General features: G+C 63.3%; 58 protein-coding genes. 19 read left to right on the plus strand and 39 right to left on the minus strand.

Annotation, left to right across the window (positions count from 1 at the left end; genetic code table 11):
* Positions 1–52: 52 nt before the first annotated feature.
* The 4 genes from KTC28_RS21635 to KTC28_RS21650 all read right to left on the minus strand — a co-directional run bounded on the left by KTC28_RS21635 (position 53) and on the right by KTC28_RS21650 (position 3,179).
* Positions 53–337, minus strand: coding sequence for a hypothetical protein (locus KTC28_RS21635; protein WP_216710724.1), 285 nt, complete (start codon positions 335–337; stop codon positions 53–55).
* A 387-nt stretch (positions 338–724) separates the two neighbouring features.
* Entirely contained in the window at positions 725–1,660 is a 936-nt protein-coding gene (locus KTC28_RS21640) for an NADP-dependent oxidoreductase (RefSeq protein WP_216710723.1), read from the minus strand.
* A gap of 52 nt (positions 1,661–1,712) precedes the next feature.
* Positions 1,713–2,357 (minus strand): NAD(P)-dependent oxidoreductase, encoded by a 645-nt coding sequence (locus KTC28_RS21645; protein ID WP_216710722.1) that lies wholly within the window; start codon positions 2,355–2,357, stop codon positions 1,713–1,715.
* A gap of 3 nt (positions 2,358–2,360) precedes the next feature.
* Positions 2,361–3,179, minus strand: a complete 819-nt coding sequence (locus tag KTC28_RS21650; protein ID WP_216710721.1) for a hypothetical protein — start codon at positions 3,177–3,179, stop codon at positions 2,361–2,363.
* Positions 3,180–3,273: 94 nt separating this feature from the next.
* Between KTC28_RS21650 and KTC28_RS21655 the strand changes: the two genes are divergently transcribed.
* The 3 genes from KTC28_RS21655 to KTC28_RS21665 all read left to right on the plus strand — a co-directional run bounded on the left by KTC28_RS21655 (position 3,274) and on the right by KTC28_RS21665 (position 6,206).
* Positions 3,274–4,173: an AraC family transcriptional regulator gene (locus KTC28_RS21655; RefSeq protein ID WP_216710720.1), complete on the plus strand. Its 900-nt coding sequence runs from the start codon at positions 3,274–3,276 to the stop codon at positions 4,171–4,173.
* 220 nt (positions 4,174–4,393) lie between these two features.
* Entirely contained in the window at positions 4,394–5,494 is a 1,101-nt protein-coding gene (locus KTC28_RS21660; RefSeq protein ID WP_216710719.1) for a dipeptidase, read from the plus strand.
* A 175-nt stretch (positions 5,495–5,669) separates the two neighbouring features.
* Positions 5,670–6,206, plus strand: coding sequence for an isopentenyl transferase family protein (locus KTC28_RS21665; RefSeq protein ID WP_216710718.1), 537 nt, complete (start codon positions 5,670–5,672; stop codon positions 6,204–6,206).
* A 292-nt stretch (positions 6,207–6,498) separates the two neighbouring features.
* On the opposite strand, the gene KTC28_RS21670 is transcribed toward KTC28_RS21665, so the two are convergent.
* The 7 genes from KTC28_RS21670 to KTC28_RS21700 form a co-directional block, all read right to left on the minus strand.
* Complete coding sequence (locus tag KTC28_RS21670; protein WP_216711704.1) at positions 6,499–7,212, minus strand: DUF4396 domain-containing protein; 714 nt, start codon at positions 7,210–7,212, stop codon at positions 6,499–6,501.
* Between the two features lie 134 nt (positions 7,213–7,346).
* Complete coding sequence (locus KTC28_RS21675) at positions 7,347–7,919, minus strand: c-type cytochrome (RefSeq protein WP_223132333.1); 573 nt, start codon at positions 7,917–7,919, stop codon at positions 7,347–7,349.
* Between the two features lie 27 nt (positions 7,920–7,946).
* On the minus strand, positions 7,947–9,119 hold the full coding sequence (locus KTC28_RS21680; protein ID WP_255602548.1) for a copper resistance protein B: 1,173 nt from the start codon (positions 9,117–9,119) through the stop codon (positions 7,947–7,949).
* Positions 9,116–11,062, minus strand: coding sequence for a copper resistance system multicopper oxidase (locus KTC28_RS21685; protein WP_216711535.1), 1,947 nt, complete (start codon positions 11,060–11,062; stop codon positions 9,116–9,118). Before KTC28_RS21685 ends, KTC28_RS21680 begins: the two co-directional genes overlap by 4 nt.
* Positions 11,063–11,129: 67 nt before the next feature.
* A complete protein-coding gene (locus KTC28_RS21690) occupies positions 11,130–11,699 on the minus strand; it encodes an RNA polymerase sigma factor (protein WP_216711534.1) in 570 nt (189 codons plus the stop codon).
* The gene (locus KTC28_RS21695; RefSeq protein ID WP_216711533.1) at positions 11,696–12,136 is read right to left on the minus strand and encodes a periplasmic heavy metal sensor; all 441 of its coding nucleotides are present in this window, start codon (positions 12,134–12,136) and stop codon (positions 11,696–11,698) included. Before KTC28_RS21695 ends, KTC28_RS21690 begins: the two co-directional genes overlap by 4 nt.
* Positions 12,133–12,408, minus strand: a complete 276-nt coding sequence (locus KTC28_RS21700; protein WP_216711532.1) for a hypothetical protein — start codon at positions 12,406–12,408, stop codon at positions 12,133–12,135. Before KTC28_RS21700 ends, KTC28_RS21695 begins: the two co-directional genes overlap by 4 nt.
* Positions 12,409–12,837: 429 nt before the next feature.
* Between KTC28_RS21700 and KTC28_RS21705 the strand changes: the two genes are divergently transcribed.
* Positions 12,838–15,099: a heavy metal translocating P-type ATPase gene (locus KTC28_RS21705; protein WP_255602653.1), complete on the plus strand. Its 2,262-nt coding sequence runs from the start codon at positions 12,838–12,840 to the stop codon at positions 15,097–15,099.
* On the plus strand, positions 15,096–15,479 hold the full coding sequence (locus tag KTC28_RS21710; RefSeq protein ID WP_216711531.1) for a MerR family DNA-binding protein: 384 nt from the start codon (positions 15,096–15,098) through the stop codon (positions 15,477–15,479). Before KTC28_RS21705 ends, KTC28_RS21710 begins: the two co-directional genes overlap by 4 nt.
* A gap of 535 nt (positions 15,480–16,014) precedes the next feature.
* Here KTC28_RS21710 and KTC28_RS21715 read toward each other — a convergent pair.
* The gene (locus KTC28_RS21715) at positions 16,015–16,194 is read right to left on the minus strand and encodes a hypothetical protein (protein ID WP_216711530.1); all 180 of its coding nucleotides are present in this window, start codon (positions 16,192–16,194) and stop codon (positions 16,015–16,017) included.
* 1,397 nt (positions 16,195–17,591) lie between these two features.
* On the opposite strand from KTC28_RS21715, the gene KTC28_RS21720 reads away from it, so the two are divergent.
* The gene (locus KTC28_RS21720) at positions 17,592–18,896 is read left to right on the plus strand and encodes an Nramp family divalent metal transporter (RefSeq protein ID WP_216711529.1); all 1,305 of its coding nucleotides are present in this window, start codon (positions 17,592–17,594) and stop codon (positions 18,894–18,896) included.
* A 278-nt stretch (positions 18,897–19,174) separates the two neighbouring features.
* On the opposite strand, the gene KTC28_RS21725 is transcribed toward KTC28_RS21720, so the two are convergent.
* Positions 19,175–19,375, minus strand: coding sequence for a GNAT family N-acetyltransferase (locus tag KTC28_RS21725; protein ID WP_216711528.1), 201 nt, complete (start codon positions 19,373–19,375; stop codon positions 19,175–19,177).
* Between the two features lie 316 nt (positions 19,376–19,691).
* Here KTC28_RS21725 and KTC28_RS21730 point away from each other — a divergent pair, with 316 nt between their 5' ends.
* Positions 19,692–20,756: a hypothetical protein gene (locus KTC28_RS21730; RefSeq protein WP_216711527.1), complete on the plus strand. Its 1,065-nt coding sequence runs from the start codon at positions 19,692–19,694 to the stop codon at positions 20,754–20,756.
* Between the two features lie 93 nt (positions 20,757–20,849).
* Here KTC28_RS21730 and KTC28_RS21735 read toward each other — a convergent pair whose 3' ends face one another.
* The gene (locus KTC28_RS21735; protein ID WP_216711526.1) at positions 20,850–21,026 is read right to left on the minus strand and encodes a hypothetical protein; all 177 of its coding nucleotides are present in this window, start codon (positions 21,024–21,026) and stop codon (positions 20,850–20,852) included.
* A 458-nt stretch (positions 21,027–21,484) separates the two neighbouring features.
* Between KTC28_RS21735 and KTC28_RS21740 the strand changes: the two genes are divergently transcribed.
* Positions 21,485–22,318, plus strand: coding sequence for an IS5 family transposase (locus KTC28_RS21740; RefSeq protein ID WP_216711713.1), 834 nt, complete (start codon positions 21,485–21,487; stop codon positions 22,316–22,318).
* On the opposite strand, the gene KTC28_RS21745 is transcribed toward KTC28_RS21740, so the two are convergent.
* The 3 genes from KTC28_RS21745 to KTC28_RS21755 all read right to left on the minus strand — a co-directional run bounded on the left by KTC28_RS21745 (position 22,312) and on the right by KTC28_RS21755 (position 26,772).
* Positions 22,312–25,365, minus strand: coding sequence for an ATP-binding protein (locus KTC28_RS21745; protein WP_223132334.1), 3,054 nt, complete (start codon positions 25,363–25,365; stop codon positions 22,312–22,314). The two genes, KTC28_RS21740 and KTC28_RS21745, sit on opposite strands and share 7 nt — an antisense overlap.
* Before the next feature lie 82 nt (positions 25,366–25,447).
* A complete protein-coding gene (locus tag KTC28_RS21750; protein WP_216711209.1) occupies positions 25,448–26,053 on the minus strand; it encodes a hypothetical protein in 606 nt (201 codons plus the stop codon).
* Positions 25,975–26,772: a hypothetical protein gene (locus KTC28_RS21755; RefSeq protein WP_216711210.1), complete on the minus strand. Its 798-nt coding sequence runs from the start codon at positions 26,770–26,772 to the stop codon at positions 25,975–25,977. The genes KTC28_RS21750 and KTC28_RS21755 overlap by 79 nt, the downstream gene beginning before the upstream one ends.
* A gap of 144 nt (positions 26,773–26,916) precedes the next feature.
* On the opposite strand from KTC28_RS21755, the gene KTC28_RS21760 reads away from it, so the two are divergent.
* Complete coding sequence (locus tag KTC28_RS21760) at positions 26,917–28,053, plus strand: HNH endonuclease (RefSeq protein WP_216711211.1); 1,137 nt, start codon at positions 26,917–26,919, stop codon at positions 28,051–28,053.
* 241 nt (positions 28,054–28,294) lie between these two features.
* On the opposite strand, the gene KTC28_RS21765 is transcribed toward KTC28_RS21760, so the two are convergent.
* The 4 genes from KTC28_RS21765 to KTC28_RS21780 are packed head-to-tail and all read right to left on the minus strand — an operon-like array spanning position 28,295 to position 31,342.
* Positions 28,295–28,978 carry a hypothetical protein gene (locus tag KTC28_RS21765; RefSeq protein ID WP_216711212.1) on the minus strand — a complete coding sequence of 228 codons (684 nt, stop codon included), beginning with the start codon at positions 28,976–28,978 and terminating at the stop codon, positions 28,295–28,297.
* Complete coding sequence (locus KTC28_RS21770) at positions 28,975–29,775, minus strand: hypothetical protein (RefSeq protein ID WP_216711213.1); 801 nt, start codon at positions 29,773–29,775, stop codon at positions 28,975–28,977. The genes KTC28_RS21765 and KTC28_RS21770 overlap by 4 nt, the downstream gene beginning before the upstream one ends.
* On the minus strand, positions 29,772–30,398 hold the full coding sequence (locus KTC28_RS21775; protein WP_216711214.1) for a hypothetical protein: 627 nt from the start codon (positions 30,396–30,398) through the stop codon (positions 29,772–29,774). Before KTC28_RS21775 ends, KTC28_RS21770 begins: the two co-directional genes overlap by 4 nt.
* 11 nt (positions 30,399–30,409) lie before the next feature.
* On the minus strand, positions 30,410–31,342 hold the full coding sequence (locus KTC28_RS21780; protein ID WP_216711215.1) for a ComEC/Rec2 family competence protein: 933 nt from the start codon (positions 31,340–31,342) through the stop codon (positions 30,410–30,412).
* A 526-nt stretch (positions 31,343–31,868) separates the two neighbouring features.
* Between KTC28_RS21780 and KTC28_RS21785 the strand changes: the two genes are divergently transcribed.
* A complete protein-coding gene (locus KTC28_RS21785; protein ID WP_216711216.1) occupies positions 31,869–32,528 on the plus strand; it encodes a nitroreductase in 660 nt (219 codons plus the stop codon).
* Between the two features lie 62 nt (positions 32,529–32,590).
* Here KTC28_RS21785 and KTC28_RS21790 read toward each other — a convergent pair whose 3' ends face one another.
* From KTC28_RS21790 to KTC28_RS21825, 8 genes are all read right to left on the minus strand, one after another.
* Positions 32,591–33,802, minus strand: coding sequence for a type II toxin-antitoxin system HipA family toxin (locus tag KTC28_RS21790; protein ID WP_216711217.1), 1,212 nt, complete (start codon positions 33,800–33,802; stop codon positions 32,591–32,593).
* Complete coding sequence (locus tag KTC28_RS21795) at positions 33,799–34,089, minus strand: helix-turn-helix domain-containing protein (RefSeq protein ID WP_216711218.1); 291 nt, start codon at positions 34,087–34,089, stop codon at positions 33,799–33,801. The genes KTC28_RS21790 and KTC28_RS21795 overlap by 4 nt, the downstream gene beginning before the upstream one ends.
* A gap of 16 nt (positions 34,090–34,105) precedes the next feature.
* A complete protein-coding gene (locus KTC28_RS21800; RefSeq protein ID WP_216711219.1) occupies positions 34,106–35,365 on the minus strand; it encodes a site-specific integrase in 1,260 nt (419 codons plus the stop codon).
* Positions 35,362–36,741: a site-specific integrase gene (locus KTC28_RS21805; RefSeq protein ID WP_216711220.1), complete on the minus strand. Its 1,380-nt coding sequence runs from the start codon at positions 36,739–36,741 to the stop codon at positions 35,362–35,364. The genes KTC28_RS21800 and KTC28_RS21805 overlap by 4 nt, the downstream gene beginning before the upstream one ends.
* 1,025 nt (positions 36,742–37,766) lie before the next feature.
* Complete coding sequence (locus tag KTC28_RS21810) at positions 37,767–38,312, minus strand: hypothetical protein (RefSeq protein ID WP_216711221.1); 546 nt, start codon at positions 38,310–38,312, stop codon at positions 37,767–37,769.
* A 316-nt stretch (positions 38,313–38,628) separates the two neighbouring features.
* Positions 38,629–39,018 (minus strand): type II toxin-antitoxin system VapC family toxin, encoded by a 390-nt coding sequence (locus tag KTC28_RS21815; RefSeq protein WP_216711222.1) that lies wholly within the window; start codon positions 39,016–39,018, stop codon positions 38,629–38,631.
* Entirely contained in the window at positions 39,018–39,275 is a 258-nt protein-coding gene (locus KTC28_RS21820; protein WP_216711223.1) for a type II toxin-antitoxin system VapB family antitoxin, read from the minus strand. The genes KTC28_RS21815 and KTC28_RS21820 overlap by 1 nt, the downstream gene beginning before the upstream one ends.
* A gap of 655 nt (positions 39,276–39,930) precedes the next feature.
* On the minus strand, positions 39,931–40,860 hold the full coding sequence (locus KTC28_RS21825; RefSeq protein ID WP_216711224.1) for a LysR family transcriptional regulator: 930 nt from the start codon (positions 40,858–40,860) through the stop codon (positions 39,931–39,933).
* A gap of 117 nt (positions 40,861–40,977) precedes the next feature.
* On the opposite strand from KTC28_RS21825, the gene KTC28_RS21830 reads away from it, so the two are divergent.
* Both KTC28_RS21830 and KTC28_RS21835 read left to right on the plus strand, forming a co-directional pair.
* The gene (locus KTC28_RS21830) at positions 40,978–41,676 is read left to right on the plus strand and encodes a pirin family protein (protein ID WP_216711225.1); all 699 of its coding nucleotides are present in this window, start codon (positions 40,978–40,980) and stop codon (positions 41,674–41,676) included.
* Between the two features lie 198 nt (positions 41,677–41,874).
* The gene (locus KTC28_RS21835; RefSeq protein ID WP_216711226.1) at positions 41,875–42,291 is read left to right on the plus strand and encodes a DoxX family protein; all 417 of its coding nucleotides are present in this window, start codon (positions 41,875–41,877) and stop codon (positions 42,289–42,291) included.
* Between the two features lie 102 nt (positions 42,292–42,393).
* Here KTC28_RS21835 and KTC28_RS21840 read toward each other — a convergent pair whose 3' ends face one another.
* The 10 genes from KTC28_RS21840 to KTC28_RS21885 form a co-directional block, all read right to left on the minus strand.
* The gene (locus tag KTC28_RS21840) at positions 42,394–42,834 is read right to left on the minus strand and encodes a nuclear transport factor 2 family protein (RefSeq protein ID WP_216711227.1); all 441 of its coding nucleotides are present in this window, start codon (positions 42,832–42,834) and stop codon (positions 42,394–42,396) included.
* Between the two features lie 92 nt (positions 42,835–42,926).
* The gene (locus tag KTC28_RS21845; RefSeq protein ID WP_216711228.1) at positions 42,927–43,520 is read right to left on the minus strand and encodes a c-type cytochrome; all 594 of its coding nucleotides are present in this window, start codon (positions 43,518–43,520) and stop codon (positions 42,927–42,929) included.
* Positions 43,507–44,772 carry a sulfite dehydrogenase gene (soxC, locus tag KTC28_RS21850; protein ID WP_216711229.1) on the minus strand — a complete coding sequence of 422 codons (1,266 nt, stop codon included), beginning with the start codon at positions 44,770–44,772 and terminating at the stop codon, positions 43,507–43,509. The genes KTC28_RS21845 and soxC overlap by 14 nt, the downstream gene beginning before the upstream one ends.
* 43 nt (positions 44,773–44,815) lie before the next feature.
* Entirely contained in the window at positions 44,816–45,229 is a 414-nt protein-coding gene (locus tag KTC28_RS21855; protein ID WP_223132335.1) for a c-type cytochrome, read from the minus strand.
* Positions 45,226–45,621, minus strand: coding sequence for a DUF6130 family protein (locus KTC28_RS21860; RefSeq protein ID WP_223132336.1), 396 nt, complete (start codon positions 45,619–45,621; stop codon positions 45,226–45,228). Before KTC28_RS21860 ends, KTC28_RS21855 begins: the two co-directional genes overlap by 4 nt.
* A 38-nt stretch (positions 45,622–45,659) precedes the next feature.
* Positions 45,660–46,628 carry an alpha/beta fold hydrolase gene (locus tag KTC28_RS21865; RefSeq protein ID WP_216711231.1) on the minus strand — a complete coding sequence of 323 codons (969 nt, stop codon included), beginning with the start codon at positions 46,626–46,628 and terminating at the stop codon, positions 45,660–45,662.
* Between the two features lie 32 nt (positions 46,629–46,660).
* Positions 46,661–47,635, minus strand: coding sequence for an MBL fold metallo-hydrolase (locus KTC28_RS21870; RefSeq protein WP_255602552.1), 975 nt, complete (start codon positions 47,633–47,635; stop codon positions 46,661–46,663).
* Between the two features lie 100 nt (positions 47,636–47,735).
* On the minus strand, positions 47,736–48,560 hold the full coding sequence (locus KTC28_RS21875) for an alpha/beta fold hydrolase (RefSeq protein WP_216711246.1): 825 nt from the start codon (positions 48,558–48,560) through the stop codon (positions 47,736–47,738).
* 261 nt (positions 48,561–48,821) lie between these two features.
* Positions 48,822–49,856, minus strand: a complete 1,035-nt coding sequence (locus tag KTC28_RS21880; RefSeq protein ID WP_216711232.1) for a FecR family protein — start codon at positions 49,854–49,856, stop codon at positions 48,822–48,824.
* The gene (locus KTC28_RS21885; RefSeq protein WP_216711233.1) at positions 49,853–50,341 is read right to left on the minus strand and encodes an RNA polymerase sigma factor; all 489 of its coding nucleotides are present in this window, start codon (positions 50,339–50,341) and stop codon (positions 49,853–49,855) included. The genes KTC28_RS21880 and KTC28_RS21885 overlap by 4 nt, the downstream gene beginning before the upstream one ends.
* Positions 50,342–50,671: 330 nt before the next feature.
* On the opposite strand from KTC28_RS21885, the gene KTC28_RS21890 reads away from it, so the two are divergent.
* From KTC28_RS21890 to KTC28_RS21920, 7 genes are all read left to right on the plus strand, one after another.
* Entirely contained in the window at positions 50,672–50,944 is a 273-nt protein-coding gene (locus KTC28_RS21890; RefSeq protein WP_216711234.1) for a hypothetical protein, read from the plus strand.
* Positions 50,945–51,694, plus strand: coding sequence for an SDR family oxidoreductase (locus KTC28_RS21895; protein WP_216711235.1), 750 nt, complete (start codon positions 50,945–50,947; stop codon positions 51,692–51,694).
* Positions 51,695–51,726: 32 nt separating this feature from the next.
* Positions 51,727–52,206, plus strand: a complete 480-nt coding sequence (locus tag KTC28_RS21900) for a nuclear transport factor 2 family protein (RefSeq protein ID WP_216711236.1) — start codon at positions 51,727–51,729, stop codon at positions 52,204–52,206.
* Between the two features lie 2 nt (positions 52,207–52,208).
* On the plus strand, positions 52,209–53,240 hold the full coding sequence (locus tag KTC28_RS21905; protein WP_216711237.1) for an SLAC1 anion channel family protein: 1,032 nt from the start codon (positions 52,209–52,211) through the stop codon (positions 53,238–53,240).
* Positions 53,241–53,259: 19 nt separating this feature from the next.
* Positions 53,260–53,604: a hypothetical protein gene (locus tag KTC28_RS21910; RefSeq protein ID WP_216711238.1), complete on the plus strand. Its 345-nt coding sequence runs from the start codon at positions 53,260–53,262 to the stop codon at positions 53,602–53,604.
* Positions 53,601–54,293 carry a dienelactone hydrolase family protein gene (locus KTC28_RS21915; RefSeq protein ID WP_216711239.1) on the plus strand — a complete coding sequence of 231 codons (693 nt, stop codon included), beginning with the start codon at positions 53,601–53,603 and terminating at the stop codon, positions 54,291–54,293. Before KTC28_RS21910 ends, KTC28_RS21915 begins: the two co-directional genes overlap by 4 nt.
* 74 nt (positions 54,294–54,367) lie before the next feature.
* Entirely contained in the window at positions 54,368–55,153 is a 786-nt protein-coding gene (locus KTC28_RS21920; protein WP_216711240.1) for an alpha/beta fold hydrolase, read from the plus strand.
* Positions 55,154–55,265 lie beyond the last annotated feature (112 nt).

Here is a 55,265-nt window from a genome sequence, read left to right on the forward strand (position 1 = left end):
CGCCGGCGCAGCGGTGCTAATACTTCTGTGGAACTGTATCATATAGCGCTTTTTATCCGACGATAAGAGCGATAACTAGCCTTGGTTGACCGAATAGTCGACAGTCAGCTCGCGGTGATCGAAGCGTGGCTTGCGGGCTGTAATGCGCGCACTGCAGGCTGACGCTCTCGTCGTAACCGCAATGGGGCCGATCTTTGCCTGTCCGCTTGCCGGCATCAAACGCGGCATAGCTGCCGTTTGACAAGTCGCGGATCGAGAGCGGCTTCCGCCCCCACATCCCGACGCTCAGGTGGGCGAATGAGGAACCCGGAAGCAGCCATTCGTTGAGCGCGATCATTCCCGTTTCTCCATCTCCGAGCGACAATTTCGGGAAAGATCAATTGGGAACAGATTTCGGGAAAGTGGATGCCTTCGACGGCTGTCAGCGCGACCGACGAGGCGATGGCCCTCGCTACGGGTTCCTTTGCGGGAAGGCATGGCGGGCACCCATGGTATCCGCTGATATCTGTTGGATGAAGGGTCGTGATGTGCGGACACCGACGCAAAGGCGGGCCCGCGATGCTCCTGGACGCACCGGGGGGCCTTTTCGCAAATGCCAGATTACGTCAATCGCCCGCCTCTTTGCGTACTGTCTTATGCGCAAAATACGGCAGCTCGACAGGCGTTCAGTTTGGCTTTTGTTACTTAACCCACCCTACGCGGTAATAGGCATTGTTTTCTGGCCTCACCTTCCAGGGATGACGAGCAATTTTCCCTTAGGCGAGCCTGTCTTCTCGAGCGCGATGATCGCCGGAACTGCCTCGGTCAGAGGAACAGTTCGACCGATCTTGGCCGTGAGCCTACCTCGCAGGGCGGCATCGACAAGGCCAGCCATACCCTCCGGCGTTGCTGTTCCAAACACCGTCTGATGGCGTGAGGATATGAGGCTTCTGATAATCTTGGCGGGCGTGGCGACGATGTGCAAGGCGACGCCGCCGCGCTTCAACATCGTATCGCATTCCCGCATCTTCAGGGTGCCCGCCGTGTCTAAAACAACATCGAATTGATGACACAGAGAGCGGACGTCGAGGGCGCGGTAGTCGAACACCTCGCCCACCCCCAAGGCTAAAGCCTCCTCCCGTCCGGAGGCGCTACAACTGCCCGCAACCTTCGCGCCATGCGCAAGAGCCAACTGTACGGCCGCTCTGCCCACCCCGCCGAGGCAACCTGTTATGAACACTGACTGCCCCGCTTTCAGCTTGGCCTTGTCGAACAGCGCAGTCCAAGCGGTAATGCCAACGATCGGCAATGCGGCGGCGACTTCAAACGGGAGGGCCGCTGGCTTGATGAAGGCGTTCTTGGCGTCCGTGACGACAGCTTCCGCGAACGTGCCTGCCTCTTTCAGCGTCGTGAAGCCGAACACCTCATCTCCAATTTTAAGCCCCGTCACCCCGGGTCCAACCGCTTCGACCAACCCCGCAAAGTCGTGCCCTAATCCCCGAGGGAATTTGGAGCCTGTCATCATCTTCACTTTGCCCTGCCTTATCACCCAATCCATCGGGTTAGCCGAGGCCGCCATCACCCGCACACGAACCTGACCCTGGTCTGGTTTTGGGGTGTCGATATCGACTAGGCGCAGCTCCTCGGGTCCGCCGTATCGATTATATTGAATGCGCTTCATCACAAACTCCACAGGTAGACATCGACGGCCAGACGATCCGTCGTAATTGCGCTTACTCGTAATGACTCAGGTCAGCCGTATGCACCGCTGTACTGTCGGTGACCGTCCGATAATTGTAGTCCGAGCAGTCGCGAAAAGTCGCCACGCTGAACTTACGCTTGGAACGCTGGAGACTGCCTTTGGACGGACCGTCTGAATAGATGCCAGCGCGGTGTACGATCCATTCCAGATCGTTGGCCTCCGTTGCCAAAAAAGCCATGACCGCCTCATTATCAAGGTGCTGCCCGATGAACGATCGGGCAATCGTATTGCGGATGAGCCAAAGGGAGGGCGAGAGATGGCCGCCATAAGGCCGGCTCAAACCGCCAGCTTGGTACAGGATGCGCCTGACGCCCTGCCGACGCATCGCGGGTATCAGGCGCCGCATGAAGGCGGTGTTGATCTTGGCGTGTCGCTGTACGGCTTTGTCACCCAGCATCACGACGACGTACTCCACGCCTGCGACCAGCGCATCGGTATCGATCGGGTCGGTGATCGAGCCGTGCACGACCTCGAGTCTTTCGCTGTTCGATGCGAGCTTGGCCGGTGTGCGAACCAGCGCGCGCACTCGGTGCCCGTCCGCCAAGGCTTGGGCCGTGAAATGCTTGCCTGTGGCCCCAGTCGCTCCGAGCACAAGAAAGGTGGATGGCTGAACCATGATCTAGCTCCGGTCGGTTGCAGGGGCGGCACCGATGGCCAGCCACGCCTCGGGAAATGTAGGACGGAAAAGCAGGGTTAACGTGATGACCGAATAGCCGATCGTACCAGCCACCAGCAGCAGCGCGGCCGCTTGGCCCCCTACTCGCAAAGCCAGGAAGGCGATCAGCGGCATTGCCTGCATCGCGTGTATACCGCAGAAATGGGCCAGGCGCAGGCGAAGGCCTGTCCGGCGTCGCTCGTCCCGCGTTATCCTCGCTCCACTAGAACCGACCGTTGCCGTGCCAAGCCGTGCCATGCTCGATCCGGTCAGCGCCCCGAAGACAAAGGTCAGCACCAGCCCAGCGACAATTGCTGCCGCCATCAAGGGCGCAGTGTCCGCGCGTGGCCGTGCCGTGATTTCCCACGCCAGCGGCAGCAGCATGCCGACGAACAGGATCGCCAACACCCCCATCAATGTCGAAATGGCCATGTCGAGCGGTGTCGCGCGGTTGAAGTGGGAGCGGCGCCCGCGCGCCGCCTGACCAACGATGCACAGAAACTCGACCGTCGCTCCGATCAACAGCCCCCAGGTGGCGAGCTGGACCAAGCCTGACTCAAGTCGTGCGGGGCGGACATAGTGCAGCATCCAGGCGACGGTCAGCAGGTAAACCGCGATCGAGAGCGCGAACTTGGTCGGCTTGATCGCCACCCGTTCATGGCCGACGCGGCGCGTGTCGAGCAGCGCCCAGAGCACGCCCAACGGAACAAGCGCCAGCATCCCGAGGCCGATCGTCGTTACCGCGTATACCGGATTGAGCAGCAGAAAATCATTATGCGCCATTATGGGTGCCCGTGATGATACGTCGCTTGAGGTAGAGCGAGAGCACTGGACGGGGTATCCTTGAACGTCCGCAATGTTGTAGCGATCGTCCAGAATGACAGCCGACCCGCTTTCCGACGTCCTTCAACTGCTGAGACCGCGAGCCTATGGCTTTCGCGGCCTAGATATCGGCGGCGACTGGTCTCTTTGGTTGCCACCCCAACCTGTCGTTCGCTGCTATGCTTTGCGAACGGGCGCATGCGGGCTTTGGCTGGACGGCGTTGCGCCGGTCCAGCTCGCGGCGGGCGACTTCGTTCTATTGCCGCAGGGTCAAGGTCTGGTCATGGGAAGCAGGCCCGACGCCCCAAAAATAGACCTCGAACGCTTTTTTACGACGGCATCGGGAGATACGGCTATTTTCGAAGAAGGCGGCGATTGCCGCGGTCTCGGCGGCTACTTCGAAATGGCGGGTGTGGCGGCCGACCAGTTGTTGCGAGCGCTTCCGCCTGTGGTGCGGCTGGGAGCAGGCGCGGACGCGTCGGGGCTTCTGTGGCTGGTAGACCGCCTGATGGCCGAGCTGCGTACGCCTCGCCCAGGCGGACGCCTCATTGCCGAGCATCTTTCGCAGACGCTGCTCGTCGAGGCACTTCGGCTGCATCTGGCGACCGCGGCCCAGCGGACCGGGACTTGGCTCGCAGCGCTCGCAGACCCGCAGCTCGCGCGGGCGATCGAAGCCATGCACGCCGACCCGGGCGGGCGCTGGACGTTGGATGCGCTGGCCAAAATTTCCGGTCTGTCTCGGTCTGGCTTCGCCCAGCGCTTCTCCGATGCTTGTGGAGAGCCGGCGATCACCTACCTTGCCCGTTGGCGGATGATGCTCGCCAGTGACCGACTAGCGCAAGGCGTGCCGACTGCGATCGTCGCACGTGAGCTTGGTTATGGCTCGGAAAGCGCGTTCGGGGCGGCATTCCGCCGTATCACAGGAATGTCGCCGGGTCGGCTCCGCAGCGCCTGAGCACTTTCCCCAGCCATTCCCAAAACTCGATCCTTTTTGGAAAGACAGCTGTCGCCTCCGACCTCCTGAAAGCTGCCTGTCCGTTCACCACCTGACTGCCGTCAAACGCGCGCTCGATCGTTGTCATCCGCCAGTCGCTACCGGCTCACAGTTCAGCAACGATCGTTTGCTCGCAATCCTGGGGAAGCCCATGCATGCCTTGAGGGGAGCCCGACAGAAGATGATTGACCGCCGAACTTTCGTGGCCATCGGCATCGCTGGGTTAGCCGAACCCGCTCTCTCCCGTCCGGGAGCCGACACTGCGGACCTTTATAGCAGGGCGGTCGTGATTGACGGCAATCTCGTGCCGCCGATCGAAGGGAGCGGCGCGCTATCGGCCGAAGCCGTGATCGCCATCCAGAGTTCGGGACTTACCGCCGTGAAGGCGGATGTTGACGGGTCGGACACCTTCGACAGCGCTAACGAGATGATCCGCGACTTTAGATCGGCGATCGCCAGTAATAGCACGCTTCTCGCACAGATTCAGGAAGTGGCGGACATCCGTCGCTGCAAGGAGTTGGGTAAGCTCGGCATCATTTTCTCCTTCGAGAAGGTTGGACAGCTCGATGGCAAGATCGCCAGCATCGACCATTTCCGCGCGCTTGGCGTGCGGGTCATGCAGCTGAGCTATAATCAGGCGTCGGTATTTGCCTCGGGCGCGATGACGCCGACGGTCGCCAGCACCGGGTTGACCGAGCTCGGTCGCAGCGCGGTCGATCGGATGAACAAGCTGGGCGTCACGATCGACCTGAGCCATTCTGATGCCAGGACGACCATGGATGTTCTCGCGGCTTCGCGGTCATCTCCGATTATATCGCATGCCGGCTGCGCCGCGATTAATCCTCATCCACGCAACAAGCCCGACGAACTTTTGCGCGGCGTTGCCGAAAAAGGTGGCGTCGTTGGCATCTATGACCTGCCCTTTCTGGCACCACTCGACCGTCAGCCAACGGTTACCGACTATATCGCCCATCTGCTTCACGCGCTGAATGTGTGTGGCGAGGATCACGTCGGTATCGGCAGCGATGCAATGTTCGCGGGCTTCGACACATCACCTGAGAATATGCGCGGCTACCTGAAAGTCGTCGCCGATCGTAAGGCGCGCGGTATTGGTGCTCCCGGGGAGGAGCGTCCGCCCTTTGTTATAGGGATGAACACGTCGCGTCGTGCGGAGGTGATCGCAGACGCCCTGACAGCTAAGGGTCTATCGGCGCGCGTGATCGAAAAGATCTTGGGGAGCAACTGGGTGGCCGCGTTCGAACGGAGCTGGATGCCAGCCTGATGATTGGTCCAGGCGCACTTCTTGCCTCCAATGGGGCCGTCTTCAGACAGTCCGCTTCCGGACGCCGCGAGCGGGATAGCTGCCGTTCCCCACACCGCGGACCCGGCGCGGCTGCCACCCTTCGGACAAATCGTTGCCGTTGCGATAAGCGTGTTGAGGGCCGTAGGAAGCACGAATGTCCCTCGCCGAACTTGGCTGTCGTATCTGCATATTCGGGCCGTCGAGCAGTGGTAAATCGACGTTGGCGACGGCCATCGGGCGATCTCACGGTCTTCCGGTTGTCCACCTCGATCAACTCCACCACCAACCGGGCACGGACTGGCAGCCGCGTCCGCTGGAAGAGTTTTCCGCCCTGCACGACAAGGCCATCGATGGTGCATCGTGGGTCATGGAAGGTAATTACTCACAATACGTGCCGCGGCGTCTCAACCGTGCGACCGGCGTCATCCTGCTTGATGTTTCGGGGACGACCAGCCTCCTACGCTATCTGCGGCGCTCGTGGTTCGAGCGTGACCGGCACGGGGCGCTCGAGGGCGGGCGCGATAGCGTTAAGTGGTTGATGATCCGGCATATCCTTGTCGCTACGCCGCCGAGTCGCAAACGATACGCAGCGATGTTCGAACAAATCAGCTTGCCCAAAGTGAAGTTGGCATCGGCGCGCGACGTGCGCGATTTCTACCGCTCCGATAAACTTCAGCGTTCAAAGCCGTGAGCCGCCCCGTCTGCTCCCCGCCGCTTCACCGTCCTAAGGCAAGGACAAAACCACATGTGGAGAAGGGGGGCCGGTAACTGCCCGGCAGCTTCCTGGCGTGGAACGCGACATAGCTGCCGTAAGAATAGTTGCGCTTCCGATAGCGGCTCTCGCCGCCGTGTCGGTTATTACCGAGCTGCAATGCCGATAGGAGACGCCGACAATGTGGAGCGAGGTTCTCACCTTCTCAGCCGCATCGAGGGTAGCATGGCGCAGATTTTAAAACCAACCGGTTTTGACATCAGCACTCTGGCTACATTTCTTCCTTCAATCCCGCGCGGATCAACAGCCAGTTAACGGGATAGCTAGTGCAGAACCCCGACAACATCGAGAGCTGCATCGCGAACCAGAACTCGGGGGTATTCACCGCTGCGATGCCGCCAAAAGCGTTCGAATACCATCCGAACTGGATAGCGGCCATCAGCCCGTACATGCCGATCTGCCACGCGCTGATTGACGCGATATCGACCTTCACCGCAGCTACGATACCCTCACCCAAGCCAAGGCCTCTCATTGGTGCGATCGTAAAATACTGGAAGACGATGCCGATCCCGAAAGCGAGAATGAAGTCGGGTATCCAGACCGCAAACGTCTTCTCGGCAAAGATGCTGTGCCAACCAAACCATATCGCGATCGATGGGATTGCGAACGCTGCCCACTCCGCGATGATGTCCCCAAGCGTGCAGCCCGCGCCGCAATGGCTCGACCCTTTGGCCACCATCACCGGGAAAGGCGGTTTCGCCTCGTCATCTTGGTTTTTGGTCTTCGCGCGTCCCCAGATATAGTAGCCTGCTGTCCACAGGAGGCTACCAAACAGCGCGGTTAGCGGCCATACCAGATTCATGATCCACATTTTCTGTGGACGCCCCGTCTCATCGAGCGCGATCGTGATCGCACACACTGCGCCTACCGCTAGCGAGAGGATCGCGAGCGTGTGAAGCCAAGCTGGAAACGTCGCGAACATCATTGCATGGACTGGCTTATCGGAACGGCGCCGGGTGTAGCTTTCCGTCTGCGAATACGTTCCCGGGGGTCGCGATCATTGCGGCGAACCGGCCGTGGCCCATTCCGCCGCCCCTGTTTATCCATTTCCCGGTCTCCCTATTTGTGCGCCATATCTCTCATCATCGCATCGTGATCTTCGGGTGCGCTGGCGACGGTCGCCTTGTATTGTGCAGGCGTCATACCCGGGAGTTTTCGGACGAACGCGACCATATCCCAGATCAGCGGGTCGGGATGGGTGCTACCCCATGCCGGCATCGCGCTCAGCTTGACGCCGTGCTTGATGATCCAGAATTGCTGGGCGGGAGTGAGGTCTTGAGCCGTCGCCAGCTCGGGGGCTTGCGGGTAAAGTCCTTGGCTCATTTCGGACTTCTCAATGCCTGGGCCCAAATGGCATCCCGAACACATTTCGGCGTAGAGGCCGGCACCGGTCGATATCCGCTGCGCGGAAGCAAGATCGGCCGGAGGCGCGATCCCGCGTGCATGGGCCTCGATCGAACGAACGCGAAGCTTCTCCAAAACCGAGTAGACTGCTGGCGTATGGGGAGTGTCAGCAGCGATATTGTAGATACCGAGGTAGATGAACGCGGCTGCGCCAATCAGCACAATGACGGCCAGCGCAGCGACAAAGGGCAGGCTGGGCAGATGCCGCCTCAAGTCACCTCGATCCATGCTGCACCTCCTTGATCCTCACGCAAATCAAAACCAAAACCTCACGCCGGCAACGAAGCTCGTCGTCTGCGGCTTCTTGCCTTCGGCACGCGTGAAGTCAGCGGTGCGCCCGGTCTGCGCTACGTAGGACACGCCGATATAAGGGGCGAACTGCCGCCTCAGTTCGTAGCGAAGCCGCAGCCCTAACTCGGCGTCGGTCAGCCCCGCACCAAGCCGGTTCTCGGGCACGTCCTGCGCCGCCAGATTGAGCTCGACCCGCGGTTGCAGGATCAATCGTTGGGTAATCCGCTGGTCGTAATAGCCTTCAAGACGGCCGAGAAAATCGCCCTTGTTCGATAGGAAAAGCGCGCCATTGACCTCGAACATATAGGGCGCGAGGCCCTCGAATCCGACCGTCGCATAAGTGCGGGTTGGCGAGGGCTGAAAGTCATGGCGAACGCCCGCCTGAAGATTGAAGTACGGCCCGATCGCGCGACTGTAGAGCGCCTGCACCTCGGCGTTTTCGACGCCCTGTCGGAAAGCGCCGTCACCCTCGCTTTTTAACCATAAACGACTGATGTCCCCGCCAAACCACGCCTCGCCATCCCAGCGATAGCCGTCGTGGCCCTGCCGCGCCTGAAACTCCGCAAGATTGAACATCACCTGGTAGAAATTCTGGCCGCCCTCCTGCCGCATCAGCGCCGCGCGCCCATGCTCCATATTTTCGTTCGGAAAGAACCGATCGGTATAATGATCCGTGGGCGGCGCCGGTGCAGGCGCGTTGCCGGCAGGAAGCGCGGTCCCGGTCTTCTCCACACCGGGCATTGCCGCCCCGGCCATGCCCGCCATGCCCTGCATATCGTGGCCGCCTTGCTGAACGACCGGCATATTCATGCCGGGCATCGGCTGCATCCCTGCCATTGGCTTTTCCGCACCTTGTGCCTGCGGGGGCGTGCTGGCGGGCATGTCCATTTCGGGCATCGCCGAATTGTCCACCCCCTTCATGCCGGCCATCGGTGCGGCCGAGCGCGGCGCTTTACGCTTCGCGGGTACGGGGCTCGCCTTGGCGGGTCGCTTGCTTTTTGGTTTTGCGACGGCGGGCTTCTGCTTGGCCGGCGTCGTCATCCCGGGCATATTCATGCCCTGCATCGACTGCGCTGTAACAGGGGCCGCGAGCGTAAGCATGGCCGTCCCCGCCAGCATGGAAGTAAGGCGCTTCACGCCGCCTCTCCACGCGGGCGGACACTGACGGTCCGCATCATCCCTGCGTGCATATGGTAGAGCAGATGACAGTGGAACGCCCAGTCGCCGACGGCATTGGCGGTCAGATCCCACGTCACCTTGCTGCCCGGCTGCACGATGACGGTGTGCTTTCGCGGCGCGTGGTCACCGTGCCCCGTTACGAGTTCGAAGAAGTGCCCGTGCAGGTGGATCGGGTGTCCCATCATCGTGTCGTTGATGAGCGTCACGCGTACGCGCTCGCCCTCGAGGAACGCGAAGGGCTCCATCGTCTCGGACATCTTCACGCCGTCGAACGACCACATGAAGCGCTCCATGTTGCCGGTCAGGTGGATGTCGAGACTGCGTGCGGGTGCGCGGACGTCGGGGTTACGGTCGAGCGCCATCAAATCGCGGTACACGAGCACCTTATGCCCGAAACCCTCCAGTCCCTGACCCGGGTCGCCGGTCCGGTCCACGGGCATCGGCGACATTGTCTGTACGCCCGGTCCCTTCTTCACCTCGGGCGCATTCGAGAAGTCGCGCATCTTCATCGAGCCCATGTCCATCGCGCCGTTGCCGCCTTGCTGGGACATATCCATGCCGGCCATGCCTCCGGCGCTGCTGCCGACCGCCATCGCGCCGTGGTTCATGGCCGCGTGGTCCATGCCGGGCATTGCGCTACCGCCCGACGTCATGCTGCTCATAGCCATCGCGCCCGCAGCCGTACCGGCGCCAGAGGCGGTAAGTTTGGCCGAAGGATTCTTCTCGGCCGTAGGGTCGGGGCCGCGCATCTGGCCGCCCGACATATCCATGCCGCCCATCGACGACATATCCATGCCCATGTCCTTCATCGTCGCAAGTGGGCGCGGCCGAAGTGCTGGAACCTCGGCCGCCATGCCCGCGCGCGGGGCAAGCGTCGCGCGCGCCAGGCCCGATCGGTCGATCGCTTCGCCCACAAGCGTATAGGCGCGATCGTCGTTCGGAGTAACGATCGCGTCGTATGTTTCAGCGACACCGATCTGGAACTCGTCGACCTCGACGGGCATAACATTTTGCCCGTCCGCCTGAACGATGGTGAGTTTGAGGCCGGGGATGCGGACGTTGAAGGTCGTCATCGACGACGCATTGATGACGCGCAGCCGCACGCGCTGCCCGGGGGTGAAAAGCGCCGTCCAGTTGTCGCGCGGGCCATGCCCGTTGACGAGGTAGGTGTAGGCGGGGCCGGTCGCGTCCGAGATGTCGGTCGGGGACATCCGCATCTTGCCCCACTTAATTCGATCTTTAAGCCGCTGATCCGCACCGGCAAGAAGGCCCGCCAACGTCTGCTGCTGATAGCTGAAGTGGCCAGGATCGACCTTCATGTCGCGGAAGATGGCTTCGGGGCTGAGCTGGCTGTGGTCGGATAGCACGATAACGTGCTCGCGATCGGACTGCACCGGATCAACGCCGGCCGGATCGATCACGATCGGGCCGTAATGCCCAAGCTGCTCCTGAAGCCCCGAATGGCTGTGATACCAATACGTGCCGTTCTGCTTGATCGGAAACTCATAGACGAACGTTGAGCGGGGCTTGATGCCCGGGAACGACACACCCGGCACGCCGTCGAACTGCGTCGGAACGAGCAACCCATGCCAGTGGATTGAACTGTCCTCGTCGAGATCGTTGATAACGCTGAGGCGCACGTTCTGCCCCTCGCGCAACCGGATCAGCGGAGCTGGCACAGTGCCGTTGATGCCGATCGCCTTGGACGGGCGACCGTCAATCATCATCGTCTGGCGCGCGATCCGCAGCGTGATGTCGTTGCCGGTGACGGTCAGGCGCGGAGTCGTCATCCCTACCGAATTGGTCTGCGCCCAGGCAGGCATGTAGGCCGATAGCGCGAGCCCGCCTCCCGCGAGGGCGGCCCCGCGTAGCATCTGGCGGCGGTCGATTATGCGGCTCATACGGTCCTCAAGGCTCTCGAACGGGGGTGCCCCTCAAGTTTTCATACGCGGCCGGCCGCGCTAGCCCTCAGGCTCGGCTGAATTGTTCCAACAGCTTCGCGCGGGCACGATACAAGCGGGTTTCTACCGCCTTCTCGCTGATCGATAGAACGGTCGCGGTCTCGGCCTGGCTCAGCCCTTCGATCGTTCTGAGGACCAACGGCTCCTTCAGATTGGGGGGCAGGCGGGAAATGGCGCGTGTGACGCGGTCCAGCTCCTGCCGATCGCCGGCTACATCGTCGATCGCTCGCCTGTCGTCCGCGACCGCCTCGGACTCCATGCCGAGCGGGATTGCGAAAGACAGAAAGCGGCGCACTGTCCGCTTCCTGCCCCAATCACGGCATTTGTTGATCGCGATCGTCGATAGCCATGCGCGCATTGAACGGTCACCGTCATAGCGGGGTAGCGCCTGATGGGCGGCGACGAATGTCTCCTGCACCAGGTCGAGCGCCTCGTCGGTGTCGCCACAACAGGCCCGGACCGTACGAAAGATCGATTGGCGATGCCGACGCATGATCTCGGCAAAAGCGGCTTGTCTACCGGCGATGCTGAGCGTCGCGAGCTCTGCCTCGGATAGCGTCGTCCAGTCGAAACTCACCGCGCGTCGTCGGTAAGCGCCTTGACCACCGCCTGATCGAACTGCCCAGTCTGTTTAGGTCGGAGAAGCTGTCGCATCGCGAATATGTGCGCGAGCGTCGCCTTTTGTAACTCGCCCATGACGGCGTGGCTCTGATCGACCGCTGCGGCGACACGCGGGCCGTTGCCGTGCTCGGCCTCAATCGCCTCCGCGAGCTTGGCATTGTCAGCTCTCAACTCGAGCTCGAGCGCGCGCCGTCGCACCGCGAACCGCTGTTCCAGCACTTGCAGACGCGCTTCCTGTTCTGCGTCCAGCGCCAGCTTGTGATGCAGCACGTCGTGGAGCGCCGCGCCGGGCGGCACGAGGGTGGGAAGAAACGCGCGACCGACGAACACACCACCGATGGCGGCGATGAAGCACGCGATCACGCACAACGTCAGGCGCGCGTGCCCGCTCATGGCGCCCCGATGAGCAAGTTCGAGGGTGCGAGCGATGACACTGACCCCAACGGAGAAAGCGCCGATACCGCACGGGCCTCGCGTGTGGGAAAGCCCGCCCCGAATATGCCCATGACGAGCGCCGCCGCGATTGTCATTGCGCCGACGCCCATGCCGGCGCGCACAGCGGGACGAGCGTTGATCCGCGCCAGCACCCTGGATTCTAGTCCATCGAGGCTCGCGGGCACGGGTGCGTGCGCCAGCCTGGCCAATACTTCGTCGAGGTCGTCCATACCGTTCACTCCGCCTCTCTAGCATAGGGTACGCGAGGGCGGCTCCTACCCCTCAGCATGGATCGCAATGACGGGTAGGCAATGGAAGTGAGCAGTCGTGCTGAGCCGGCCTCATAAGGGTTAACCGCGTGCGCCGCGTAGATTCCGATAGTTGACCATCGCAGCGGATAGGCCTTGACCCTGACATGATGTCAGACCCTACATGCTTTCGGGTCGAAGGAGTTTCATGTCATGAACGATCCTCAATCCCGATCCGAAGCAAAGGGCTGCGGCTGTTCGGCAAAGCCAGCGGCGGAGGCGGCTGTCGCGCTCTCGTCCTGCTGCTCTGACAGCCCCGTGACGACCGAACAAACCATCAAAACGGGCGGCTGCTGCTCTGGCGGCAGGGCCCCTGACGACGCGGTGAATGCCACGGACCCGGTGTGCGGGATGACGGTCGATCCGGCGAAAACGGCTCAACATGCCGAGCACGCCGGCCAAACCTATCATTTTTGCAGCGCCGGTTGCCTAACCAAGTTTGTCGCGAACCCTGACGCCTATCTGGGCGACGAGCCGAAGCCTGAGCCAACGAGGACGCCGGGGGCTATCTGGACATGTCCCATGCACCCGCAAATCCGTCAGGAGGGACCGGGGACGTGCCCGATTTGCGGCATGGCGCTCGAACCGGAAGAACCGTCGCTCGACGATGGGCCTAATCCTGAGCTGGTCGATTTCACGCGCCGGCTTTGGGTGGCGGGCGTGCTCGCCGTGCCGCTGCTGGCGATCTCGATGGTCGCCGAAATGCTTGGCATCCATATCGTCAGTCCTGCCGCATCACCTTGGGTACAGTTCGCGCTTACCGCCCCGATCGTGCTGTGGGCGGGTTTGCCCTTTTTCGAGCGGGGATGGACCTCGCTTCGCACCCGCCATCTCAATATGTTCACGCTGATCTCGATCGGGGTCGGTGCCGCCTTCCTCTACAGCCTCGTCGCAACGGTCGCGCCCGGCATCTTTCCCGCGACCTTCCGGATGCACGGGGGCGTGGTCCCGGTTTATTACGAGGCGGCCGGTGTCGTGGTGGCGCTGGTGCTGCTCGGACAGGTCCTCGAACTGCGTGCTAGGGCGGCGACAGGGCGCGCGATCCGCGCCCTGATGGATCTTGCCCCTAAAACGGCGCGCCGGTTGCGATCGGACGGGTCCGAAGAAGAAGTCAGTCTTGCCGACGTGACGGCCGGCGATCGACTGCGCGTTCGCCCCGGCGATGCGATCCCCGTCGATGGCGTGGTAGTCGAGGGACGCTCATCGGTCGACGAATCCATGCTCACCGGCGAGCCCGCGCCCGTCCTCAAGGAGGTCGAGGCGGCCGTCACCGGGGGAACGGTCAACGGCACAGGAAGCCTTGTCATGGAAGCACGCGCAGTCGGGTCGGATACGATGCTCGCGCGCATCGTCCGTATGGTCGCGGACGCGCAGCGCAGCCGTGCTCCAATACAGGCGGTCGCCGATCGAGTGTCGGGCTGGTTCGTGCCGCTGGTCGTGCTAATTTCGATCGCCACATTCGTGGTGTGGTCGCTGGTCGGCCCGGAACCGCGCATGGGCCATGCGCTGCTCAATGCCATTGCCGTGCTGGTCATCGCCTGCCCCTGCGCGCTGGGTCTCGCAACTCCGATGTCGATCATGGTCGGGACTGGCCGCGGCGCTCAGGCCGGCGTGCTGGTCAAGAATGCCGAAGCCCTACAGGGGCTCGAAAAGGTCGATACGCTTGTCATCGACAAGACGGGCACGCTCACGGAAGGCAAGCCGTCGCTGATCGCGGTCGAGACGGTCGGCGCTGTCGAGGAAAACGACATGCTCGCCCTCGCTGCCGCGGTTGAAGGGCAATCCGAACATCCGCTCGCCCACGCGATTGTCGTTGCCGCCAAGAAACGTAAATTGCAGCTCGGGACGGTTGCCGATTTCACCTCGCAGACCGGGTTGGGGGTCAGCGCTACAATTGGCGGCCGTTCGGTCGTGATCGGGAACGCCGCGCAGATGAGCCGGATCGGCGCTGATCCCAAGCCCCTCGATGCCGCTGCCGATCGTCATCGTAGCGACGGTGCTGGGGTCATCCTAGTGGCGATCGATGGCGCTCTTGCCGGCCTGCTGGCGGTCGCCGATCCCGTGCGCGCCAACGCGAGGGAGGCAATCGCCGCACTCCGCCAGCAGGGGCTTCGCGTCATCATGCTGACTGGTGACAATCAGACGACCGCGGATGCGGTCGCTCGCGCCGTCGGCGGACTCGACGACGTGCGCGCCGGCCTGCGCCCGGAAGACAAGGCGCGTATCATTGGCGAATTGAAGGCGAGCGGTGCCAAGGTCGCGATGGCGGGCGACGGGATCAACGACGCTCCCGCCCTTGCCGCCGCCGATGTTGGTCTGGCGATGGGCACTGGAACGGACGTTGCGATCGAAAGCGCCGGCATAACGCTCACGCGCGGCGATCTCTCGGCGATCGTGCGCGCGCGCAAGCTCGCACACGCTACGATGCGGAATATCCGCCAGAACCTGTTCTTCTCGTTCCTGTTCAACGGCATCGGCGTGCCCGTCGCGGCCGGGGTGCTTTACCCCGTGGCGGGCATTCTGCTCTCGCCGATGCTGGCCGGCGCGGCGATGGCACTCTCGTCCCTTACCGTGGTCCTCAACGCACTGCGGTTGAACACGGTGAAGCTATGAACATCGGCGCGGCGTCAGACGCCAGCGGCGTCTCTCAACGCATGATCCGCCACTATGAGAAAATCGATTTGGTGCCCGCGCCGCCCCGGCGCGGGAGTTACCGGGACTATTCGGATGCCGACGTTCATCGTCTGCGCTTTATCGCCAACGCGCGTGACCTCGGATTCCCGATCGAGGAAATTCGCACACTGCTGGGACTTTGGTCGGATCGCGCGAGGTCGAGCGCCGAGGTAAAGGCCTTGGCGCAATCGCGCGCCGCCGAACTAGGCCGCAAGGTCCTCGTCTTGGAAGCCATGCGCCGATCACTGAGTGAACTTGCTCAGACCTGTCACGGGGATGATCGCCCCGATTGCCCTATCATCAAACATCTGGCCGAATAGCATCTACGGCTTTGAGCTGCTCGACTGCCTTGAGGGTCAAACCGAAACGGTTGTGACACCGAGCGAAGGGCGACTTTCGACCAGGCCGTCCCGAAACCCTCTGGACCGCTTCTCACCCAAATCCGGCCCTTGCCGCACGGGCACTGCCCGCCACCTCGGCGCCGAGAGCAGTCCGACCGCTACCTGACCTCGGATGCTGCATAGCGTACTATCGTTCCGTTACCGCTGTACGCTTGGAAAACCATTCTTAAACGTTCCCGCGCTCAATCGCAGTCCTCGAGAACGGTTATTCATCATCATAATGTGTCGACCGCTTTGGGGTCTCGGTCCGCGTTTAGCATGACTTGAGTGGAGCCTAGCCGTCGTTCGCAAGGGCCGGCAGCTAACGACGGATATTAACGCCACTGGTCACTGGTCGAGCAGCTCCCCTTCAATAAAATCCGTGCCCGGTCCCTTGACGGTTCGCTCTCGCTCATCCGCTGAAGTTGCTGAAGCTGCTAGAGACCCGCCCTCCTCAATTGCTTGATACGCCCCGCTATCGCGCAGCGATCACTTGGCGAAGTTGCCGGCTGAGAGCTAAGCTTTGAAGATGGGCGGCCACATTGGCGTAGCCTTCTTTATCTAGTTGGCGCGCGATCTCGCGAACGGTCGTATAATGCGTGTCGGCTGCCAATTCGAAGGCGCGCGCTACGACATCGCCGGTCGGTGCCGCCACGTTTTTTTCTCCTGGTTTTTAGGCTTTGCCCTCTTAGACGCTTTGCGCGCATTCCTCCTAACGTCTGACGCCGTCTTAATTTTTTCCCTATGGCAACAAAAGCCGGGACGGTGCTGCGCTTCGAACTCCCTAAGCCGTTCGACCCAAGGTGCGAGGTACCTGCTTTGTTCCGTTAAGAGGCGGGGTATGGAAATCTCGCAAACAGAGACGGGCAACATCCTCCTCAACACCATGCTGCCGGATGATGGCGGTTCTGCGGCCACGTGATAGAGGGTGCTCGGTCAGCCTATGTGCACGGATGGCGCCTGCACTCGTTCGATCAGCGGGTGGCGCACCGGTCAATGAAGAATAGGTCACGCAGGACAGCCGGTTCACCCAGGCCGCCCGCGTTTGGGAGCAGAAACTGGGCAGTCTAGGCCGCCTCTACGTCCGATACCGCGCTTTTGGCTATGTGTCCCCGGGGGAATGTTCGCGACCGCAGGCAAGCTTAGTGACGCGGTTTACATGCGTCTGCGAGAGCGATCTTGCTCGCCAGAAGTTTGGCCTGTTGCCGTATTAGTCCAATCGAGAGCCCATTTAATTCAAATCTCACCTCAATAGCGCGATCAGGCCCGCTGTAACAGATAACCTGCGTTTCTCCCTCGGCCAGCCTGCACATGGCGCCAGGGATCAGCTCAAGGACAATCTCTTGGATTCGCGCGAGCTGCTTTTCCCTAGACAAGTGGATTAAATCTCCAAGTTGCAAGGTCAATTGAGTGGCGCAAAAGCTGCCAGAAGTCTAATTAACAGTCAGACTATCCGCTGCTCTCAGCAGCCGCTTAGCCGTGGTGCGTGCGGCCTCGGCACTTAGTGAAGGTGCTACCGTGGCAAAACCGGTTATGACAATCTCGCCGTCGACAATGGTGACATCGAGAGGCGTTGTCGGGTCGTTCTGCATGCGAGGAGCGTCAGCCATGCGTGATGACGCCTTATTCTATCTCGCCCGTCTGTACGAACATGTTCCGAAGCGGCTAGGCGACGTCGGGCTTTGACCAGGGGACGACATCCTCGCCGCCAGTATCGACGTACATACGATCCGTCGATTTGGCAGCGCTTGTCGCAAACGTCGCAGATCTCGCCAACGGGCGGACGGCTTCCGGGCGCGTGAGATCGTCGGGCTGGTCCCCGCGTCAGGCATGTGATTCAGCGAGAGTTTAGGGCGGGAAACGTCCAGGATACGTCTTGCTGTATGAGACTGGCGCAGCTTACGCCTCCAAGGTCGAGCGCTTGGTAACACCGCGTGAGGGATAGGCCGACCGCGGATCTTGATGATAAAAAATCTCTGTCGCAGACCTTTAATGGTCGCCGCGTCACAGGCGACCGCTTGCTGCTGTCAGCGCCGTCTGTAGACCGACGCCATGCAAACCCGACATTCTGCGTTCGCCGCGCTAGCACAAGGTAGCGTTTCGGTTCCCGGCGCCGCGCCGTGGTGGCGGCGGTTCTTCGCCTTCATTGGACCCGGTTACCTCATCGCCGTCGGCTATATGGACCCGGGGAACTGGGCGACCGACATCGGTGGCGGCTCGGCGTTCGGCTACATGCTCCTCTCGGTCGTGTTCGCTGCCAGCGTCATGGCGATGCTGTTGCAGGCACTGTCGGTCCGGCTCGGCGTCGCCGCTCGCCTCGATCTCGCTCAGGCCTGCCGCGCATTCTACCCCCGGCCTGTATCGATCGGCTTGTGGGTCTTGTGTGAGATCGCGATCGTCGCCTGCGATCTCGCCGAGGTGCTTGGCACCGCCATCGCACTGCAGTTGCTGTTTCACCTGCCGCTGCTCTGGGGGGTAGTTGTCACCGCGTTCGACGTTTTCCTGATCCTGGCACTGCAGCGCTTCGGCTTCCGCAAGCTCGAGGCGGTGATCATCGCCCTCCTCATGGTGATTGCCGGCTGCTTCGCGTTCGAACTCGCGGTTGCCGGACCCGATTGGATGCAGGCCGCGGTCGGGCTGGTCCCGTCGCAGCGGATCTTCACCGACCCCAAGGCACTGTATCTGGCGATCGGCATTCTTGGCGCGACGGTGATGCCGCATAATCTCTACCTGCATTCGGCCCTTGTTCAGACCAGAACCATCGCCGACGATGATCGCGCCAAGGCGCAGGCGATCGGTCTGGCGACTTTGGACAGCACCATCGCTCTATTTTTTGCCTTCTTCATCAATGCCGCCATTCTAATGCTGGCGGCGGCGACCTTTCATCGTGCCGGCCGAACCGAGATTGCCGATATCGCGCAGGCCTCTGATCTCCTGACGCCGTTGCTCGGCGTCGGCGTCGCCAGCACGGTGTTCGCGGTGGCGCTGCTCGCCTCGGGTCAGAACTCGACGGTTACCGGAACGCTGGCCGGTCAGATCGTCATGGAGGGCTTTCTCGACCTTCGGCTTCCAGTCTGGCTGCGCCGGCTGGTGACGCGGCTCCTTGCCGTTGTGCCGGCGGCGATCATCGTCGCGGCGAAGGGTGATCGCGGCGCAACCGAACTCCTGATCCTCAGCCAGGTCATCCTCAGCCTGCAACTGCCGTTCGCGGTGGTGCCGCTCGTCTCGTTCACCAACCGACGCGAGGTGATGGGGCGCTTTGCCAATCCGCGATGGCTGGCATGTGCAGCTTGGGCAGCGACCGGTCTTATCGTCGTCCTCAACGCAGCATTGCTCTGGAATTTAGTGGTCCACTGAGCCGGACTTCGGCCACGCAGCCGGCAACGGCCAGCACAGAAGTGGATCGTAGGGCGCAATCGGCGAAAAGACACGCAGCGGTCTTCCAAAGCGGCTTGAGCGATCTCCGCAACTGGACGTGAGTTCCGGTAGTGCTTCTGGCTCGGGGCCGTATCCAGACACTCCGCTTCCGGGCGGTGAAAGCCGGATAGCTGCCATTCTCCAGACCGAGGACCCGGCGGCGGCTCAAGCCCCCATCGCGGTCGTCCCTAGGCTCCTGACCCGACCGGAAGCTGCCATCATCCCGGCTGCTGCATGGCCACATAACCTACGCGCAAACCCCCTTTGAATCCGAGCCCCTCGTAGAATGCATGCACTCCTTTATCAGCGCGCCCACTTTGCATCAGCACGTGATGGCAGTCCAAAGACCAAGCATGGTTGAGCGCCTTTAAAACGACGGCTTTGCCAAAGCCCTGACCTTGGTAGCTTGGATGGGTCATCACGTTCTCAAGAAACCCGTGCGAACGTCCAAACCGTAAAAGGTTTGGAGCGGTAATCAGGCGCCTGCTGGACGATGTCGACCGCCGAGGGCTCGACCTCGAGCGCGACGACGATCTCTATTGGCGCCAGCGCGCCTACGCGGCCGCCTTCCGGCGTGCAGCCCGTTCGGTTCCTGGCAAGATGCCGCCGCGCTTCGCCGGCGAGATCGCGGCTGCGCTGGGCGGCCCGGTGATGGATGCCTTTGCCGCGGGCGTGGACACGCTTATGAGGCGGCTCTCAGCTCCAGCGCCCGTGTCCGCCCCAAGGGGGGTCGACTTGTTCATCGGGCTGGACATGGCCAGCGCCGGCGCGACCCGATGGGCCGAGCCGCGGCAGGAGAAGTCGGCGCCGGAGGGCCAGGAGGGCGACCTCGAAGCGCTGGTCCAGCGGGTGAACGCGCCCGACGGTGGCCTCGCCGCCGACCGCGAGGAGCGCAGGTCGCTCCAACAATCCGCAGAGGACTATCGCCAGCGGCTGAGCTTGAGCGGCTTCGGCGAGGTCGCGACAGAACCCCAGATCGAGGGGCTTGAGGCGGCCACGTCAAAGGACCCGGAGCGCAGCGCCCGATGGCTCCGGGGCATCCTCGCGCAGTCGGACCCGCATGCCCGCGCGCAGCTCGCCAACGTCGGCCTGGTGATCGCTCAGGCGCTGGCAGATGATCGGGAAGACCTCTGCGTCGAGGCCCTCGCCACCCTTCGCGGGCTGCGCACTCCGGTGCACATCGTCATTGAGCCCGAGCGCATCCCGCTCCCCGACTGGGCGCTCATTCGTGCCGCCCGGGCGTCTGGACCTGCAGCGCTCCTCGCCGCCGAATACGAGGTCGCAAGAAACGACGCGCGTCTGGCCGAGCTCGCTCGGTTCACCGACGCGCTGGGTGCTGGCGCCTGGCTCGACGGCTGGACGAACGCTGCGCTCGCGGATCCGCACCCGGCGCGGGTGGCACGCGCCCTCACCGTCACCGCGCTCCGACCGGCCACATCGCACGTCGCCGCGCTCGAGAAGGATCGCGGGACCGGCTTTCTGGGGGAGGTCGCAGCCCACGCGCGCGCGACCGCCGGTCGCCGTTGCTGGGCTCGTCATTGGCTCGAGATCGCGTGCGGCTCGACAGACCCCGTCGCGTTCTGGGCCGCCGGAACCCTCGCCGCCAGGGTCGCGGACCTGCGGTTCTTCGCCGACTGGCGCGATCTGAGGGACACGCCGCTCGTGCTGCGGTTCGGGGCGGCCCTTGGCGAAGAGCTCCGCCAGGTGGCCGTGAAGCGCGAGCGCGAGCGTCAGCGAACGTTGTTTGGTCTGAAGGCGCCCGACGATGCCTTCTGGGCCGCACTCCGTGGCAGTGTTTGAATCGCCTAACCTCCCGACGGCGATCGAAAGGAAAGGCGTTGCCAGCCCTGCTCGCCGTTAGGCCGCGGAAGTCCACCGGCCCCTTAAATAGGCTCACTTCGGAGCCGCTGTGCGACCTTCGCAGGGGCGGTCGAACTCGCCCATGCCGTAGAAGCTTAGTAATACGGCCAGCGTAGTTTCACAGGCGACGAGGCCCTCGCCGGCGGGGCGGACGAGGGCGGGGCTGACTTCGAAACCGCGCTCGTGGCGGAACGGCGTTGCCTTGCTCAAGCCGAGGCCCGCCAGCTACCTGCGGCGACGTTCACCAGCGAGGATGGCGACTGCAAAGCATTGATGGCAAACTGCTGATTGCGCCTCACGAGCGGCTGACGGTCGTGCAACTTGAGAGGTAGGCAGGCAGCGAACCGCTCACACCCGCGCCTCCATTGCGGCAGCACGCGCGCGTCGCGGCTATCCCTTAGCATCATCGAGGTCGTCGGCTTCGCGGAGCGTGAACCACTCGATCTGCTGATTGGTTACTGCGGAAGCTTCCAGAACGTTGAACTGCCGCTTAAGCACTGGCAAGTCCCACCGGAAGTCCGGTTCGGCAAGTCCTTTGTGCCAAATAGCCGGGATAAGGTAATACGCTCCGTACCGACGATAATCCCCTAAGAGCCTGAACGAAAAGTAGTTGAGCGATACCAGTAGGTTGTGATTCACCGTCGTTGTCGAGACGATAGGAGAAGAACTTGCCTTGGACTGATACCGCTCGCCGTCAGCATATGCGCAAGGGGGGGCGCTATCCAAGCGATTTACGGGATGCGGAATGGGCGTTGATCGAGCCGCTGTTTCCGGCAGCCCGCAGCGGCGGGCGTCGTCGCACGACCTGCCTTCGGGCGGTGATGGATGCGATCATGTATATTGCGTCGAGCGGTTGCGCCTGGCGGATGCTGCCCAAATGCTTTCCGGCGACGTCGACAGTGCGCGGCTATTTCTACAGCTGGCGGGATAGTGGGCTGCTGACGACAATCAACCACTTGCTGGTAATGGCAGCACGCGAACAGGCCGGCCGCGAGGCCTCACCCAGTGCTGGCGTTATCGACAGCCAATCGGTCAAAACAACGGAAAGCGGCGGAATTTGCGGCTATGACGCCGGCAAGAAGGTGAAGGGCCGCAAACGCCATATCATCACCGATACCTGCGGCTTTCTGGTGTTTATCCTGGTCCATGCCGCCGACATTCAGGACCGCGACGGCGCTGTCGATGTCCTCAAAGCCATCCGTTTCCGTTTCCCGTTCCTGCGCCATGTGTTTGCCGATGGTGGCTATGCCGGTGACAAACTCAAGGCCGCGCTTGAAGGCCATGGCAGCTGGACCCTCGAAATCATCAAGCGCTCCGATACCGCCAAGGGCTTTGTGCTTTTGCCCCGCCGTTGGGTTGTCGAGCGGACCTTCGCGTGGCTGGGCCGCTGCCGACGTCTCGCCAAAGACTGGGAGCGATCCATCGAAAGCGCCACGGCATGGGCAACCATCGCCAGCATCCGAATGCTCACACGCAGAATCGCAAGGCTCTCAACTCATTGATGTACTTTTGAATCGGGCTCTAAGAAGTTCTCGAGGTTTTCGCCGCTCGTTGGCTCAACGACCATCGATCTCGCGGTGAAGCCGATCACCTGTCCCGTCTCAAGCTCGCCCGGAAGGGCATTGGCGCTAAGCTGGATCGAATAGTGGAACGGGCTGTGGCCGGGAATATGGCGGATCACCGACAGCCGAATCCGATCCTGCTCGTCATACGGGCCGATGCGCTCGCGCCAGCGCGAAAAGATCTTGGTCGCAGCGTCGTCATTCTCGAAGATGAGGGCGAGGAAGGGCGGATATCCGGGCGCGTTCTGGGCGAAACCGGCGCCGCGCCATTTCGCCTGGTTCCACAGATGGACATCAATGACCGATCGCACGCCAAGATCGCGGTGGCTCTCCGCCGTCGATCTGGGCGATGCCGGCGTCGGCGGCCGGTCGGATCGCTCCGCGACAAGCGCTTCGAGATCGACGTGCTCGATCGCCGGGCGCGGCGCGCGCGGCGGAAAGATCCGGAGCTGCTTGTCGAGCAGGTCGCCGGGCCGAGTCAGATAGCGACCGATCAAGCGATGATAGCTTTGCGCGGCCGCCGTCACCAACCCCATGCGACCGAATACCCGCTCCCCCTGGGTCAGCGTGGTGATGGTGCGATCGGCATCCGGGATGAAGCAGGTGGCGTCGAGCAGCTGTGCGGCGATGTCGAGCCAAAGCGGGCGGATCAGTTCCTGATCGCCGAAGCGGGTCGGCGGCAGGTTCGCGGGCCAGACCAGCGATCCCGTCATGCGCTCGCGATCAACCGTGAATCGGGGGGCATCAGCGTCGGCGCTATCAACGATCTCGATCGCGAAGCGCTCGGTGTGCGGCATAACGCGATGCTCGATTGTGGTCGCGAAGAACGCCTCGAGGCTGCCGACGAGCGCCTCGGCAGCGAGGATTGCATGATCGCTGCCCGAGTTGCGCACCTCCACTTCCATGCCAAGAAGACGGGTCGAGACACGGAACGGCTCGCCCGACGCTTGGAGGATGGCGCCGCTCGGCATGGTGGCCGCCCCAACCGGCTGGCTGGCCAGCACCGATAGCATGTCGCGCGCGCCCTGGTCGGTCTCGGCCGCGGGGATGCTGCCGTCGGCGCGCAGGACGTCCTCGTAGCCTAGCGTGAAGAGGAGTGCTGTGCGCGGCATGAACAGCTCTGCCGCCTCGAACAGGTCGGGCCAGCAGGCAAAGCGGGCCAGCTCGGCGTCGCTGAGGTTGATGAGGCGGCTGGCCGCGGCGATCTCGAGCTCCTGCGCGTCGCGCCGCAACTTCTCGCGGTCCTCGTCGCGGAACGGAAGGGCCTCGATCGTGCCCTTAAACAATCCGATGGCGACGATGAAGTCGGGATAATGGTGAAGGTCGAGCGACAGCCACGCCCATGCCTTGGCGACCACGGCGAAACGCGGCGGCAGGCGGTCACCTTCCTCGGCATCGATGATCATCGTCGACAGCGCCATGACGCACGTCGCCCGCGCGGCCCACAGCAGGCCCGCGCTGCGATAGGCGTGGATAAGGTAGGACAGCGCGTCTGAGAATTCTGCGCTGTGTTCCTTCTTGGTCAGCTGCATCGCGGCCTTGGAGAGCAGCCGGATCATCTCGAAATGCCGGTTCCCGTCGAGGTTCTGGGCGCGCCGCAGCAGGATCAGCGCGCCATGCGCCTCGCCGGTGCGCGCCGAGACGAACTCGGACAATTTGTCGATCAGCGCTGCATAGGCCGGGTCGTCGCCGGCGACGCCTTCGGCGACCTCCGCCAGCTTGGCGAAGCGCTCGGCATCGAACTCGCCCATGCCGTCGGCATCGTCGAGGATTTCGGAGAATCCGTGCCAAACCCGCGACAGCGCGTCGCCATCGCCCGCCAGCACGGCTTGGTTCATTTCGAGATGCAGCAGCGCGGCGCGCGCTTCGAGCCGGTTATTGGGCCGCTCGCGGTCGGCGGCCATCGGGCGAAGCAGCGCCGCGATCCACTCGATCCGCCGATCCAGCTGGCAGGCGACGCGATCGAGGTGACCGTGCGTCACCGAATTGAACAGGAGCTGCCCGAGGTTGACGAGGAAGCCGAGCGTACGCGCATGGCTGGCGTCGGCCGCAAGCGCCTCGACCACCGGATATTCGGTTTCGAGGAAAGCGAAGTCGTCGAACCACCAATAGGCGGTCCAGATCTGCTCGTAGCGGGCCTCCACGCGCTGGTGGAGGCTGCCGGACTGATCGGCAAGCCGGATGGCGCGCGCGAAGCGTCCGTCGATCTCGACGCGCGGTCGCTCAAGGCCGCGCGCCAGCTTGGCGGCCAGTAGCGAATCGACGACGCGGTGCTGCTCGACGCCATAGGCGGCCGGGTCCTCCAGCTCGCGCTCAATCGCCTCGAGCTGCTGGAGCCGGGAATAGTCGGTAGGGCCTAGCTCGCTCGCGTCGGCCACCTCGGTGCCGACGCCGAGATAGTTTACCGCGAGGTCCTTGCGGCCGTGCTCGATGACCTGCGCGACGATCCAAGAGCGGTCGAGGATCGTGACGGGCACGCCTGCGCGCACGGAAAGCTCGGTCTCCAGCGCGGCGCGGTCCTTGGCCCGCGCGGCGCGCGCGGTGACGCAGATAATACGGTTGTAGGTCCGGCCTGTGTCGATCAGGCCCTGAACGTCGTCCGTCGCCTTCTGTTTCCAGCGCTGCTTGGCGCTGAACGCGAAGGCCCATCGCTCGCGCCCGGAATTGGCCTCGCCCTCGTAATAGAGGCTGCTGATCTCGTCGGCGACCGGGAAGGTCTCGGTGTCGGCCTTGCTGTCTCCGCCGCCTTCAGGTCCGGTCTGCGGAACGAGGTTGGGGCAGATCGCGCGCTCGGACAGCTTGCGGCAAAATATCTCAAAGTCGTGGGTCTCGTTGCGCTGGGTCAGCGTATCGAGGTGGAAGGCGAGCAGCGGCGCATCGAGTTGATAATCGGTTCGGTCGCGCGTGTCCGAATAGAATTCGGGGCGCAGTCCGCGCATGAAGCGCGACGGCAGGATGCCGCGCTCCGCGCCCCGATCATCGTCCACTGACTCACCGTCCGCCATCATACAGAGATAGGATTGGCGGCGCCCGACGTCCACGCGTCACCGTGATCTGCCGGAGGAAGGCTCAGTTGCCGGCGCCGGGATATTCATCGATGTCGTGCCTGTGCTCGACCATGACGCCCTCCACGAAGAAGACGAGATCGGCGCGGATGGCGACGGCTCGTGCCATGTCCTCGCCGGTCCATGCCACGGTGTCGAGATAGACGAGATCCTCCGAACTGCCGGGCTGGCCGGCGGCGTCGAGACCAATGCCGACGATGAAGCGCGCGTCCGGCCGCGCCGCCTTGGCGGCGTAGCAGCGGAGCATCAATTCGCGCGAGCGGTGCACGCGATACGCGGCATATTCGGCTTGAGGCGCTCCCGGTCCGATCAGCAGCACGTAATGGACCTCAGGATGTTCGGAGGGGAGCAGCGATCCGATCCAACCGCCGCCGGCGCGGACAGCGCGCTCCTCGATCGCCTGTGAGAGGAAGCGGCGACGGAGGCGGCTTTCGGACGCCATGATCCGCACCACACGCTCATAGTCGTTCATGGCGAGGTCGTTGCCGAACTCCAGCTGTTCGGCCAGGAATTGGCCGGTGACATATTCGATCAGCCGGTCCCAGGTGCGGTGCGCGGTGTTGAGGCGCGCCCTTCGCGGAACGGCGCCTGCTTCTCGACTTGCCGCCAAAGGTCGGGCTCAAGTACGAACGGCTCTGCCTCGGCGGGCAAGGTGCGATTATTGTGAAGATAGTATGCAAGCAGATCGGCCTCGCTACGCGCGCGCTTAAACAGGCCCTTCGCGGCGAGCGCTTCCTTGGCGACGAGATAGGCGACGACATCGCTGATCGTGTCGAGCTCCGCGAGAACCAGCGCCAGCGCATCGGCGTCGAACACATGGAGAAATCCCCGCGCCTTGCTGACGGTGCCGATGCGCAGCGGAACCGCGGCGTCGGCGATTGTCAGGTCGATCCCGAGCATCGGCTGTCCGGTCTCGCGCCGGCAGCGCTCAGCGGCGCCGGTCGCCACGCATATGCGATGAACGCGCATGTCGGCGGGCACCGGCAGCGCGATTGGCAGCCGGTCCTGCGCCTTGGCGTCTAGGAAGACCTGATCGGGATAAGTCAGTAACCAGCGCTCAGCTTGGCGCACCTGATGCGCGGAGGTGCCAATCGCGCGCGAGAACCAACGCCGCCAGTCGAGCATGGCATCGCCGGTGTCGGGATAGACGCAGCTCTTGTCCGAGAAGAGCAGCACGTCATTGCGGAACACGACCATCAAGTCGGTCAGCTCCTTGGACGGCGCGCGGTAAAGATTGGGGTAGGTCCACAATCGCAGGAAAGAGCGCTCGCACAAGCGTGCGAGGATCGCCTCCGACTCAGTCAGGCCACCGGATTTCTGGAACCGCATGCGAGTGACGCTAGCGCAAGCGAGAGCACGCGTCCGCGACCACGTCACATATGATGGGCGCGGATCGCCGCCGGCCGGAGCTAGAGCTTCCCGGAACGGGTTCAGCGCAGACCGAGCCTCGTCAGATTGCTATACGAGGCGTCGATGGAGACGCGCGAGCAATTCGATGGGACGAGCGTGTTGCTGGAGCGGCTGCCGGAAATCCGCGGCGCGCCGGTAGGCCTGTGCATCTATTGCGGCGCCGATCGCTATTCGGCCGATGGCGGGCCTCTTCGCGAGGAGCATATCGTCCCCTTCTCGATCAACGGCCGCTACACGCTGCCCGAAGCGAGCTGCCAAGCGTGCGAGCAGATCACGGGACGCACCGAGGCGCTCGTTATGCGAGGCGGTTTCCGGGCGGTGCGGGAATATCTCCAATTCCAATCTCGCACGAAGCAGCGGCCGACACATCTCCCGCTGTTCGGGATCAACGGCGATCCCAACGCCAAGGTCATGGTGCCTGTCGCGGACTACCCTGTGACCTGGATGATCCCGCGCTTCTCGCTTCCCGGCATCCTGATGCCGCCCGGTACGGTGCAGTCCGGTCACCCCAAGCCGTGGACCCAGGCGATCAACTATGATGCCGAAAAGCTAGGAGCGCTTGGCATCAAGCGGTTCAATTCGAATGCCATGGACATGTTCGCGTTCGTCCGGATGCTCGCCAAGGTCGGTCACGCGCTCGCAATTATGCGATTCGGACCGAACCATTTCGTGCCCTTCCTGCGGCATATGATCCGGCATGATGCCGGGCCAGAGGCCTATCAGTATGTGGGAGGAGCCCCAGAACGCCCGCACGACAGCGGGGAACTGCACGGCCTCACGATCAAGACGCTCGCGGTCGGCGCGCGGCGGCTGATCGCTGCCGAGATCAGGTTGTTCGCGACCTTCGGAGCGCCGATTCACCTGGGTGATAGTGGGCGAGGTCGTGCCGTGAATCAGACCGCGCGACCGGGTCCGCCCGGTTCGCGGAGGGTATCGCTGAAAGGCGGATCGTCGACCTGGGCATCGACCGGAACAAGCGTGCGCCACCAGCTGAGCAAGGCACCCGCGTCAGATAGGCAAAGAAGTGCAGGAGCATTGGGGTATCGGCGACTGCCCAGGTTGCACCCAGCGCTCCTGCGCCAAGGCCGGTCGGGACTTCCTCGGCGACCCCGTCGAACGTGTCGGGCGGATGGCACATCGGGAATGGGAACGGCGTCCCGTCGTGCAGCGCGCGCGACCGCAACTTGTAGACCTGCTTGATGGCAGCCGTGCATTTGTCGGGCGCGAAGTCGAACTGGCCATATCGAGGCCGGGCATCGGGCGGGCCGGGAGCGAAGGCCTGCAGGAACCCCACGAACTTGCCGGTCGATCCGATTATCCCCTTGAGGATCCTGGCGACTTTTGGAACGAGCGCCTCGCGTTCGTGCTTCACCAGCAGCGAGACAAGCGACGGGAACGTTGCCGCCAACCGCTCTGCAGGTGTGGCGACCTCTCCGTCCCACTAGTTCGCCGCTGTCTCGACCGCCGATACGAGCAGCAGCCATGCGGTCTCGGGTGCGGAGTCCGCGATCCAGAGGGCGTTCTGGTAGAGCCGCGCTGCCTTGATCAGGGCAGTCGCCGCTGTTGGCGAGAGCAGCGGAAAGGTGGCGAGGCCGGCGAGGTTGCGGAGGTCGCGCTGACCGGCGAGGCGCGGAATCTGCGGTGCCTGGTTGGTGGTGGGCAGCAGCGGGACATAGGACGCGTCGTGTGCGCGCGGCCTGCCGAGCGGATCGCCGTTTTCGCCGAACTCGCGGTCGACTGGTCCGGCAACGAGCCGGGCCTCGAGCAGTAGCGACGCGAGGGCGGTGACCTCATCGAACAGGTTTCCACCATGATAGTGATCATCGCTGGTGACGAGCGGGACGCCCGCCTCGGGCGGGAGCGCGAGCCCGACGCGCAGCACCACGCCGGGCTTGAGATCATACATCGACCCGCGCCGCGTCGAGGCAACCGCGTTGAGGAAGCTGTAGGGACCGAATCCGTAGGCCTCGGCAACGAACCAGGCGTCGGAATAGAGACGCATCTCGACGATCTGAGACGGGAGTGTCCCGGTGCGGACGGCCTGCCAGTTGCGCCAGCTGCGCGGCTCGGGAATGGCCTCGGTGCGGGGACGCGACTCTCGATCGTCTGCGGATCTGTCGCTCATGCGCGCGATCTCCGATCGTGATCGCTATCTCCGATCACGGCATCGAGCGCCCGGAGAAGGCGCTCGCCGATCTCGACCACGGTGGCGAGGTCGCAGATCAATTGCCCGTGGAAGCGCATTGGATGAGCCTCCTCGCCAAAGGAATGCATGATGTAGGGCTCGAACACGCCGACGTGTTCCTGGTCAACGCCGAGTTCACCGAAGCGTCGCCAGTCCCGATCGGTAGCAGCGGCGGATCGCGCCGCCTCGAGCGCCGCGAACTCCTCCTGTGCCGCTGGGCCGAGCTGGCGCGGCGGGATGTAGAGCGGGATGCGGTGCGCCAACGCATGCCGATACCCTTCGAGATAGGCAAACCATTCGTCATGACCGGCGAGATAGGTTTGAAGATCGTGGGGCAGCGAGTTCCGTAAGACATCACTCTTCGGCGTCAGTCCGATGCGCATTGGCGCGAGTGGCCGGCCTTGGTGGTCGCGAACGTCGCATTCGATACACCAAATATGGGCGAGGTTGTCGATCGCTCCGTAGATGTTGACCACGAACGTCTGGATGAAGGCGGTGGCGTCCATCAGGGCCAACCGGCCTGGCTGACGGTCATCAGGCGGGACGCTGGCAAATACGCGGTCGAGGCAGTGCTGGAGCATGTTCAGGCGTCGACTGAAGCCATGCTCGGCGAATTCCTTGGCGCGCTCGGTGGCAAAGGCGCGGGTGAGGATCGCCGTCGTCAGATCATCGCTACGATCGGCCCACTCCCGGTAGGCGGCGTCTAGCTGCGAGAGCTGGTCGGAGCTGTAGGTCATGGATCGAGGTCGATGAATTCGAGGAACAGCGCGCGCGCATAGTGGATTCCGGCACGACGCATCCGCCACACCGCAGCGACGATCATCAACGCGAGCGCCGCCAGAAGGCCGGGCTGGTCGCGATGGGCATAGATGCACCACAGCAGGGCGATTGTCAGCGCGGCGACAAGCCCCCTGCAGAGGCCATAGGTGCGATTGGCGATGTCGATCCGCATCGATCGGCCGGCGGTGCGCACCCGCGCGTAGGCGCGCGTGGTGATCGCCCGCCACACGTCGCGGTTCAGCCCGGTAATGTTCGCGGGTTCGCCTTCCATCGCCGTAACGCCTGCCTGAAGCGCGCCGCGTTGCGCAGGAGAGACCAGCGACTGGCTTTCCTCAAGCACGAGGTTTGTCGGAAGCCCGCATCTTGGCCAGATCGCGAGCTCGATAAGATTGCCGAGGGCCTGTACAAGATGGCCGAACACGAAGGCGATGAGGACGAAGAGGCCGAGGTCGCCGACAGTGAGGCCGTCGCTCCCGAGCATCGAGCGGAACGGCGACGCCTCCGCCGCAAGCAGCAGGGTGAGTACGGTGCCCGGAATGATGATCCCGGTGATTTCGTACGGGTCGAAGCCCTTCGCCACCTCCACGACGGCTAGCGGCTCGCGAAAACGGACGCGCCTAAGGCGACGAGCGTGCTGGACGCCGGTGCGCCGAAGATCTGTCCGAGCGCTGCCGGCTGCGGCGGGAAGACGCGCTTCGAGGGAGTGACGAGATAATGTCCGTTGTGGTCAACGTCGATCGTGATCGTGCCGTCGCAACGCGTCGTCATGACTTTGCGCAAAGGCTGTCCAAGCAGTCCCGCCGGCTTGGAGTGATCGGGGATGCCGGTGGTGCGCGTCGCATACCAGCCGTTGGTCTCTTGCGTGCCATGCTGCTTGCGCCCGTCGGAGAAGATCGTGAGCTGCGGACGGCACAGGGAGAACATCTCCTCGCAGCAGCCGTTCTCGCGCCCGTGGTGCGAGGCGACATAGACGTTGACGGTCGTGAGCCAGGCGCGGAACGTTGGGATTGACAAGAGCCTGCGCCAGCCCGCCCGCTCGAGGTCGCCCCCGAACAGGATGGTAAAGCGGCCGAAGCGCACGAACACAGCGAGGCTGAGGTTGTTGGTGTCGTCGAAATCGGCGCCGTATCGGTTCCAGAAAGCCTGCCATTGGACACCGCCAAGACCATGCGACCAGTCGCCAACGAGGCCGTTGCCGAACAGTTGGAGGATGTCGGCCGCGGCGGAAACGCCGTCGCGCATCCCACATTCCGCCTTCATCGCGCGCAGCGCGCGCGCGTCAACAGTCGGGTTGCTTACGACCGCACCGAGCGCACAGGCGCGCCATAGATACGACAGATCCTCGCAATGATCCTCGTCGAGGTTCATGAGCATGAGGGTGTCGATGCGCTGGCCACTATAGGTCACGGAAGGAAACCACGGCTGGTCGAGATTGAGGCCGCAATCGAGCATAAGGCGATGCCCACCCGATCCGGTAATAACGGTGCAGCCGCCATGGCCGACGTCGTGAACCTCGATGCGCATCTTTGTGCCCCTGACGACCGTCCGGTGGTCTCGTTCCTGTGGACCGACTCGCTCGTGTCCATGCGCGCCAGCTCTCAGTAATATGGTTGATGTTCCCCGCCTGTTCAATCGGCGGTCGCGTTCGAACCTTAGGGCGGTCGCTCGAGAGCGGGGCCAATCTCATAAATGAGCGGCAGAGGAGCCCGCCTTGCTGCTCGAATGCGGACGGGCCGTAATTCACCAATAAGGTCAGCTGAGCCCCCTGAACGAACAGCGGCTTTCGGGCTCGGGCTCGGAAAGGTTGAACGGCGCATAATGGGGCGCGAAGCCGTCGCGCAAGCTAAAGTGAACAAACGACCGCTTTCAGGCAGATCGCTGGCAGTTTCGAATGGCGTGATATGGGCGCAGAGCCGTCGGGCCGGCTCTCCCGCTGGGTTCAAACCGGGCCGCCGGTGCATCGGACGCGCGCCGCGCCGATATCATCGGCATTGCACGGGGTGCTTGCTCTTCGGTAAGCGGGTGTGATCCCACTCGGCTTTGAATTGATATGCAGTTCGACGACGTCATCCTCGGCCGGCGCAGCATCCGCGGCTACAAGCCAGATCCCGTCCCGCGTGCCGTCATCGAGGAGGTGCTGACGCTGGCAATGCGCGCACCGTCGTCGATGAATACCCAACCGTATCACTTCCACGTCATAGCCGGCGAGGCGCTCGACCGTATCCGCGCCGGCAACACCGAGCGCAACCTCGCGGGCGTTCCGCACAGCCGCGAATTCCGTACCGGCGAGGCCTTCGTCGGCCGTCACCGCGACCGGCAGCTGTTCACCGCCATGGGCATCGCCCGGGACGACGCGGCGGCGCGGCAGGGCTGGGTGCTGCGCGGCTTCCGTCAGTTCGACGCGCCGGTCTGCGTCATCATCACCTACGACCGCGCGCTCGCAGCGAGTGACGACACCGCCTTCGACTGCGGCGCCGTCGCCACGGCGCTGGTCAACGCGGCATGGTCGCGGGGCCTCGGGGCGGTGATCAATAGCCAGGGGATCATGCAGTCGCCGGTCGTCCGCGAGCACGCCGCCATTCCCGACGATCAGGTCATCATGAAAAGCATCGCGCTCGGCTGGCCGGACGACAGCTTTCCGGCCAACGCCGTCGTCTCCGAGCGCAGGCCGGTCGCCGAGGTGGCGGTGTTCGTCGGGTTCAACGAGTAGATTGCTCCCGTCGGATCGGCGCTATCTGTGCCGGTCAAAAGCGAGCGCTCGGCATCCTCGCATCATAGACCAATCGCTTCCTCGATCTGCTTGCTGCGAACCGAGGTCATTCCAGCGGTCAGCGCGAAGTCTGGCCATCGCTCGACCGCCGCCGCGACTTCGTCGACGATTGTTTCCAGCTTCCTTGCTGCTAGGCCGACTGATCGGCCTTCGGCGATCATGTTGGCCCGTGTCGGCTTCCGGCCTTCGCCGTCGACGGCAAGATAATGCTCGCCGCCGGGCCCAGACGAGAACGTCAGGTCGAACGCCGGTGCCAACCGCCACTCGCCACTGGCGTTCATCAAGAACGCATGATTGCGGGCATGGTCGTCGCGGTTATGCGCGATGACGTTGAACGCCATTCGGCGGAACGCCGCTTCGACCTCGCGGACGTCGCGCGTCAAATACTGGGTGGCGCGGAGGTATTCACGGTAGCTCACCGATGCGCCGTCTGGATCGGCCTCGAGCAGGCCAGCCAGCGAATGCAAGTGAAGGGGCCCGTCAGCATTCCGGTCGAACCGTTGGTTGGCGAAGTGTCCCGGCCCGGTGCGCGACGGCAGCAGCCGCCAAGGCGCGACCTTGATCCCGGCGGCGCTGGCCATCGCATTGTACGCCGCTTCGAGCGCACCGATGTCTTCAGGATCGCCGGGGGCGCGGAACTTGACGAGCCAAGGCTCCAGCCCAGGGGCATGCGCTGTAGCGAGGCTGGCATCTTCCTCCCCCAGCCAGACCTGTGCCTTGGGTCGAGCGCCGCCGGCGCTGCCCCCGAGGCGCTGCAGCGCGCCGAGCATGTCAGACGGCTCGCCGGCGATCACGGCCAGAGCCTCAGCCTGAAGGCAGTCGAGGTCGGGCATCGGCAGCTCGTTGTCGGCCATGTCGTCGGCCGGCATAAAGCGGAGCGCGCCGAACCCGCGTTCTCCGACCAGCGCTAGGCGATCGAGCGGTGTCAGTGCGCCGGGATCGCGCCCGACGCTGCGCAACCGGCGATCGAGCAACAAGCGGCCGTAGCTCTCGGGCAGACTGTCGGCGAACACGCCGAACATTCCAGCGAACGGCTCGCGCGGCGCGGTCTGCACCCCGGGCTTCAGCGGCAGGCGAAGCGGTGACAGCGGCAGGTCCGCGGAGAGGAACTCGGGCGCATACTCGAACAACGCTCGCCGGTCGCGCCAAGCGAGGCGACCGACGTTCAGTCGGCGCGCGCCGATGTCGAGACGAACGTCGAGCAGCGCGGTCACGAACGCCGACCCCGGCGACGGAAATTGTTGGAGGTGATTAGATCGTCGAGGTTCGCCACCGGCGGCGGCGCGAACAGCGTCGCTATGTCGGCGTCGCGCCCAAGCGCCTGCGCCAGCCGGATAAGGCTCTCAAGCGCGATCTGTCCCGTTGTCTCAAACCGTCGCAGCGAGGCGAGCGTAACGCCGGAGCGCGCAGCAAGCCCGGCCTGGGTCAGATCGGCATCGAGCCGAACCGACCGAAGCCGGGCCGCTACCCCGTCAGCAAGCTCTTGGACCGTCTCAAGCATGCTGACATCTTAGCAGTTATTGGGCGGAATGGCACCCCGCCGCTGTTATGTTGGCAGTTGCCTTAGTTGGGCGGGCTGGGCCGTTAGTGAGGCTTTCCCACAGCAAGCTGCTGACCAGTTCCGCCGCGTCGAGCGCCGGTTGATCGGCGAGGTGCATATAGCGCTGCACATTGTCGGTGCCGCTATGGCCGAGCATCTTGCCGATCATCGCGGCATTTTCCTTTTCGATCGCGGCGTGACTGGCGAATGTATGCCGGAGATCGTGCAGCCGGAGCGGCGTGATCCGGGCATGCGGCAGCACGACCTTGTACCAGAACGGCAGCAGGTCGGTGATCGGCGCTCGTCGTCGGCTTGGGCTGGGGAACAGGCACGGATGGCCCGGCTGACGAGGGATGAGCGCGAGCGCATCTCTTGCTGCCTGACCGAGCTCGACGACACGCGGTCCGGTCTTGCTGTCGCGCAACGTCATCAGCCGCCCGGTAATGTCGTTCCAGCGCAGTTTGAGGATCTCCTGCTTGCGACAGCCGGTGTAGATCAGCATCCGGACCGCCCCGACCTGGATCGGATACTCCGCCTGAAGCTGGTCGAGCGAGCGTCCGAGCCGGGCCAACTCCTCGTCGGTCAAGTAGCGCCGGTAGACTTTCCCGGCGTTACGCTTGATCGCGAGACACGGGTTGGAATGAAGCGGAACCGTGCCCCATTCCTCCGCCGTGGCGAACATGCTGCGCAGAATGTCGAGGGCACGGTTCGCGGCTCCGGGTCGCTTTCGGCTCAACCCCGAGAACCACTCGAACACGCTCGCCTCGTCGATCTGATCGAGGAAGCGTCGGCCAAACGTCGGACCGAGATGGGTGCTCCAGTAGCTGTCGTATGCCTTGATCGTCCCCGGCTTCCAGCGGAGCACGCCGACGCGCCGATAGAGGTCGGCGAACGCCGTACAGATCGGCGCGGCCAGCGCGTCGCGCTTGCGCGCGAGCGGATCACGCCGGACCTTCGCCTCAAGGACGAGGAGCTGAGCCGCGCCGCGTGCCTGATGCTCGGTCACGACCGCGCGGTTGCCGAGACTGATCCTCCGCACCACGCCCTTGATCCGGGTGAAGACGATCCATGTCTGCCGCCCGCTCGGCAGGCAGCGCAGCCCGAACCCGGGCAGCGTCATGTCCCACTCGACACGATCGTGCCCGATCAGCGGGACCAGCTCGCGATCGGCAAACTGCGGGCCACCAGCACGCTTGCGCGGCGCATTGCCGGGCGTTGGGGTTGCGAGGCCGCTCACTGGGCGTCCCCCTTCGCGACAAAACCGGTGGCGCGGGCAAGGTGGGCCGATACACGGCCAACCGCCTCCCGGACGCTAGTGTCGCTCAGGTGTGTGTAGCGGTCGGTGGTCTCGAACAGCGAGTGGCCAAGCATCTTGGCGATGGTCGGCTGCGACACGCGCATCATGGCAGCATGACTGGCAAAGGTATGCCGGAGATCGTGGAGGCGAACGTCGGCCAGCCCGGCGGAGATACGGATACGATCCCAGACATAATAAGCGATCACCGCGTGCGCTTCGGCTTGATCACGAGGGAAGACGAAGTCGTCGTCACCTCGCGGCAGCGTCGCCAGAAGCTCCCTTGCTGGTCGACCGAGGTAGACCGTGCGCGGCCCGGTCTTGGCTTCGGCCAGATGGGCAAAACTGTCGTCGAGATACGACCACCGCAGTGACTCGATCTCCCGCTTGCGCGCGCCGGTCAGCAACAGCAGCCGAATGATCGCGCACTGCTGCGGATATTGATTTTCCGCTTGCCAGAGCGCCGCCCCCAGGGCGCCGACCTCGGCAAGGCTGAGATACCGTTCCATGCGCTGTGTGCGGAAGCGGGTAAATCGCGTGCACGGGTTGGAGCGTCGCGGTCGCAGCCCCATCGTCTCCGCCGTCGCCATCATCACCGAAAGCACCGGCAGCGTGCGGTTTGCCGTGCCGGGCCGGTCGCCCATGGCGGCATGCCATTTGCGCACCATCGCCCGGGTGATCTCGGCAAGGTCGATCTTGCCGAACTCGGGCAGGATGACCCGGTCGATTGCTTTCCGATTGGACGCCTGCGTTGTTGGTGCCCAGCGATGGGCGTGGGCCTCCCAGAATCGCTCGGCGAAGACCGCGAAAGGCATCGTCGGTGCCGGCTGCGGCAGGTTGAACGGATCGACTACGCCGAGCCCGACCTTGACCGCGCTCAGGATCTGCCGCGCCTTCCGTCGCGCCGTCCGCGGATCGAGGTCCGCGACTGAGCCGATGACACGCCGCCGGGTCTGGCCACGCTCGCGATACTGGACGAAATAGACTTGGCGTCCGGTAGCCGAGGCTCGTATGCCGAAGCCCTTCAGGATCGGGTCCCAGTGGAACGTATCCGCTGGTTTTTCCGACGGCACGGCGGGTTGAATCGGAGCGACTGCATGATCGCGTCCGACGGTTAGCTTGCCGAGCCTCAGCGGTGGGCGATCAGGTCCAAAATCAGTGCTGCGATCGGAAGCGGATTGGTCGCCTGCCTTAACGCGAATCGGCCTCTGCAGCCGGTTGCGTAGGTCGTCCACCATCTTACGCTTATGCGATTGATTTCCTTGCTTGTTTCCGTCTTTGCTGTTGTATCTTGACATGCTAGTTCTCCCATAAGACATTGATCTTATGGCTCTTTGCAGCCGCAGGTTGCGTAGGGTGTGGAGTCAATAGAGAACAGAATCCGCCTGTTTTCGGCCCAAGGAGCCGTCACTGGATGGCGAAGAAGCACATCCAGATGAGTGACTTAGCCTAGCGTAGCGGCGGACCCTCCCTGATCTTCTGAACGAAGCTCGGTCGGTCGATCCTGTTGCGTTCCTTATCTGTGCCGAAACGGGTACCAAATAGCCAGCACAATGGCACATATTGCGTCGTCGCTATCACAGCCGTTCAGCGCTAACTGACGTCGGCTGATGAGCTTAACTCGCAGCGATGCCTACATGCATTCGCGCGCATTTTGCCGGGGCCGATGTGGTACTCAAGCCGCGTTCAAAGCCCCTTCCCGGATCTGCTCTGACGGCCAAAAGTCTGCTTGGTGACTGCAGCCGCTCCGTCCGATTCGATCATGCGAACGGCAGCAATCTGCGACCGCACTCCGGTCTCCTGGGCCGCTCTCAGCGTGCGGGTTATCTGCCTAGCCCAAGCCGAAGGGCAGCCTCTGCGAGCCCTTGCGAGACACGCAATCCGGGCGTCCTGTAGCCGCTTTGACTCGTGCGATCCGCATTGGCTCGGCCGGGCATCTTCGGGCCTGAGGACGGCGACGCGCGGCATCTGCAGCGGCCAGAAATCGGTCAGCGAACCTTGGAATATTGAACCCAGTTGGGCTGCGTCGTGCAGATCGCTCGGCGATCGAAATGCACTCGTCACAAGCCGCTACGAAGCTGGTTCTGGACGGGCGTCGAACAGGCCGGATTTCGGCCGTCGATGCGCGTTCGGAGGCGCTCCGACACCTAACAAATGGGTCGGCTCAGCCGACCACTTGCGGTGTCGGAAACGCGTGCCGGGAGAGAGCGAAGCACTCCTAAAAAGGCGGGACTCGGAACCACCCCAGATGCCTCCACCAGCACTTATCGATACCGCAAAAGCCGCCGCTAAAGGCGTAGGCTCGCACGCTGCGCTGCGAGCCTTTACCGTCGAAATGCTAGGCTTATTCGAAGGCGAGTACCTGGGCCTTTGCTGCGGCCTGCTCGGCTGTCGAAGGCGGCAAGGTGGCGCGGATTTCGGCAGCCGCTTCGCCCTCCCAGCGCAGGATCATGGCGATTGTAATCGGGAGCTTTGGACGGCTGCGCCGCCAGCCGTCGGCGGCGTTCCGGACCATCGGCCAGGTGCCAGGTCGGGAGTAGAGTCGCAGGGCTGCGATCTCCTCCGGCAGGGCTGCACGGGTATGCATCCGGTACATGATCCGGTCGATGATCGGTCCCGACAGGAGGATCATCAGCGAGGCCTTGATCATCACAGCCGCGACCACAAGCGAGGAAGCGACGCCGGCCCATATTGCGGCGAGTGAGGCGACGGTCACCATCCCCGCGAAGGCGGTCATCCAGCGTAGTGGGGAAGCCCACGGAGACCTCCGTTCGACGGCAACGTCTAAGGCGATCCGCAGCCGCGTGGGCCAGTTCACATTGGGCCGCTGAGACGAGGATTTCGTCACTGAGTTAGCACCTGTTCCAAGCGCGGTTACGGGCTCGATCATGGCTTCAATCTTGCCGATATGCACCTCGCGAAACAAGGCCGCGGGCGGCGAAGTGCGCGACGCGATACGACGATGTTTACTGGTCCAACCGCGCCAGCATCGCCGAGACGGCGCATGGCCCCGTAACGCCGATATGGATGTGGTCGGTCTGCAATACGCCGCCAACAACGGACCGGTTCGATGCGCTGGCGGCAAGCGCCTAATCGTCGTCGCCTTGTTGCCGAACGCTTCGAGGAACGCGAACGAGGGCACTGCCCGCGTCGCAGCAACGTTGGGCGAGCGCCGACACGGCTTCCTCGATCTCGACGGCATTCATTCAGGCGGCCCGCTCGATGTCGGTATGCGAGAAGTCCTGGCCTTTGAACAGCAGCGGCTCGCCCGTCGCCTTGGCAAGCGCATAGGAGAAGCAATCGCCGAAGTTGAGCCCGGCGGGATGCCGCCCTTTGCCGAAGCGCCGAAAGGCGTCGATGGCGAGGCTGGCATGGTCGGCCGAGACAGGCACGGTCTCGACTCTGAGGGTATCCAGCAGGGCCTGCAATTGTTCGAGCCCGGCCTCTCCCGCCCGCCCGAGCGCGACGATACCGACCTCGACGCGTGTCGACGCACTGATCAGGCGGCTCGCCGCCAGTTTGATCGCGTTCCGAAAGTCCTGCTCCTCCGGCTCGCGGCGGAGGATCGCCATCAGCGCCGAACTGTCGATGACCATCAGGACGGCAGACCGTGTTCGTCGTAGCCAAGGATATCGTCGTCGGTTCGGTGATCGAGCAACGGCAGCGCGTTGAACCGCTCGATGATCGCGTCGATCGCCGCGTCGTCCCACGGCCGTTCACCGCGTTTGAGCTGCTCGTCACGCAGCCGTAGCCGGAGCGCACCACGCACCGCCTCGGTCAGCGTTTCGCCGGTCAAGCTTGCCACCTGTCGCGCGAGACTATCGGTCTCTCGATCCTTCAGACTCAGCGCCATGACCGCCTCATAATCTAGAAATTATCCCTCTTTATATACTCGTGTTTGGGAGGGCGTGCCTACCGCCATTTTCGTGGCGGGCGCGGACGCAATTTCGATCGACGATGCGAGAGGTATAGAATGTCGACAGATCCGACTGTGACAATTCATTAGCGGGGCTAGCGCCTGCGGTGCGGTGCCGCTTTGCCTCTTGCAGCTTCCGCGTTTCCGGTCAGGGAGACGTCAATCGCGGTTCAGGTAGCTACAGGCTCCGCGAAAATCCCTGGTCCGTTATTTGCATCGGATACGTCGGCTCTTGAAACCACGCGCTCATTTAGTTGGCGAACCCTGCCTCCAAAGGGGCCGATTGCTGCCTGACCGCTTTCGGGTCGGTGATAGGTCGAACCGGTAATTCGTCCGCCAGCAAACGTGCGCCGATAAGCCACGCAAGCGGTAGTTAGAACACCGCTTGTAAATGCCCTAGAAAAACGACACGCGTCGGGTTGATTGGAAAAGCCCCCAGGATGGATGACATCTCGACGCCGGGACGAATTAGCAACCAAGACGTCATCTGGACGCAGTGGTTAAGTTCCCACATCTGTTCATTTGACGCTCCCCGCGAACCACCGAGCGGTCGGCTGTAGGACGTTTGATCTCGCTGAAGACTATGATGCTCTTAGACGTCGCCGAGCGCTGTAACATCTGAATCCTCGCGTGCCCTCGCGACAAATTGCTCGCGTAGCCACGATGCGGCGGGGCCGGGCGGAAAATCGCGTCTCCAAATTGCGCTGAAGCGATATTGCCCACCGTGATATTCAGGCATTACCAGCCGTACGAGCGCCCCGGAGATCAGATCGGGTTCGATCACCGGCAACGGCATGTTGCCCCAGCCGATCCCTTCGCGCAGCAACGCATGCTTGGCACCAAGATCGGCGAGGCGCCAGGTGCGTGCACTCATGACCGCGAAGTCTCGGCCCTCGGTTAGCGGTGAACGGTCGGTCAGCACGAGTTGAACATAGTCTCGGCCCGCGCCGGGCGGTATTATCGAAAGCCGTCCGAGCGGATGGTCGGGCGCAGCGACCGGCACCATCGGCACCGCGCCGGCAACCATGGCGTCTATCTCCGCCAGACCAGCATTGAGCGGACCGGAAATGCCGAGAACCGCCGTCTTATCGAGCACGAGTGCGGTGACCGCGCCAAGTGCCTCGACATGCAGCCGCAGCGTAACGGTCGGAAACGCGATTGCAAAAGCGCGAAGCACCTCGCCAAGGCGTTGCGTGGGGAGCATGACATCGACGGCGAGGTTGACCTCAGCCTCAAGCCCATCGAGCAGGCCTTTAACCTTGGCACGCAGCCCATCGATCCCCTGCGCGACGGTTCGCGCCTCGGCGAGCACCGCACGACCAGCATCGGTCAGCTGCGGCTTGCGGGTTCCGTCGCGGTCGAACAGCAGGACGCCGAGCTGGGCCTCGAGATTGCCGATCCCGTAACTGATGACCGATACGGCACGATGCAGCCGCCGTCCGGCGGCGGCGAAGCTCCCGGTGTCGACCACCGCGAGAAAGATCCGGAGCTGTTCGAACGTTGGTGTGCCCGGGTTCGACATTTCAACTTCCTCGAACATGTCGATGCGTTTTATCGCGCTGATCCACTAACTCGACAACGCTTATCTCAGTGTCTGCGAGGACGAGGCGGTTCCCGTCCCCCAATAGGAGATTCGACGATGATCGACTTAAGACCGTTTAATTCACTCGGCGGCGCCAATCATGGCTGGCTCAATGCCAAGCACCATTTCGCCTTCGGCAGCTATGCCGACCCCAAGCGGTCCAGCTGGGGCAACCTGCGGGTGTGGAACGACGACACCATCGCCCCGCGCAGCGGCTTCCCGCCGCACCCTCACCGCAACATGGAGATTATTACCTACGTCCGCGAAGGCGCGATCACGCATCAGGACAGTCTCGGCAATAAGGGTCGGACCGAAGCTGGCGACGTTCAGGTGATGAGCGCCGGCACCGGCATCACGCATGCCGAATATAACGACGAGGACGAGACCAGCCGCATCTTCCAGATCTGGATCGAGCCCACGCGGACGGGCGAGAAGCCGAGCTGGGGCACACGACCTTTCCCTAAAGGGGACCGCGCCGGCCACTTCGTTGTCCTCGCAAGCGGGTTCGACAACGACAATGAGGCGTTGCCGATCCGGACCGATGCACGGGTCGTGGCCGCCTCGCTCAAAGCCGGTGAGACGATCGACTATCCGCTCGGTACCGATCGCCGCGCCTATCTCGTTCCTGCAACCGGCGCGGTCGAGATCGACGGCGTCCGTGTCAATGCCCGCGACGGCGCGGCCATCAACAACCTCGCGGTCTTGAGGGTCACCGCGATCGAAGACAGCGAGGTCATCCTGGTCGACGCCGCCTGACCGTCATCGTCGCTGTTGTTCCCGCCCAGCCGGTCTCGCGACCGGCTGGGTTTCTCTTCTCGATCACTGCGGTAAAATCCGATTTGCTTATCTAAATTGTCGAACACAGCCGATCAGATTATTCCACTGTTTCAATTCATCGGCGGCGCCCATTTCCACTGCAGCGGCAGAATGCTCTGTCGAACAAGGAGACACACCATGGCTACCCGTCCATTCGTTCCGGCCCAATCTAATTCAGTCCCCGGCCCTCTGCCCCTGATCGGTCGTGTCGGTATTGCCGCCATCTTCGTTCTCAGCGGTCTGTCGAAGGTCGCCGCGCCGGCGGCGACGATCGGCTACATCCAGTCGATAGGGCTGCCGCTGCCCGAACTTGCCCTGGCTGTTTCCGTGCTGATCGAACTCGTCGGCGGCATCGCGCTCGTGCTAGGGTACCAGACGCGGATCGCAGCTGGGGTGCTCGCGGCTTTCGCTATCGTCACCGCCGTCTTGTTTCATAATGCTTTTGGCGATCAGAACCAGTTGATCCACTTCTTCAAGAACGTCGCCATCGCCGGCGGCCTGCTCAATGTAATTGCGCTGGGTGGCGGATCGTGGAGCATCGACGCACGTCGCTAAATGCTTCGAGTAAATCTGCCGGGACGGGGTGGATACCCCGTCCCCCTTTTTTGCGTATGATACGAGCGCGATCTACGACCCGCCGCGCCGCCCAGCTGGTGGTCAGCGAAGCTCGTGGTAACAATGGAATGAAACCACCTTGCCTGCCTCGAGATGAAACACGTCGCAGCAAGGAGCCGATACCTTTTTGCCGGTCGGCGGCACGAAGCCGACATTCGGGATTTCCAGCGGCCCCAAGCTGGTGCCGTTCAGCGACAGCTCCACGACAACACGGTCGCCCGCAACGTAGACGTCGTAAAGCTCCCGGTGCATATCGGGCATTGCCGTCGCGTAGATCTCTGCGGAACGGGCAAGTTCCTTCTCGCCGCGGTAAGCATAGCCAGACCCTTCGTCGATGAAGATGCCGTCCTTGCCGAACATCGCGGCGAAGCCGGCGTAATCCTTGACCTCGGCGACCCGGTAAAGCTCCCGAATGATGGCCTCGTTGTCAACGGCGGCCGCGGTCGTCTCGGCCAACGCTGATTGGCTTGCTGCATGTGTCATTGACGTACTCCTCATGTGTCTACCCTGATAGACGCAGGCCAAGAGCAAAGCCTCAGTCGGCCGGCCGGCGGCCCCCGCGTTTCCTTACGGGTTCAACGATGCGGAGCCGGAGCACGGGCATTGCCGCTCGGCGCAACCACCTTGGAATCGATCCGCAGGGGCTTGAGCCGGCTGAATTCCTCGTCGGGGACGAACCCGTCACGATTGGGCATGCGGATCGATGCCAAGGTATCGCGCCCCACCGAAGTATTTGAGCCGACGATGCCATTGAGGTTCAGCAGATACGCGACGACGGCATAGGTGTCGTCGGCCGACAAGGTTCCCGGTGCCTGATACGGCATTGCCCGTCTGATATAGTCGAACAAGGTCGTCGCATACGGCCAATAGCTGCCGATCGTCTTGACGGGTTTGTCGGTCGCGAGCGTGCCCCGTCCGCCAACCAGCCTGTCCTTGATTCCTCCGACACCGCCCGTGCCGTGGCAGGCTGCGCAGTTTTCCTCGAAAACCTGCCGACCGCGTTCCGGCGTGCCCGAACCCGGTGATAGCCCGCGCCCGTCGGGGCGAACGTCGATGTCCCAAGACGCGACTTCCGCCGCGGAAGGCGCGCGACCAAAGTCGGGATGCAGGGTCGCGGCAGCGCCGCAACCCGGAATTGCCATTGCGATCAGCGCGCTACGCCAGAACATTGCGGACCCTCCCACTCGTGTCGACAGCCCACGTCTGTTGACCATTGAAATGGAACAGCGCGTTGGTGCCGACCTTGTCGATTAACTGCTGGCGGGATGGCTGAATATTGCCGCGCTCGTCGGTCGAGCGGCTGACGATCGTCGCCGGGCTGCCGTCCCACATCCAGTCAAATCCGAAACGGGCTTGCGCCTTGGGCAGCACCGGCGCGTCGAGTGTCGCCCGCAGCCACGACCGGCCGCCATCGACGCTGACATCGACCCGGTCGATGCGGCCATGACCGCTCCACGCGAGGCCAGTGATGCGCTGATATCCAGGGTGGATCTGCATCATGCCGGACGGCGAGGTGATCACCGAGTTGGTGTCCATTCGAAGCTGGAACTGACGCGCCCGGCCGTCGGCCATCAGCTGGGTGTAGCGTGCGGTTTCCCAGCGCGTCATCCAGGGCCCATCGCCGAACTTCAGCCGGCGAAGCCACTTGATGTTGACGTTGCCCTCGCACCCGGGAACGATCAGCCGGATCGGATACCCCTGTGCGGGACGGAGCGGCTCGCCGTTCTGGCCGAAGGCGATCATTGCCTCGCGCATGATCTCATCGGTCAGCGGGATGCTCCGCGCGACACCGGCGGCGTCGCCTCCCTCGGCCAGCATCCACAAAGACTCGGATCGACGCCCAACGAGATCGGCGAGATAGGTGAGGGGAATTCCGGTCCACTCGTTGGTGCTGACCAGGCCGTGTGTGTTCTGCACAGTCAGCGTCGGGTCGGCGTGCTTCCAGTTTTCCCAGCCGTTGCCGGTGCACTCGAGAAATGTGGTGCGCGAAACCGACGGCATGGCCCTGAGGTCGGCAAGGGTCAGAACACGCGCGCGATCGACGAGGCCGTGGATCAGCAAGCGATGCTTGGCCGGATCGATGTCGGGAACGCCCGAATGACTGCGCTCGTAATGCAGGTCGGTCGGCGTAATCGTGCCGACCAGATCGCCGATCGGCGTCTTCGAATTGATCGCGTCCGTCGGATCGACGTTGCGCACGCCGGGGCCTGCCTCGGGCAGGCGGGCGAGCTTGACGAATTGCGATCGCTCGCCGTGAGCGCTGAGGCTGGACCCCGGCTCGCGGGCCGGAACCTCGGCGAGCGTGTCGCCTGCAGCCGCGCTGGCGGCGGCGGCGCCGGCGAGCGCAGCTGTGGCACCGAGGATGTTGCGCCGCGAGACGAGGCGCTCGCTACCTGGGACCGGGCCCACTTCGACAGACATGATCAGCTCCTGCAGGGTGTCGATCGGCACGGCGGCCGGTCGCTCAGTGGTTCAGGGTCAGCAGATAATCGACGATCTCGCTTCGCCGCGACGCGTCCTTGACCCCCGCAAAGGCCATCCGGGTACCCGGCACGGCGGCAGCCGGGCTGGTGATGAACCGGTCGAGGCTGGCGGCGTCCCACACGAGGTTCGACGCGCGCAGTGCCGGCGAATAGACAAAGCCGTCGAGCGAGCCGGCTTTGCGTCCGGCGATGCCGGCAAGGGACGGCCCGATGCGGGTCTTCCCCGGCTCGGTCGCGTGGCACGCGGCGCACACCGCAAAAGCAGGGGGCGGTGCGACCACAATTGCGGCGTGGATCGGCGCGATCCCCCAGAGAGCGGTGCCGAGCAGCAGCGTCGGGCGCAAGAAGACGCGGGTCAATCCGCTGGCGCGGTACGCTGCCGCACGACCGATCACTTCGGCACCGGTATGATAAATTCGACTGTCTGGCCGGTGAACGCCTTGTGGTTGGAGTCCACAAGTTCGATCAGCACCTTGTGCTTGCCTGGCGGCATACCGTTCATGATCAGCGGTTCGCCGCTCGCATCGGCCCAGTGCCACGGCAAGTCATCGACCGTGACGTGAATATGGCCGATGCGCGGGGAGACTTCGAGCGCCTTGGGTCCGAACGTCGGCGTGATACGCAAATTCTCGGCGCGGTACTGGATGACGACGCGGCCGAACGACAACGGCCCAGGCACCGGCGGATCGACGATCAGCCGCGGTGCTGGCTGGGCGTCGTCGAGCGGCACCACGCCGGGCGCACCGAGAATGTCACGGGCGGTCTGTGCAGCGAGGGGAGCGGACATGGCGATGACTCCGGCAAGCAAGAGGGAATATACGAGAGTCATTTCGTCATCTTCCGATCGAGGAAATCGTGAATCATGGAGGCCATCACGCCAAATTGGTCCTCGAGCGCGAAATGGCCGGTATTGAGCAAATGGTATTCCGCCTTGGGCAGGTCACGGCGATACGGTTCGGCGCCGGCAGTCGGGAAGACCTTGTCGTTCTTGCCCCAGACGATCAGTGTCGGCGGCTGGTATTTCCGAAAGAACGCTTGGAATTGCGGGTATAGTGCAACGTTGCTGCCGTAGTCGTGGAACAGGTCGAGCTGGATATTCTTGTTCCCCGGCCGGTCGAGCAGTGGCTGGTCGTGACGCCAGTTCGCCGGGTCGATCCGCGACAGGTCCTCCATTCCGTCCTGATATTGGAACATCGTCGTCTCGAGCGTCATTAGGGGAGCGAGCGCCTCGCGCGTCGCTGGCGTCGGGTGCGCCCAATCTTCCTTCATCGGCTTCCAGAATTCGCCAAGTCCTTCGTCATAGGCATTACCGTTCTGGACGATCAGCGCGCTAACCCGCTCGGGATGCTTGAGCGCGAGGCGTAAGCCGACCGGGGCACCGTAGTCGAACAGGTAAATTGCGTACCGCTTTGCGCCGAGCTGCCCGAGCAGCCCGTCCATCAGCGTCGCAAAATGGGCAAAAGTATACGCGAACTGGTCATGTGGCGGTGCATCGCTTTCGCCGAACCCTGGGTAATCAGGTGCGATCACATGATAACGGTCGGCGAGGTACGGGATCAAATTGCGGAACTGGTGCGACGAGCTCGGAAAGCCCTGAAGCAGCAGGACCACCGGTCCTTCGGCGGGTCCCGCCTCGACATAGGCGATCTTGACCCCGTCGATCATCGCCGAACGATAGTGGATCGCCGGAACTGGCTTTTGCGCGGTTACCGGGATACGGGGGACCGCCAGCGCCGCGGACGCGAATAGCAGGGCGGTGGCGGCTAGCGAGGCACGCAAGGCATTGGCTGACATCGATTTTCTCCTGGCTCGGGTGGGATGCGACGTCAGACGCCGCGGTAGACGAGTGCGGTGAACAGGGCGGGGTCGATGACCGAGCCGCCCCATTTGGCGTCGAAATCGGCGGTCGGACGGGCGGCGACGGTCGCGTCGAGCGACTTGCCCTGATGTTTCAGTGTCGCCACTCGGCCACGCACGGCGACGAGCATGTCGCGGAAGGCAATGAGTGCAACCCTGTCGCCGACCGGCCCGTGGCCGGGAATGACGATTGTATTCGGTCCGGCGAGACGCAAGTTTTCGTTTGCCGCGCGGATCGCGCCGTCGATGCTGCCGCCGGTGACATAATCGACGAACGGATAGACGCCGTTCCAGAAGGTGTCTCCGGTTTGGAGCACGTCTGCGTGCTCGAACCGGACGTACAGGTCGCCGTCGGTGTGGCCGGCGCGGTAGTGGCCGATGTGGACCGCCTCGCTCCCGAACGTCAGCATCCGGTCGCCCGGCACGGGCTCGTTCGGCAGCGCCGACGCGGCAACAGGGGTGAAGGTATGGCCCCATTCGACGATGGTATTCTTCTGCCTAAGTCTCGCGACCGCGGCCGGGTCGGCGATCAGGGTTGCGCCGGTGCGGCGCAACCAGGCATCGCCGTCGCTATGGTCCCAGTGCCAATGGGTCAGGATGACGGTCTTGAGCGGCAAATTTCCGAGCTCACGCAGCGCAGCCCTGATCTTCGGCTCCGAAACAGCGATGCCGGCATCGACCATCAACAAACCATCCGGCATGACCAGAACGCCGATATTGCCGCCCGATCCGTCGAGCATGGCGATACCGCCGCGCAGCCGATGGAGGGTGACCGGCCCGCGAGATGCAGCCTGATTGATCAGGTCATACGGCGTCGGCCGGCCCGCCCAAGCAGGTGCGGTGACGAGGCCGATGGCGAGGAGGACCATCGCTGCCGCCCCGGCGAAACGGCGCGGCAACGGTTCGCGCAGGCCGGCACAACGCTTCAGCAATGATTTGGTCATATCCCGCCTCGGTGATTGGATGAGGGCGCACGGGGTCAGCCGCGCGCCGGCACGTTTCTGAAACAATGGTCTTGAGACGCCGACCTAGCCGGCGGCAGCGTTACGCCTTCAGGTAAGCGAGCAGGTCGGCATTGATGATCGCCGCGTGGGTCGTTGGCATGCCGTGCGGCAAGTCCTTGTAAACCTTCAGCGTGGGCTTCTGGAGCAGCTTGGCCGAAAGCGGGCCGGCGTCAGCGAACGGGACGATCTGGTCATCCTCGCTGTGCATGACCAGCACGGGAACGGTGATCTTCTTGAGATCCTCGGTGAAGTCGGTCTCGGAGAATACGGCGATGCAGTCATATTGGGCCTTTGCCCCGCCGATCATGCCCTGCCGCCACCAATTATCGATCACCCCCGGGATGACTTTCGCGCCGGGTCGATTAAAACCGTAAAACGGCCCCTCGGGCACGTCTCGGTAGAACTGCGCGCGGTTGGACATTGCCGCTCGGTAGCCGTCGAACACCTCGATCGGGCTGCCGCCGGGGTTGTGCGCCGACTTCAGCATGACTGGCGGAATGGCGCTAATGATCGCCGCCTTGGCGACGCGACCGCTGCCGCCGTAGCGCGCGACGTAGCGAACCACCTCACCGCCGCCCGTCGAATGGCCGACATGGATGGCGTCACGCAGGTCGAGATGCTCGACGAGCGCGGCGCAGTCCGCCGCGTAGGTGTCCATGTCGTTGCCGTGGTCGGTCTGCGTCGACCGCCCGTGCCCGCGCCGGTCGTACGCAATGACGCGGTAGCCGTGTCCGAGGAAGAACAGCATCTGCGCATCCCAGTCGTCGGCGCTGAGCGGCCAGCCGTGGTGGAACACAATCGGCTGCCCGGTGCCCCAGTCCTTGTAGAAGATCGATGTACCGTCCTTCGTCGTCATCGTGCTCATCGGTGGTCCTTTCCCGAAAGATGAAGTCCTTTGCGCGCGGGCACGAGCCGGGAGGCCGGGCAGGCCGAGTGTCGTGGCGGCGACGGCAAGCGTTACGCCGCCCGCCAGCACCATGCGTCGCGACGTGCCGCGGTCAGCGCTGGTCAGAGCGGCCGGGTGGGCGTTCGCCATCGTCGTGTTTCCCTGTGGCCCAGTATTGGGTTCGTTGGGTAAGACGCGGGTGGAGCAACAATCCCCACCGACCGAGGACTAGAAGGCAAACTATTTTGGCGGCGTGGCCGCGACGATCTCGAGCCGGTGGGACCCGGCGGCAACGACGCGCACCGGGTAAAGTTCGGCAAGGGTGCGCGCGAACCGCGCTGGGTCGTCGGTATGGAAGCTCCCGCTGACGCGGTAGCCCGCTATCTTCGGATCGCTGATCACGAGCTGCACCGGGGTGTAGCGGTCGAGCTCCACCGCCGCGGCCGAAAGAGGCGTGTCGCGAAAGGTGACAACGCCGCGCTGCCAGTCGCCGACAGCGTCGACATCGGCGCGCGTTACCTCTGGCTCGGCGTCTCCGCGCGCGGTAAGCGCCTCGCCGGGCTTGAGGATCGACGGGGGGCGATTGGTCCGCCCAGCCCGGACGGCGACGCTGCCTTCGACGAGAACGACGCGCATCAGGCCGGGCTCGGCGCGGACCTCGAAGTGGGTGCCAAGTGCGGTCACAGACTGTCGCCCGACGGCGACGACGAAAGGCCGCGTTCGGTCGTGGAACACCGCAAACGCTGCCTGCCCATGCAGTAGTTCCAGGCGGCGCTCGCCGCCGGGGCGGAACGCGACGCGGATGGCCGTGTCGGTGTTCAAGGTGACCCTGCTGGTATCGGGCAGAGTAAAGCTTCGCCGCTCGCCGATCGCCGTAGCGAGCATGACCGACGGTGCGTCGGCACTCGCTAGCTGCGGCGTAACCGGTCCAGCAGGACTTCGGACGAGAAGAGTTGTCCCGCAGACGAGGGCGACGGCGATCGACGCGGCGATGGCATAGCGCTGCACGCTCCGGCGCGGCGCGCTATGCCTCAGCTCAACCGCGGGGGGCGCATCGCGCAGAGCCTGCAGTTCTGGCGCATCGCCAGTCAGCTCCCACAGCTGGCAGGCGCGAGCCCACGCTTCGCCATTGGCCGGATCGGCGTCGATCCACGCGGTAAAGACCAGATCGTCGGACTCGTCGTCGAACATGTCCTGCCTGACCAGCAGCAAAGCGGCGGCTTCGGTGGCGTCGAGCTCCTGCAGATGGGCAAGCGTGAGAACTTCACGGATCACGATGTGCATCCCGGGGATGTCAGCAGGTGGTTGACTGCACGCACCATGTGCTTTTCGACGGCACTAACTGAAATTCCGAAATGCACGGCAATGTCCTTATAGTTCTGCCCGTCGAGCCGTCGCAGGACAAATATTGTCCGCGTTCGCTCCGGCAGGGTCATCAACGCGGAGGCGACCGCGCGCAGCGTCTCGCGACTTTCCGCAACCCGGCCTGCGTCGAAATCGCTACCACTGTGTCGCTCAGTATCGAACGGCACTTGGTCATCGGCGTGGCGAACGGTGCGGCGACGGTGGCGGTCTGCGAGGACGCTGGCCGCGGTTTGGAAGATGTAACCGCCAAGGTTCTCGACGGCGCTGCCCTGACGCACCGCAATCCGGACGAAGACCTCCTGGACCAGGTCCTCCACGTCGTTGACGTCCCGCATCTTGCGGCGGAAAAATCGTATGAGGGCCGGACGGTACTCAACCATGTCCTGCAGGCTCATCTGCTCCGGCCCCCTCGCCACGTCACCGGCCATAGCGCGATACTGCGTGAATAGACGCGGCGGGTCGAGTCGTTCGACGACAGACCGACAGGCGTTAGCGAGGGGGATGGCAGTCTCCGACGTGATCTCACAGGTAGGGACGCAGCCGCCGTGCAAATCCTCACCCGTTATCGCGTCATTCTCCGACAGCTACCGTGACCGTCAGCTCGAACCGACGTCGGCGCGGATCGCCTCAACCCCGACGAGAGAATATGACGCTGGCGGCAGAAATCCACTGTGGATTCGCGCGCCCCACGCGTCCTTCATCTCGAGACACGGAATGATGTGGGGATGAAGACAATGATGATGAGCTTGACGCGCGCCACGGGGCGCTCGCTCGCGGTTTCCGATCTCGATGATCGACGTGCCCCCACTTCGGCGGCCATCGGCGACCTGTCGAACCTGCTTCAGGTCGTTGCGAGCGTCCTGCACCTCATCGATCGCCAAATCGACGACGACACTCGACTACTTATCCGCGCCGGCCTGTCGCCTATCAACGCGGCGGGCGACATGACTTGTTCGCGAGCCTTCACGGCCCCGCATCGCTTTTCACTGGAGGGTTAGATGACAAAGCTGACAGGTAAGATCGCACTGATTACCGGCGGGACATCGGGCATCGGCCTCGCAACCGCACAGCTTTTTTCGGCCGAGGGCGCGACTGTCGTCATCACCGGTCGTCGCCAGGACGTCCTCGACGCTGCCGTGGCCGCCGTGCCCGGCTCGGTCGGTCACCAGATCGATTCGACCAATGTGGGCGATCTCCGAACTTTGTTCGAGAAGATTGGCAGCGCATTCGGCCGTATCGACGTGCTCTTCGTCAACGCCGGCGGCGGCTCGTTCGCGGCGCTCGGTACGATCAGCGAGGCGAATTTCGACGATACGTTCAATCGCAACGTCAGGGGGGCACTCTTCACAGTGCAGTTGGCGCTGCCGCTACTCGGTGAAGGTGCATCGATCATCATGAACGGTTCGACGGCCGCCGCGAAAGCGACTGCCGGCTTCAGCGTCTATTCGGCGTCCAAGGCGGCGGTGCACGCTCTGACTCGCAATTGGATGATCGACCTGAAAGGACGTGGCATTCGCGTGAATACGCTGGTGCCTGGGCCAACGGCCACGCCGGGTCTCAAGGGACTGGCAGGCACAGACCCGACTGCTCAACAGGGGCTGCTCGATCAAATGGCGCTCGGCGTTCCGCTGCAACGCGTCGGTTTTCCGGACGAGGTGGCGCGAGCTGCGCTGTTTCTGGCGTCGGACGACTCGAGCTTCGTCACGGGCTCCGAACTCTACGTCGATGGCGGTGAAGGCCACGCCTGACCTGCCCTGCAATTACACCCTGGAGTCTAGCAATGCCCGATGCCACGCCAACCCGCCCGCCGCTTCCGCCATTCGACGAGGCATCCGCAGTAATTAAGGCGCGTCTTGCGGATGATGGCTGGAACAGTCGCGATCCGGCCAAAGTGGCGCAGGCGTATACGGTCGACAGCGAATGGAGGAACCGCGCCGAATTCGTAAAGGGGCGCGACGCGATCGAGGCGTTCCTCGCACGAAAATGGACGCGCGAGCTCGAATACCGGCTGATCAAGGAGTTATGGGCTTTCACCGGCAACCGGATCGCAGTGCGGTTTGCGTACGAATACCGTGACGACAGCGGCAACTGGTTTCGCGCCTATGGCAACGAGAATTGGGCATTTGCCGCCAACGGTCTGATGTTTCGTCGGATCGCCAGCATCAATGAGCATCCTATCGACGTCGGGGAGCGCAAATTTTATTGGGCGCTGGGGCGCCGTCCTGACGATCATGCCAGCCTGTCTGAGTTGGGGTTCTGATCATGGTCGGCGTGGGCGAAAACGGGGTCAAAAGCCTATCAGGATCCAGAAGTAGCGCTTCTGAAAGAGGCGCGGGCCGCCCGCTCGAGTATCTGCCGATCTCGTTGTTTGGCTCGGTCATGGGACTGTCGGGATTGAGCATAGCTTGGCGGTTGGCTGCTGAACGCCACCTCGTGCCACACTGGGTGTCGGACGTGATCGGCGTGAGTGCGGTCTTGGCGTTCACGGCATTAAGTCTTGGCTATCTGGTCAAGTTGGTGGGGGCGCCCGATGCCGTGCGCGCCGAGTTCAAGCATCCGATTGCTGGGAACCTTTTCGGCACGGCACTGATCAGCCTGTTACTGCTGCCGATCGTTATCGCCCCGCACGCACTGCGGGTCGCGCAGGTGATGTGGATCGTCGGCGCGGTAGCGATGTTCGGCTTCGCATGGTTGATGATCGACCGTTGGATGAGCAACCGGCAACAGGCCACCCATGCCACACCGGCTTGGATCGTACCCGTCGTCGGCGTCCTCGATATACCTCTAGCGGTGCCGGTCCTCGACATGCCGCCGCTGCACGGGCTGATGACAGCCTGCGTCGCAATTGGTCTGTTTTTTGCAGTGCCGATTTTTACGTTGGTGCTGTCGAGGTTGCTCTTCGAGGAGCCGCTGAGCGGAGCACTTCAGCCGACGCTGCTAATTCTTGTCGCCCCATTTGCGGTCGGCTTCTCGGCTTATTACGCGACGACGGGCAGCGTCGATATGTTCGCCGAGGCGCTTTTCGCATTGAATATATTCGTCCTGACCGTCCTGCTGGGTAGACTCCGACAGCATTTGGCGACCTGCCCTTTCAGGGTGTCGTGGTGGGCAGTCAGTTTTCCACTCGCCGCGTCGGCGGCCGCAGCGATCCGGTTCGACGCGGCACGGCCAGGCTTCTTCACGGATTTTGTCGCCGCTGCGATGCTCGCGTTCGCGACGGTGATCATCGCAGGATTGGCGTCACGTACTCTGATCGGCTTGGTGCGCGGCGAGCTCAAGACGCTCAGCAGCTGATCATCTCGGGAGCTAGACGATGCAAGGCCCAAAGACGCCAGCAGTTGCGCAGTTCCGACGCCAGATCGCGTATCTGGTTTTGGCCGGCCTCGTCAGCGTTCCGGCGGCGCTCGCGTATCTTGCCAGTTACGGCCCGGTCAGCATCGCACTCGCTCTCGCGGTGACTTTCGGCGTGTTCGTCTCGATCGTCCTTGGCGGCGGCCTTATGGCAGCAGGCTTTTACAGTTCGGCGAGCGGTCTCGATGATGTGGTCGCAGCAGCCCATGTGGAACCGGCCGGCACTGCCGCGCTCGGAGCGGCCACCGTCGCGGTCCAACCGATTCCACCGCTGTCAGAGGTTCAACAGGAAGGGTCGCTCCTATGAAGATCACTGTCTCCGACGGAAGTTTCGACGCTTATGTTTCGCGGCCGCTTCTGGGCTCGGCACCCGTCATCATCGTCCTGCAAGAGATATTCGGGGTCAACGCCGATATCCGCCGGACGTGCGACGAGCTGGCGGATCACGGTTTCGTAGCCGTTGCCCCTGATCTGTTCTGGCGGGCTGCGCCCGGCCTCGACCTAAACTCGTGGAGTGAGGCCGATTGGAAGCGGGGCCTCGACTTATATCAGGCATATGACCTGGACCGCGGCATCTTCGATGTCGGCGCGGTGGTCGACACCGCGCGCGCGCTCAGCGGGTCGAACGGCCGAGTCGGGGTCATGGGCTTCTGCCTGGGCGGCTTGATGAGCTATCTCGCCGCCGCGCGGCTGTCGATCGACGCCGCGGCGGTTTATTATGGCGGCAGCACCGACCAGCATCTCGACGAAGCTACCGGTGTCACCGCTCCGATGCTGTTGCATTTCGGCGACGATGACGAATTCATCCCTCAAGAGGCTCAACGCCAGATCAAGGCTGCGTTCGCGGGCCGGACCAACGTCGAGATCATCAGCTATCCCGGCTGCTCGCACGCGTTCGCGCGGCATACAGGAACGCATTTCGATGCCGTCGCAGCGAAGTCGGCCAATGCACGGACTTACGAATTTTTGGCTGAGCATCTGAACGCGAAATTATGACGTCGCCAGACGTGGGGATTCTGTTGCGGGTTGCGTCAAACCTTTCGAACAGACCTCTGAACTGGACCAGACTTATGAAGACGAGTGCATCAATCACATTGGCTCTCTTGGGCGCCGTGCTCTCGGCGACGACGCCGACAGACGCAGCAGAGCTGACGACCAAGCCGACGATCGTGCTGGTCCACGGTGCATTTGCTGGGTCGTCGAGCTGGAACGCCGTGATCACCGATCTCGAGACCGATGGCTACCGGGTTGTAGCTGTCGCCAATCCGTTGCGCGGCCTGGCCACGGACGCCGACTATGTCGCCCGCATCGTCAAGTCGATCGACGGCAAGGTGGTCCTCGTCGGTCACTCTTACGGTGGCGAAGTCATCGCCATGGCCGCGACCGGCGCGAGTAACGTCAAGAGCCTGGTCTTCGTCGCCGGTCTCGCTCCGGTCGCCGGGGAGAGTGCCGCCAGTCTCGGCGCGCGGTTCCCGACCGGCACGCTCGGAAAGGCGCTTGCGCCGCCGGTTATCCAGGCCAATGGCGACCACGATCTTTATATCGATCAAGCCAAGTATCGGGCGCAGTTCGCTGCCGATGTGCCGCAGGCCGCCGCGATGCAGATGGCGGCAACGCAGCGGCCGGTTACGGAGGCCGCGCTCGGCGAAGCGGCGGGACCGACCGCGTGGAGCACGATCCCGTCATCCTTCATCTATGGCTCTCTCGATAAGAACATCCCGGCGGCATTGCACGCTTTCATGGCAAAGCGCGCGGGTGCCAGAGAAAGTGTCGAGGTCAAGGGTGCGTCGCACGTCGTCATGATCTCGCACCCCCTCCAGGTGGCCAGGATGATCGAGCGTGCGGCTGCATTCTAGCTGAAAGCAACCGATAGCAGCCGGATAAGCGAAGCGATCGGTTACTAGACGGCGTGAAGTGTCAGACGCGGCCATGACGATCATCCGGCCCGTCCAAGAACTCTGCAAAGCA

This window comes from Polymorphobacter megasporae (assembly GCF_018982885.2).
Classification (GTDB): Bacteria; Pseudomonadota; Alphaproteobacteria; order Sphingomonadales; family Sphingomonadaceae; genus Polymorphobacter_B; species Polymorphobacter_B megasporae.

Excerpts from the sequence above, each read along its gene's own strand:
- KTC28_RS21635 (WP_216710724.1), bottom strand. The coding sequence starts at position 337 with ATGATCGCGCTCAACGAATGGCTGCTTCCGGGTTCCTCATTCGCCCAC.
- KTC28_RS21640 (WP_216710723.1), bottom strand. The coding sequence starts at position 1,660 with ATGAAGCGCATTCAATATAATCGATACGGCGGACCCGAGGAGCTGCGC.
- KTC28_RS21645 (WP_216710722.1), bottom strand. The coding sequence starts at position 2,357 with ATGGTTCAGCCATCCACCTTTCTTGTGCTCGGAGCGACTGGGGCCACA.
- KTC28_RS21650 (WP_216710721.1), bottom strand. The coding sequence starts at position 3,179 with ATGGCGCATAATGATTTTCTGCTGCTCAATCCGGTATACGCGGTAACG.
- KTC28_RS21655 (WP_216710720.1), top strand. The coding sequence starts at position 3,274 with ATGACAGCCGACCCGCTTTCCGACGTCCTTCAACTGCTGAGACCGCGA.
- KTC28_RS21660 (WP_216710719.1), top strand. The coding sequence starts at position 4,394 with ATGATTGACCGCCGAACTTTCGTGGCCATCGGCATCGCTGGGTTAGCC.
- KTC28_RS21665 (WP_216710718.1), top strand. The coding sequence starts at position 5,670 with ATGTCCCTCGCCGAACTTGGCTGTCGTATCTGCATATTCGGGCCGTCG.
- KTC28_RS21670 (WP_216711704.1), bottom strand. The coding sequence starts at position 7,212 with ATGATGTTCGCGACGTTTCCAGCTTGGCTTCACACGCTCGCGATCCTC.
- KTC28_RS21675 (WP_223132333.1), bottom strand. The coding sequence starts at position 7,919 with ATGGATCGAGGTGACTTGAGGCGGCATCTGCCCAGCCTGCCCTTTGTC.
- KTC28_RS21685 (WP_216711535.1), bottom strand. The coding sequence starts at position 11,062 with ATGAGCCGCATAATCGACCGCCGCCAGATGCTACGCGGGGCCGCCCTC.
- KTC28_RS21695 (WP_216711533.1), bottom strand. The coding sequence starts at position 12,136 with ATGAGCGGGCACGCGCGCCTGACGTTGTGCGTGATCGCGTGCTTCATC.
- KTC28_RS21700 (WP_216711532.1), bottom strand. The coding sequence starts at position 12,408 with ATGGACGACCTCGACGAAGTATTGGCCAGGCTGGCGCACGCACCCGTG.
- KTC28_RS21705 (WP_255602653.1), top strand. The coding sequence starts at position 12,838 with ATGACGGTCGATCCGGCGAAAACGGCTCAACATGCCGAGCACGCCGGC.
- KTC28_RS21710 (WP_216711531.1), top strand. The coding sequence starts at position 15,096 with ATGAACATCGGCGCGGCGTCAGACGCCAGCGGCGTCTCTCAACGCATG.
- KTC28_RS21720 (WP_216711529.1), top strand. The coding sequence starts at position 17,592 with ATGCAAACCCGACATTCTGCGTTCGCCGCGCTAGCACAAGGTAGCGTT.
- KTC28_RS21725 (WP_216711528.1), bottom strand. The coding sequence starts at position 19,375 with ATGACCCATCCAAGCTACCAAGGTCAGGGCTTTGGCAAAGCCGTCGTT.
- KTC28_RS21755 (WP_216711210.1), bottom strand. The coding sequence starts at position 26,772 with ATGCGGTTCCAGAAATCCGGTGGCCTGACTGAGTCGGAGGCGATCCTC.
- KTC28_RS21760 (WP_216711211.1), top strand. The coding sequence starts at position 26,917 with ATGGAGACGCGCGAGCAATTCGATGGGACGAGCGTGTTGCTGGAGCGG.
- KTC28_RS21765 (WP_216711212.1), bottom strand. The coding sequence starts at position 28,978 with ATGAGCGACAGATCCGCAGACGATCGAGAGTCGCGTCCCCGCACCGAG.
- KTC28_RS21770 (WP_216711213.1), bottom strand. The coding sequence starts at position 29,775 with ATGACCTACAGCTCCGACCAGCTCTCGCAGCTAGACGCCGCCTACCGG.
- KTC28_RS21780 (WP_216711215.1), bottom strand. The coding sequence starts at position 31,342 with ATGCGCATCGAGGTTCACGACGTCGGCCATGGCGGCTGCACCGTTATT.
- KTC28_RS21785 (WP_216711216.1), top strand. The coding sequence starts at position 31,869 with ATGCAGTTCGACGACGTCATCCTCGGCCGGCGCAGCATCCGCGGCTAC.
- KTC28_RS21795 (WP_216711218.1), bottom strand. The coding sequence starts at position 34,089 with ATGCTTGAGACGGTCCAAGAGCTTGCTGACGGGGTAGCGGCCCGGCTT.
- KTC28_RS21805 (WP_216711220.1), bottom strand. The coding sequence starts at position 36,741 with ATGTCTTATGGGAGAACTAGCATGTCAAGATACAACAGCAAAGACGGA.
- KTC28_RS21810 (WP_216711221.1), bottom strand. The coding sequence starts at position 38,312 with ATGATCGAGCCCGTAACCGCGCTTGGAACAGGTGCTAACTCAGTGACG.
- KTC28_RS21815 (WP_216711222.1), bottom strand. The coding sequence starts at position 39,018 with ATGGTCATCGACAGTTCGGCGCTGATGGCGATCCTCCGCCGCGAGCCG.
- KTC28_RS21820 (WP_216711223.1), bottom strand. The coding sequence starts at position 39,275 with ATGGCGCTGAGTCTGAAGGATCGAGAGACCGATAGTCTCGCGCGACAG.
- KTC28_RS21825 (WP_216711224.1), bottom strand. The coding sequence starts at position 40,860 with ATGTCGAACCCGGGCACACCAACGTTCGAACAGCTCCGGATCTTTCTC.
- KTC28_RS21830 (WP_216711225.1), top strand. The coding sequence starts at position 40,978 with ATGATCGACTTAAGACCGTTTAATTCACTCGGCGGCGCCAATCATGGC.
- KTC28_RS21835 (WP_216711226.1), top strand. The coding sequence starts at position 41,875 with ATGGCTACCCGTCCATTCGTTCCGGCCCAATCTAATTCAGTCCCCGGC.
- KTC28_RS21840 (WP_216711227.1), bottom strand. The coding sequence starts at position 42,834 with ATGACACATGCAGCAAGCCAATCAGCGTTGGCCGAGACGACCGCGGCC.
- KTC28_RS21845 (WP_216711228.1), bottom strand. The coding sequence starts at position 43,520 with ATGTTCTGGCGTAGCGCGCTGATCGCAATGGCAATTCCGGGTTGCGGC.
- soxC (WP_216711229.1), bottom strand. The coding sequence starts at position 44,772 with ATGTCTGTCGAAGTGGGCCCGGTCCCAGGTAGCGAGCGCCTCGTCTCG.
- KTC28_RS21860 (WP_223132336.1), bottom strand. The coding sequence starts at position 45,621 with ATGTCCGCTCCCCTCGCTGCACAGACCGCCCGTGACATTCTCGGTGCG.
- KTC28_RS21865 (WP_216711231.1), bottom strand. The coding sequence starts at position 46,628 with ATGTCAGCCAATGCCTTGCGTGCCTCGCTAGCCGCCACCGCCCTGCTA.
- KTC28_RS21870 (WP_255602552.1), bottom strand. The coding sequence starts at position 47,635 with ATGACCAAATCATTGCTGAAGCGTTGTGCCGGCCTGCGCGAACCGTTG.
- KTC28_RS21875 (WP_216711246.1), bottom strand. The coding sequence starts at position 48,560 with ATGAGCACGATGACGACGAAGGACGGTACATCGATCTTCTACAAGGAC.
- KTC28_RS21885 (WP_216711233.1), bottom strand. The coding sequence starts at position 50,341 with ATGAGCCTGCAGGACATGGTTGAGTACCGTCCGGCCCTCATACGATTT.
- KTC28_RS21890 (WP_216711234.1), top strand. The coding sequence starts at position 50,672 with ATGAAGACAATGATGATGAGCTTGACGCGCGCCACGGGGCGCTCGCTC.
- KTC28_RS21895 (WP_216711235.1), top strand. The coding sequence starts at position 50,945 with ATGACAAAGCTGACAGGTAAGATCGCACTGATTACCGGCGGGACATCG.
- KTC28_RS21900 (WP_216711236.1), top strand. The coding sequence starts at position 51,727 with ATGCCCGATGCCACGCCAACCCGCCCGCCGCTTCCGCCATTCGACGAG.
- KTC28_RS21905 (WP_216711237.1), top strand. The coding sequence starts at position 52,209 with ATGGTCGGCGTGGGCGAAAACGGGGTCAAAAGCCTATCAGGATCCAGA.
- KTC28_RS21910 (WP_216711238.1), top strand. The coding sequence starts at position 53,260 with ATGCAAGGCCCAAAGACGCCAGCAGTTGCGCAGTTCCGACGCCAGATC.
- KTC28_RS21915 (WP_216711239.1), top strand. The coding sequence starts at position 53,601 with ATGAAGATCACTGTCTCCGACGGAAGTTTCGACGCTTATGTTTCGCGG.
- KTC28_RS21920 (WP_216711240.1), top strand. The coding sequence starts at position 54,368 with ATGAAGACGAGTGCATCAATCACATTGGCTCTCTTGGGCGCCGTGCTC.